The organism is Sphingomonas gilva, assembly GCF_003515075.1.
GTDB lineage: Bacteria > Pseudomonadota > Alphaproteobacteria > Sphingomonadales > Sphingomonadaceae > Sphingomonas > Sphingomonas gilva.
Window position 1 is genome coordinate 1 of sequence record NZ_QWLV01000003.1, and the last position, 57,671, is coordinate 57,671.

Genomic DNA, 57,671 nt, shown 5'->3' on the forward strand with positions numbered 1-57,671 from the left:
ACAAGCTCGTCCGCCGCTACAACAATACACCCCGCAAATGCCTCGGCTTCCAAACCCCAGCCGAAGCCTTCCTCCAACCGTTGCACTTCAAATGTGAATCCACACCCGGAACAAGTCCGGGGTGACGGTGGAGGAATACCAAGGGGCGCGAGCAACTTCGCTGCGATTTCAATCCGTCGCCGGAACGCCCCGACTGGACGGCGAGCCGTTACAAATGCAACAAGCGCGCATCCCCCAAGGTAACGGAGTCTCCTTCATGGTCCGCCCCGCGCTTGTCGCCAGCCTTCTCGCCATCGCTCTCGCCGCGCCCGCCGCGGCGCAGGAGGGCAACACGCTCGCGCAGCCGATCCCGATCGTCGACATGGTCCCCGACGCGCGCGACGTCGATTATCCCGGCGTGATGAAGCTGAAGGTCGACGCGACCGACATCAAGCGCGCGATCTACCGTGTCGAGCAGACCATCCCCGTCGCCCAGGCCGGGCGCATGACGCTGCTGATGCCCGAATGGCTGCCCGGCAACCACGCGCCGCGCGGACAGATCGAAAAGCTCGCCGGCCTGGTCATCAAGGCGGGCGACCGCGTGCTGCCCTGGGTGCGCGACGAGGTGAACGTCTACGCCTTCCACTTCGACGTGCCCGAGGGGACCAAGGCGATCACCGCCAATTTCCAGTTCCTCTCTGCCACCGCACCCAACCAGGGCCGCATCGTCATCGCGCCGTCGATGATGAACCTGCAATGGGAGCAGGTGTCGCTCTATCCGGCGGGCTATTACACCCGCCGCATCCCGGTCGAGGCGACGGTGACCTATCCGGCCGGCTGGACCGCGCGCTCGGGCCTGCCCGCCACCAACAAGGGCAGCGTCTATTCCTACCAGCGCACCAGCTACGAGACGCTGATCGATTCGCCCGTCTTCGCCGGCCGCTATTTCAAGGAATGGGAGCTGACGCCGAAGGTCGATCTCAACGTCTTCGCCGACGAGGCCGAATATCTGGAGGCCAAGCCCGAACAGATCGCTGCGCACCGTCGCCTCGTCGAACAGGCGGTCAAGCTGTTCGGATCGCAGCATTACGACCAGTACGAGTTCCTCCTCGCGCTGACCGACGAGATGGGCGGCATCGGCCTCGAGCATCACCGTTCCTCCGAAAACGGCGTGAACCCCGAATATTTCACCGAATGGGATTCGGGCCCCGGCCGCCGCAACCTGCTGCCGCACGAGATGGTGCACAGCTGGAACGGCAAGTTCCGCCGCGGCGCCAATCTCTACACCCCCGATTACGCCACGCCGATGCGCGACAACCTGCTGTGGGTCTATGAAGGCCAGACGCAGTTCTGGGGCTATGTCCTGCAAGCGCGCTCCGGGCTGGTGTCGAAGGAGGACACGCTCGATCAGCTGGCGATGATCTACGCGACCTATGACAATTGGAAGGGCCGCGAATGGCGCCCGCTGGTCGACACCACGCACGATCCGATCATCTCCGCGCGCCGGCCCAAGGGCTGGACCAGCTGGCAGCGCAGCGAGGATTATTACAATGAGGGCCTGCTGATCTGGCTGGAGGCGGATTCGGTGATCCGCGACCAGTCGAACGGCGCCAAGTCGATGGACGATTTCGCCAAGGCGTTCTTCGGCATGCGCGACGGCGATTGGGGCGTGCTGACCTACAGCTTCGACGACGTGGTGGCGACGCTCAACTCGGTCGTTCCCTATGACTGGAACACCTTCCTCAACGACCGCGTCAACCGGATCAACCCGCGCGCGCCGCTGAAGGGCTTCACCGACAACGGCTATCAGGTGATCTACACCGACGAGCCGACCGGCGTTTGGAAGGAAGGCGAGAAGCGCTCGAAGGGCGTCAACCTCAACTATTCGGGCGGGCTTTCGGTCGGCGGCGACGGCGAGATCGCGACGGTGATGTGGGGCAGCGCGGCGTTCGACGTCGATCTCGACGTCGGCGACAAGATCATCGCGGTGGGCGAGCGCGCCTATACGGGCGAGGCGCTCAAGGAGGCGATCACCGCGGCCAAGGGCGGCCGCGAGCCGATCAAGCTGACCGTCACGCACGAGGGCCGCGTCCGCACGGTCGACCTCAAATGGAACCAGGGCCTGCGCTACCCGCGCCTGCAAAAGACCGGCACCGGCGAGACCGGGCTCGACCGCCTGCTGACGGCGAAGTGAGGCGATGATTCGGTCGCCCCTGCGCAGGCAGGGGCCGCTGACAGCAAACGCGGCGCTGGAACGTGCCACAAACCCAGCGGCCCCTGCCTTCGCAGGGGCGACGAGGGTAGCGAACCAAGGATATCGGAATGCAGTCTAAGATGATCATAGCCGGCACTCTCGCGCTCGCCGCCGCCTCACCCGCGCTCGCGCAGGTGACGCCGGGCAACAGCGCGCCCGCCACCACCGCGCCCTATGCCGACACCATCCCTGCGGCGGTGGACCGGGCCTATCCGGGCACGATGCGGCTGGAGGTCGACGCCCGCAACGTCGCGCAGGGCTATGTCGACATCACCCAGACGATCCCGGTCGCGGCGGCCGGGCCGATGGTGCTGCTCTACCCCAAATGGCTCCCCGGCACGCATGCGCCGGAGGGCCAGCCGGCCAATCTGGCGGGGCTGAGCTTCACCGTCGGCGGCAAGCCGCTCGCCTGGAAGCGCGATCCGCTCGACATGACCGCCTTCCATATCGAGGTGCCCCAGGGCGCCCGCGCGGTCGAGGCGCGGTTCCAGTTCCTCGATTCGCGGGCGCCCGACGGGACCGAGCGCCGGACGATGGCGCCCGCATTGATGAACCTGCAATGGGAGAAGCTCTCGCTCTATCCGGCGGGCTATTATGTCCGCCGGATTCCGGTGACGACCGAGCTGCGCATTCCGGCCGGCTGGACCGCCTATACCGCGCTGCGCGGCAAGGTCTCGGGCGACCGCACCACCTATGAGACCGTCGCCTACGACACGCTGGTCGATTCGCCGGTGTTCGCCGGCAAGCACGCCAGGTCGCTCGTCATCGGCGAGGATGTCCGCCTCAACATCGTCGGCGACACCGCCGCCTCGATCGAGGCGACCGAAGAACAGGTGCAGTTCCACCGCAATCTCGTGGCGCAAGCCGACAAGCTGTTCGGCGCGCGGCATTTCGACCGCTATGATTTCCTGCTGGCGGTGACCGACGAGATGTCCGGCATCGGCCTCGAGCATCACCGCAGCTCCGAAAACGCGGTGGGCGCGGACCTGTTCTCCAACTGGAAGAACAATGTCGGCGCGCGCGATCTGCTGCCGCACGAATATGTCCACAGCTGGAACGGCAAGTTCCGCCGCGGCGCCGACCTGTGGACGCCCGACTACCGCACGCCGATGCGCGACAGCATGCTGTGGGTCTATGAAGGGCTGACCAGCTTCTTCGGCCCCGTCCTCGCCGCGCGATCGGGGCTGTGGAGCAGGGACGAGTTCCTCGGCTGGGTCGCCGCTACAGCCGCGACCTACGCCGAAGGCCAGCCCGGCCAGGTATGGCGCAGCATCGCCGACACCACCAACGATCCGATCATCACGCTCCACACCGGCGTGTCCGAATGGTCGAGCTGGAGCCGCGGCTACGACTATTATCCCGCCGCGGCGATGGTGTGGCTGGAGGCCGACCAGATCATTCGCCAGCGGTCGAAGGGCAAGCGCAGCCTCGACGATTTCGCGCGTACCTTCTTCGGCGTGCGCGACGGCGACTGGGGCGAGCTGACCTATACGCTGGAGGACGTGATCGCCGACATGAACGCGGTCGAGCCCTATGATTGGGGCGGCTTCTTCAACGACCGCATCTACACCGCGCGCGTCGGCGGCCTCGATGGCGGCGTGAAGCTGGGCGGTTACGCCCTCGCCTTCGGGCCGGAGCTCAACGCCTATAACGAGGCGGCGAGCGCCGATCAGGAAGGCGTCGGCCTCAGCTATTCGCTTGGCCTGGGCACCGATGGCGAGGGCAAGATCGGCTATGTCCGCTGGGCCGGCCCGGCGTTCCGCGCCGGGCTGCGGTCGGGCGACCGGATCCTCGCGGTCGGCGATCGCAGCTTCGACGGCGACGCGCTGGAGGAGCGGGTCAAGGCGAGCGGCAAGGGCAGCGAACCGATCTCGCTGCTGGTCCAGTCGGGCGACCGGGTCCACCGCGTCGCGATTCCCTATACCGACGGGCTGCGCTATGCCCGCCTGGAGCCGGCCGGCGCCGGCCCGCGCGGGCTCGATGCGCTGATCGCGCCCAGATAGCTTGGGCCTGTCCGCTTCCCTTCCAAGATTGGCAATCGACAGGACGCCGCGCGCCCGCTAACCGGCGCGCGACTTCTTTTCGCACTTGCAGCAAGGACAAGCCGATGCGCATCGATCTGGTTCCGGTGGGCGACGATCCGCCCGAGAACGTCAACGTCATCATCGAGGTGCCGGTCGGCGGCGAGCCGGTGAAGTACGAGTTCGACAAGGCGTCGGGCGCGCTGTTCGTCGATCGCATCCTCCACACGCCGATGCGCTATCCGGCCAATTACGGCTTCATCCCGCACACGCTGTCGCCCGACGGCGATCCGCTCGACGCGCTGGTGATCGCCCGCTCGCCCTTCATTCCGGGCTGCATCGTCCGCGCCCGCCCGATCGCGGTGCTCAACCTGGAGGACGAGGCGGGCGGCGACGAGAAGCTTCTCTGCGTGCCGATCGACGCGACCTTCCCCTATTACAGGAAGATCGGCGAGCGAGACGACCTGCCAGAGATCGTCATGCAGCAGATCGAGCATTTCTTCACCCACTACAAAGACTTGGAACCCAAGAAATGGGTCCGCGTCGGCCGCTGGGGCGACGCCGACGACGCCCGCCGCGTGCTGCTTGAGGCCATCGAGCGCGCCAAGGAGGCCAAGGCGGCCGCTTAGCCGTGAAATAGGCCTTTCCTACATATAACCATATAGGTTATACAAGGCAGATGCCGCGATTCTCTGCCTCCTCCTTCACCGCAAGGCCGGTCGACCATGCGACCCCGCGCGTCGTCGGCCGGGGTCGCCACGAACATGCGTTTGAGGGTCAAATTTCTCAAATGCATCGATCTGCGACGCCGCGAGCATGCGTCCGGGCGGCGAATCTCTCAAAACCGTCAACTTGCGAAACCGGCCATCCAGCGGGATCAGCCGAGCGCGGCGATCGCCGCCCTGGTTGCATCGAGATAGGCGCTGCCATGGTGGCGGTAGGTGCCGATGAAGTGCGCGAAGGCGACGTCCGGTCCCAGCGGCGCGTTCCAGAAATTGGTGTAACGGTCGTAGCGCAGCGGCGCCGGGTCGGGATCGTTGGCGATCACCACGTTGGAGGTGACCTGCTCGCTGCCCCATTCGGACCATTTGGCGCGGCCCAGCAGGCGTTCCGCCTCGCGGGTGAAGGCCTCGGCCACCCTGCGCCCGTCCTTCGCAGGCGCGAAGCCGGCGAAGCCCGAGCAGCCGCGGACATAGCGCAGCCCGGGAATCGCGACATCGGCCATCGCCGCCTCGATCCGCGCCTGGACATGCGCCCGCGCGCGCGGATCGGCCGCCGCCGGGTGGCGCGCGACGAACTCCGCCGCGGGCAGCACCCCCAGCTCGGCCCCGCGCGCATCGCCGAACAGCGTGAAGCTGCGCCCCGCCTCGATCGCCGCCGCCACTTCGGGGACCGGCCCCAGCGTCACCGTGTCCGAATCGAGCTGGATCACGTAATCGGCCGCGCGCAGATCGAGGATCGCCAGCAGCCGCTCCCACGTTCCGCCGCGCGGCGCGGGGCCGGTATCGACGTCGCCGAGCGCGAGGATCCGCGGGTCGCCCAGATGATGCGCCAGCGCCGCCCTGTCCGCTTGGGTCAGCGTCCCGTCGTCCATCACCACGAAGCGCCCGCGGCCGAGATGGCGGTGGAGCGACTTGGCGGCGACCAGATAGGGCAGCAGCACGCGCGTGCCGATCATCGAGAACAGCACCACGCCGTCGTCGCGCGGCGCGGCGGGCGGCGTCGCCAGCACGCGCGCCGCCGCGCGGCCGTGCCGCCACTGCTTGGCCCGCCACACGGCCTCGTTCACGATCCCCATCATCGCCGCTCGTGTAGCGGCGCGATCCTAAGTTTCGGTTGCGCTCAGCAGCCGCGCCCCGACAAAATCCCGCCGAGCATGCCGCCGACGCCCTTGCACTTCTTCGGCTTGCGCTCCTCGCGGCTCTCCTCGCCCTGCATCGCCGCGCCCATGTCCGGCCCGCCGATCATCATGCCGGTGGTCGAACGATAGCGCACCCGCGCGGTCCATTCCTGGTTCCAGGCGACGCGCGGGTTGGCCGGGCGCGGCGGATGGACGAAGTTCGCCTCCGGCCCATAGGCGGTGAGGTTGCCCATCATGAACTGCGGTGAGGCCTGGCGCACCGCCGCCGGGATGACGCAGCTGGTCTGCTGCGGCGGCATCACCACCTTCTGCGTCACCAGCCGCGCCACGGTCTCGGGCGGCAGCCAGTCCCACAGCCCGCCGCCGAACTCGCGCGTCATCGATGAGCTCCACCACACCATGTCGGTCTGCTCGCCCCGGCCGTCGCCGCTCGCACCGAACGCCCAGGCGTAATAGCCCGTCGCCGCCGGCACCGCGTTCCAGCTCAGATTGACCGCGCCGCTCGGCAGCGCCTGGTTGCGCGCCGCGATCCCCTCCATCCAGTCCTGCTGCAAGGCGAAGCTGATCTCGGGCGAATAGGTGCCGGCGATGCGGTGCTCACCGATCAGCGAGCCGCCGCCCGGCGCCTTGTTCGACCGGCTGTTGGGCCAGTCGCCATAGGTGCGGCTGTTGGAGAGGTTGGGCCCGCGATCGGCAGGGACGTTGGTCGAGAACAGGTTGGGCGGCATCTGCCCCGCCGCGACCTTGGCAAAATCGATCACCACCGGCTGGCCCGGGCCGGCGCGCTCGCCGCAGCCCCAGAACAGCAGTAGCCGCCCCTTGGGCCGCTGGAAATTGTCCGGCACTTCGCCCGGTTCCTCGCGCCGGCCGCTGCCGGGCGTCGGCGTCACCAGCGGCAGCGACTTGCCCATGCGCATTCCCGCCGGCACGAAATGGTCGGCGCTGGGCGCGCCGGTGGGGGCGAGCGTCGAGCCGAGCCGCAGACGCAGCTCATGCGCCTCGCGCCCGCCTCCGCCCGTCAACATCGACAGCGCGGCCCCCATGCCGCCGCCGGCCATCCCCGCCATGCCGGTCGTCGTGCCGGCATCCATCGCATAGCGCGCCTTGGGCGGGGTGACGGTCTGCCGCGCCTGCGGCGTGGCGGGAGAGGTCAGCGCCAGCGCGGCGATGGCGGATGCGGAAACGAGCAGGAAGGAACGAACCGGCATGATGGCCTCCGGGTCAAGCGTTGCGACGCATGAAACTCGCGGCCCGATTCTGTTCTGACGGCGTAACTACTCCGCCGCAGCGGCGCCGACAAGCGTCACATCGCCGCCTCGACCGACGGTGCGGGCGGCGGCGAACGGCGCGCGGCGATGACGCAGCCGATGACGATCAGCGCGGCGCCCAGCACGGTCAGCGGCTGCACCCGCTCTCCGAACACCAGCCAGCCGAGGATCGATGCCCAGATGAAGGCGGTGTACTCGACCGGCGCGAGGTAGCTCGCCTCCGCCCGGGCATAGGCCCAGGCGAGCGCGAGGATCGAGACGGTCGCGAGCACCGCGGCGAAGGCCAGCCACGGCCATTGCCCCGGCGCCGGCCACACTAGGAGGAACGGCGCGCCGATCGCATAGACGCCGAGGAAGACGACATTCGTGAAGAAGGCGATCTCGATCGGCCGCGCGGCCAAGGCCTGCCGTCTGAGCAGGATCAGGTTGACCGCATAGAGCACCGCCGCGGCGAGGATGGCGAGCGCGCCGCGGAAGGCGTCCGGCCCCATCTCCGCGCGCGCCTGCCCCAGCAGGATCACCAGCACGCCGGCAAAGGCGATCAGCGAGGCGATCACGGCGGTCCTGCCGACACGCTCGCGCAGCACCACCGCCGCCAGGAACAGCGCGATCAGCGGCGCGATGAAGGTCAAAGCGACTCCCTGCGCCATCGGCACGCGCGTCAGCCCCCAGAAGAACAGCACCACCGAAACGCCCGCCGCGGCGCCGCGCGCGACATGGAGCTTGATCTCGATCCGGCTCGGCCAGCGAGGGCGGGTGACGGCAAAGGCGGCGCCCGACAGCGCGACTCCGAAGACAGTGCGCCACAGCATCGCCGAATAGGCGCCGATCAGCAGGGACTGCGCCTTCATCACCGCATCCATGCTGGCGAACACGGCGATCCCCGCCGTCGCCACGGCGAACGCGATGGCGGGGTTGGCGCGCATCAATGCAGCAGCTTCAGTCCGACGATGCAGGCGATCAGGCCCAGGATCAGCAACGAACGAGCCAGCCCCAGCGGCTCGCCGAAGAACAGGATCCCGACCATGACCGTGCCGAGCGCGCCGATCCCAGCCCACACGGCATAGGCGGTGCCCATCGGGATACTGCGCGACGCCACCTCAAGCAGCCCCATCGACAGCGCGACCGAGGCGAGGAACGCCAGCGTCCACGGGATGTTGCGGAATCCCTCGACAAAGCGGAGGCTCGTGGTGAACCCCACCTCGAACAGCCCGCCAAGCACCAGAAGAAACCAAGCCATCGCCAACCTCCGCCGCCGCCCCTAGCCGGACGGCGACGGAGACGAAAGCGCATTACTCCGCCGCGACGGCCTCCGGCCTATCGTCCAGCGGATGGGCCAGGCGGGCGAGCATCTCCTTCGGGCAGACCTGCCAGAAATCGCCGACCACGCGGCCCCAGTCCTCAAGCAGGCCCCGCGCCCATTTGCTGTCGGTCGCCTCGACATGCGCGGCGACCAGATCCTTGAGGACGCCGTCCCAATGCGCCGAGGCGAGGCGTTGCCAGACAATGCTGTCTGGGTTCGCGCGCGCTTCGAACGTCCGGTCCGGATCGTAGACGAAGGCCATGCCGCCGGTCATCCCCGCGCCGAAATTGTCGCCGACACGGCCCAGGATCACCGCGGTGCCGCCGGTCATATATTCGCAGCCATTGGCGCCGCAGCCCTCGACCACCACCTCGGCGCCCGAATTGCGGACCGCGAAGCGCTCGCCGGCCTGTCCCGCGGCATAGAGCCGTCCGGACGTCGCGCCGTAGAGCACGGTGTTGCCGATGATCGTGTTGTCCTGGCTGGCGAGCGGCGACGACACCATCGGCCGGACCGCGATGATGCCGCCCGACAGCCCCTTGCCGACATAGTCGTTCGAATCGCCGAATACCTCGAGCGTGATGCCCTTGCACAGGAACGCCCCCAGGCTCTGCCCGGCCGATCCGCGCAGGCGGACATGGACGTGCCCGTCGGCGAGCCTGGACATGCCGAACGCTCGGGTGATCTCCGACGACAGCCGCGTGCCGACCGCGCGGTGGGTGTTCCGCACGGTATAGGTCAGCTGCATCTTCTCGCCGCGCTCGAACACCGCGCGCGTATCGGCGATCATCTGCGCATCCAGGCTGTCGGGCACTTCGTTGCGGAAGGTGTTGAGGCTGTAGCGCCGCTCGGCGTCGGTGGCGTCGACCTTCGCAAGGATCGGGTTCAAGTCGAGATCGTCGAGATGCTCGGCCCCGCGGCTGACCTGGCGCAGCAGTTCGGTCCGCCCGACGATCTCGTCGAGGCTCTTGACGCCCAGCCGGGCGAGGATCTCGCGCACCTCCTCGGCGATGAAGGTCATCAGGTTGATGACCTTTTCGGGCGTGCCGGTGAACTTGGCGCGCAGCCGCTCGTCCTGCACGCAGACGCCGACCGGGCAGGTGTTCGAATGGCACTGGCGGACCATGATGCAGCCCATTGCCACGAGGCTCAGCGTGCCGATGCCGAATTCCTCGGCGCCCAGGATGGCGGCGATGACGATGTCGCGCCCGGTCTTGAGCCCGCCGTCGGTCCTGAGCTTCACCCGGTGGCGCAGGCCGTTGAGCGTCAGCACCTGGTTCACTTCGGACAGGCCCATTTCCCACGGCGTGCCGGCATATTTGATGCTGGTCTGCGGCGACGCGCCGGTGCCGCCGACATGACCCGAGACGAGGATGACGTCGGCATGCGCCTTGGCGACGCCCGCCGCGACCGTGCCGATGCCGGCCGAGCTGACCAGCTTGACGCATACGCGCGCGCGCGGATTGATCTGCTTGAGATCGTAGATCAGCTGCGCCAGATCCTCGATCGAATAGATGTCGTGGTGCGGCGGCGGCGAGATCAGCGTGACACCGGGCGTCGCGTGCCTGAGCTTGGCGATGAACTCGGTCACCTTGAAGCCGGGCAGCTGCCCGCCCTCGCCAGGCTTGGCTCCTTGCGCAACCTTGATCTCCAGCTCCTCGGCCGCGCCGAGATATTCCGCCGTGACGCCGAAGCGGCCGGAGGCGATCTGCTTGATCACCGAATTGGCGTTGTCGCCATTCTCATAGGGCTTGTAGCGGCCCGAATCCTCGCCGCCCTCGCCCGACACCGCCTTGGCGCCGATACGGTTCATCGCGATCGCCAGCGTCTCGTGCGCCTCGGGCGACAGCGCGCCCAAGGACATGCCGGGCGTGACGAAGCGCTTGCGGATCTCGGTGATCGCCTCGACCTGGTCGATGTTCACGCCTTCGCGCGGAAAGTTGAACTCGAGCAGGTCGCGGAGATAGACCGGCGGCAGATCGCGCACCCCGCGCGAGAATTGCAGATAGCTCGAATAGCTGTCGGTCGCGACCGCGGTCTGCAACAGGTGCATCAGCTGCGCCGAATAGGCGTGCGTCTCGCCGCCGTGCCGCTGGCGATAGAAGCCGCCGATCGGCAGCGTCGCCACGCCCATGTCCCAGCCCGCCTGGTGGCGAAGCTCGGCCGACAGGTGGAGCGAGGAATAGCCCTCGCCCGAGATCTTGGCCGGCATGCCGGGGAACAGGTCGTTGACCAGCGCGCGGCTGAGGCCCACCGCCTCGAAATTATAGCCGCCGCGATAGCTGGAGATCACCGCGATCCCCATCTTCGACATGATCTTCAGAAGGCCGTCGTTGACCGCCTTGCGGTGGTTGACGAGACATTGCTCGAAGGACAGATCGCCGAATAGCCCGCGCGCATGGCGGTCGGCGATCGAGGCTTCAGCCAGATAGGCGTTCACGGTGGTGGCGCCGACCCCGATCAGCACCGCATAATAATGCGTGTCGAGGCATTCGGCGGTGCGGACGTTGATCGACGCATAGGAGCGCAGGCCCCGCCGGACGAGATGCGTGTGCACCGCGGCGGCGGCGAGCACGCCGGCGATGGCGACGCGCCCCTCGCCCGACGCCTCGTCGGTCAGGAACAGCTCGGACTTGCCCTCGCGCACCGCCTGCTCGGCCTCGGCGCGGATGCGCTGGATCGCCGCGCGCAGGCTTTCGGGCTTGCCGCCGGCTTCATAGGTGCAGTCGATCTCCTGCGCCTGGCCGTTGAAATGGGCCTTCAGCCGCGCCCAGCCCTCGCAGGTCAGGACCGGCGAATCGAGCACCAGCACGCCCGCCTGCTGCCCCGCCGCGTCGAGGATGTTGGCCAGATTGGAGAAGCGCGTCTTCAGCGACATCACCCGCGTTTCGCGCAAGCTGTCGATCGGCGGGTTGGTCACCTGGCTGAAATTCTGCCGGAAGAACTGGCTGATCAGCCGCGGCTTGTCCGAGATGACCGCGAGGGGCGTGTCGTCGCCCATCGATCCGATCGCTTCCTTGGCGCCTTCGACCATGGGGCTGAGGATCAGCTCCATATCCTCCAGCGTCTGCCCGGCGGCGACCTGGCGACGGGTCAGCTCGGCGCGGCTGTAATCATGGCCGCAATGTCCCTCGACCGCGGGCAGATCGTCGTAACCGATAAAGTCCGCCACCATGCCGGCATAGTCCGCCTCGGCGGCGACGCGATCCTTGATCGCGCGATCCTGGTAGAGCTTGCCTTCGGCCAGATCGACCGCGATCATCTCGCCCGGCCCGAGCCGGCCCTTGGCGACCACCGAGCTTTCGGGCAGCAGCACCATGCCGGTTTCGGAGCCGACCACCAGCAGATTGTCCGCGGTGATGGTGTAGCGCAGCGGGCGCAGCGCGTTGCGGTCCATGCCCGCCACCGCCCAGCGGCCGTCGGTCATGGCAAGCGCGGCGGGGCCGTCCCACGGCTCCATGACGCTCGCCAGATAGCGGTACATCGCTTCGTGATCCGGCGGGATCGTCGGGTCGGCCTGCCAGGCCTCGGGCACCAGCATCAGCTTGGTCGTCGGCGCGTCCCGGCCCGACCGGCAGATCGTCTCGAACACCGCGTCCAATGCGGCGGTGTCCGACGATCCCGCGGGGATCACCGGCTTGATGTCCTCGGACCGCTCGCCGAACGCCAGCGAGGCCATCTTGATCTCGTGGCTGCGCATCCAGTTGGTGTTGCCGCGGATCGTGTTGATCTCGCCGTTATGCGCAAGGCAGCGGAAGGGCTGCGCCAGCCACCATTGCGGGAAGGTGTTGGTCGAATAGCGCTGATGGAAGATCGCGACGCGGCTTTCGAACCGCTCGTCGACCAGATCGGGATAGAAGACCGACAGGCTCTCCGCGAGGAACAGGCCCTTGTAGATGATGGAGCGGCACGACAGGCTGCAGCAATAGAAGCCGTGGACCTGCTCTCGGATCACGCGCTTCTCGATCCGGCGGCGGACCAGATAGAGCTCCTTCTCGAACTCGGCCTCGTCCATCTCCTCGGGCATCGGCCCGGCGATCATGATCTGTTCGATCTCGGGCCGCGTCTCCTGCGCCTTGCGGCCGATCACCGAGACGTCGACCGGCACCTGGCGCCAGCCATAGATGGTGTAGCCCGCGGCGATGATCTCGCTCTCGACGATCGTGCGGCAGGTCTCCTGCGCGCCCAGATCGGTGCGCGGCAGGAACACCATGCCCACGGCCAGCCGGTTGGGCAGCACCTTGTGCCCCGACGCCTCGATCGCGTCGTCGAAGAAGCGCACGGGCAGATCGACATGGATGCCGGCACCGTCGCCGGTCTTGCCATCGGCATCGACCGCGCCGCGATGCCACACCGCCTTCAGCGCATCGATCGCCGCCGCGACGACGCGACGCGACGCCTGGCCGTCGGTCGCGGCGACGAGGCCAACGCCGCACGCATCGGACTCGAATTCGGGGCGGTACATGCCTTCATTAGCCAGCCGCTCATGCTCAGGGGTTGCCCAGACCGTCATGCCGCCTTCCTCTCGCCCGCAACCTTCGCCTTCAGCCAGGCGTGCATCCGTTCGCTGACGTCGCGGCCGTCGCGGATCGCCCACACCACCAGGCTGGCGCCGCGAACGATGTCGCCGGCGGCGAACACGCCTTCCAGGCTGGTCATCATGTTCTGATGATCGACGCGCAGCGTGCCCCAGCGGGTGACGCCCAGCTCTGGCGCGCCGAACATGCCGGGCAGATCCTCGGCATCGAACCCCAGCGCCTTGATGACGAGATCGGCCTCGACGCGGAAATCACCGTCGGGTTCCGCCTCGGGCGCGCGGCGGCCGCTCGCATCGGGCGCGCCGAGGCGCATTCGCTGCGCGCGGACGCCCGCTACCTTCTCCGTCCCGTCGAACGCCTGCGGGGCGGAGAGCCAGACGAACTCGACGCCCTCCTCCTCGGCATTGGCGACCTCGCGCTGCGATCCGGGCATGTTGGCGCGGTCGCGGCGATAGAGGCATTTGACCGATTTCGCGCCCTGACGGACGGCGGTGCGGACGCAATCCATCGCGGTGTCGCCGCCGCCGATGACGACGACGTTCTTGCCGGCGGCATTCAGGCTGCCGTCGTCGAACGCCGGCACATCGTCGCCGAAGCCCTTGCGGTTCGAGGCAGTCAGATAGTCGAGCGCCTCGACCACCCCGCTTGCGCCGACGCCCGGCGCGGCGATCGCGCGCGCCTTGTACACGCCCGTCGCGATCAGGATCGCATCGTGCTTCGCGCGCAGATCGTCGAGGCTGGCGTCGCGGCCGACCTCGAAACCCTCATGGAACACGATACCGCCGGCCTTCAGCCGCTCGACCCGTCGGGTGACGACATGCTTTTCCAGCTTGAAGCCGGGAATGCCGTATGTCAGCAGCCCGCCGGCGCGGTCGTGCCGGTCATAGACATGCACCTCATAGCCGGCGACGCGGAGATATTCGGCGGCCGACAGCCCGGCCGGGCCCGCGCCGATCACGCCGACCGACTGGCCGCGGGCGCGGCCGGGAACGAGCGGCTCGACCCAGCCTTCCTCCCATGCGGTGTCGGTGATGTACTTCTCGATCGATCCGATCGTCACCGCGCCGTGGCCGGAGAACTCGATCACGCAATTGCCCTCGCACAGCCGGTCCTGCGGGCAGATGCGGCCGCAGATCTCGGGCATGGTCGAGGTGGCGTTGGACAGCTCATAGGCTTCGCGCAGCCGCCCCTCGGCGGTCAGCCGCAGCCAGTCTGGGATGTGGTTGTGGAGCGGGCAATGGACCGAGCAATAGGGCACGCCACACTGCGAGCAGCGCGCCGATTGCTCTTCGGCGGCGGGATTGCCGTAGCGATCGGCGATCTCGCGGAAATCCTCGGCGCGCGCGGAAGCGTCCCGCTTGGCGGGATATTGCTGCCCTACACCCACGAATTTCAGCATCGACTCCGTTGCCATTCCCGCCTCCTGATGGGCGCGCAACAGCACAGTTCGCATGCAGAGTCACGCGAATTCGACCATTAATAGCAGCAATACTTACCTAAATCGGCGAAAGAAATTCTCGATCTGGTAAAATGCTCGTTCTATCGTATTGAGGAATGCCCGCATCGGACCTATCTTGTCAGCAGCCACACGATCGCGACCGCGCCTACCACTATACGATACCAGGCGAAGGGTGCGAAGCCGTGTCGGCTGACGATGTCGACGAACCATTTGATCACCACCAGCGCGACGACGAAGGAGACGACGAAGCCGATCGCGATCGAAGTCCACTCGTCGTTGCCGAACTCGCCGGCGTTCTTGTAGAGGTCGTACGCCGAGGCAGCGAGCATCGTCGGGATGGCGAGGAAGAAGCTGAACTCCGCCGCGGTCTTCCGCTCGACCCCCAGTCCGAGCGCGCCCATGATCGTCGCGCCCGAACGGCTGACCCCGGGGATCATCGACAGGCACTGGATCACGCCGATGCCGAGCGCCACTTTCCAGCTCATCGCGCGTACGGCGTGAATTTCAGGTTCCTTGACCAGCCGTTCGATCACCAGGATCGCGATGCCGCCGACGACCAGCGCCACCGCCACCGTCATCGGGCTTTCGAGCATCGCCTTTACCAGATTGTAGACGAAGAACCCGACCACCATCGACGGCAGGAAGCCGAGCGCGATGTTGCGCGCAAACGCCCAGGCGCCCGGATCGCGCGCCGTCATGCCGACGAACACGTCCCAGAAGCGCCGCCAATAGAGCACGATGACCGACAGGATCGCCCCCAGCTGGATGACGATTTCGAACGTCCCTGAGGCTTCCCCGCCGAAGCCGAGCAGCTCGCCTGCAAGGATCAGATGGCCGGTCGAGGAGACGGGCAGGAACTCGGTCACCCCCTCGACGATGCCGAGGAGGATGAGCGTCAGGATTTCGGGCATGTGTGAAGCGGTCCTTGGTTCAGCCGGCGACGGTCTTGGCGAAGCGGCCGTGGCGGCGATATTGCACCAGCCATCCCGGCGCAACCGCGTCGAGCGGGGTCCGCTCGACACCCAACACCGTCAGGCCGTTTTCGCCCGTCACCACATTATCCCGCTGCAGCATCAGCCACTGGTCCCAGCTGATCGGCGATCCGGGCAGGCGCGCGATGATCTTCGCCGCCGTATCGGGCAGGTCGACGAAATTCGGATGGCGCCCGGTGCGATCGGCGATCCAGCGGAACAGGTCGTCCATGCTTAGCACATCGGGTCCGCCCAGCTCGTAGGTCTTGCCGCCGTGCGCGCCCGGATCGGCGAGCGCCGCCGCCACGGCGCTCGCTGCATCGCCGACGAACACCGGCTGGAACTTCACTCCCGGCCGAACGACCGGCACCACCGGCAACGCGAGCATTCGCGCGAAGCGATTGATGAACTGGTCCTCCCGGCCGAACATGATCGAAGGCCGCAGGATGGTCGCTTGCGGAAACGCACCGCGCACCGCCGCTTCGCCTTCAGCCTTCGATCGTCCATAGGCCGATTCGCTTTCGGCGTCCGTGCCGATCGCCGAAATGTGCGCGAGCGCCGATGCGCCCGCATCCGCCGCCGCGGCCGCGACATGGCCCGCACCCTTGGCTTGGACGCCGTCCGGATCGGCGAAGCTGCCGGCGAGATTGACCACCGCATGGCTGCCCTGGATCGCGCGCGCCAGCGTATCGGGCCGCGTCACGTCGGCGGCAACGAACTGCGTCTGCCCCAGTCCGCCCTGCGGTTTGAGAAACAGCGCCCGCCGCGGATCGCGCTCGGCGATTCGCACGCGTGCGCCCACGTTGAGCAGATCCCGCACGACATAGCGGCCGAGAAACCCGCCGCCGCCGATCACCGTGACCAGCCTGTCCTTCATCATCTTGATCGCCTCGATTGCGCCGGGCCGCCACATGGCCCTGCCGCAAATGCCCTTGCCCCACCGGAAGGCGTGTTGACAAGCGCGCGGCCGGCCCTCTAAGGCCCGCCGCCTACCCCGTGCCCAGATGGCGGAATTGGTAGACGCACCAGCTTCAGGTGCTGGCGATCGCAAGGTCGTGGAGGTTCGAGTCCTCTTCTGGGCACCATTTGTTCTCCTCACAGCGTTGCGAAGGGTTGCAAAAACGGCGGAAATCCGCCATTTTTGCTCCTGCCGCCGTGATTGGCGTTCCGCTTTGTTCCACTGAGTTTCGCTCCATCTGGGGGCCTCACTGGGCGGCGAGGCCCCCAATTACGGCATGTCGGAGCAGGTGAGGCCCCCAAATGAGCCTTAACGTACAGGAAATTAAAGGCTTTCTGCCGACGCAGAAGCCCTACAAGAAGGCCGATGCCGGGGGCCTCTACCTCCTGGTGAAGCCGAACGGCTCGAAACTCTGGCACTTCAAATATCGCTTCGGCGGCAAGGAAAAGAAGATGCCCCTCGGGGCCTTTCCCGAGGTTGGCCTAGGCGAGGCCAGGCGGATGCGCGATCGCGCCCGCCTCAAGGTTGCCGACGGCGTCGACCCGATGCGCGAGCGCAAGCGCGAGAAGGCCCAGATCAAGCTGGGGGCCGAGAACACCTTCGAATCGGTCGCCAAGGCCTACATCGACCACAAGATGGTCGGCGAAGGCCGGGCCGAAGGCACGCTCAAGAAGGCCCGCTGGTTCCTCAAGCTGCTGAAGCCGGCCATCGGCAGCCAGCCGCTGAACGACGTCGATCCGCAGATGATGCTGGCGGCGCTGAGAAAGCTCGAGCTGAAGGGCAATCTCGAAACGGCGAAGAAATGCCGGTCGTTCGCCAGCCGGGTGTTCCGCTACGGCGCTGCGCTCGGATACTGCACCAGCGATCCGACCTCGATCCTGCGCGGCGCTCTGATCACGCCGAAGGCGCGGCACTATGCGGCAATCCTCGAACCCGAGAAGCTCGGCGAGTTGCTGTGCGCGATCGACGGCTATGAAGGCTATCCGGTGACGAAGCTCGCGCTCCAGATCACGCCGCACATCTTCGTGCGGCCGGGCGAGCAGCGTCATGGCGACCCCAATAAGCCGTTCGCTGGTCGCGCGTCCGGATGGGCGCGGGTCGTGGATTATTTGGCGAGCAAATATGGCGTGCTGTTTATCATCAGCGCCGGTAATCATCACGATCTTCTTGAAACCCAAGACATGACCGCCAGCCAGTTTGAAGCGCTAACCGCCGATCAGCGGCTTCGCGTAGCCTTGCGCGCCAGCGCCGCGCAGATCGCGACGAGGCGCATCTTGGCGCCGGCTGAAGCGGCGAATGCGATCACGGTAGGCGCGTTCCACGATGACCATTTCAATGCTGGTTACCCGAAGAGCGTTTCGGACAGTTGGTCGAGGCGATCGAGGAGTCCGGAGCCGTGGTCGGTTCGGACTTCGACGGCGACTATGCGCGTTGGTTCGCTCTGATCCTCGATCGCCCCGCCAAACCGCTACCGCTACCCAAGATCCACGACGCCATATTGTCGTTGATGGATCGGGCCATGATACGAGGGGCCGCGAAGTATTCGCCCGCGGACGAAGCCCAGTTGAAACTCGAGCGAGAGCACTGGCTGGCCGAAGCCGGTTCCCCGTCCGGAGCGCAGGTCGTCGATCGATTTCTTGCCGTCGTCAGAATGGCTCGTCACGCCAACCCGCGTGACGTCAAACGGCTAGACAATGAAGTCTACGACTTGAAGCAGCAGTGGCGTTCCTTCTCGCCTCGCGCCGAACAACCGACTCCCGCTGCCGATTCGTGACTACTCGCCGGATAGTTCGTTCAACGCTCTCGTTCTTCGAGTAAGCGATTCTTCGCCTTCAAGGTGCGGGCGGAACAACATCGGACGCCGACCCTGGGATCTTATCGCACCGTCAGTGTTGTCGCGTGCTGATCGACGTTCAGGAGGACTCGAACCGCCCGGTCCATTCACGTCCAGCCTTTTCCACGAGTCCAGATCATGCTATTGATGCCCTTGGCGACTTCGCAAGTCTATGATTTGATTGCGAAATCAACCGCTTAAGCGGCGCCCCGGAAAGCTCTTCTGACACCATTTGTTCTTCTGGCGCTGACCATCAACGCGGTCAGCGCTCAGACGCGCCGACACGATGTTCATTGGAAATCCGTGCTCTCCAACGGCCGAGCTGCCGGGCCGTTGCCCAGATTAGCGTCCGGGTTGAAAACCATCCGGTGCGCGGACGTATTCGGGGCGTTTGGACGCAACCGCTTTTTGGCCAGAGAAGATATTCAACCTGCAATTGGCCACCACAACAACAGGCGTGCTGGTTGCCCGGAGCAACCGGCTAGACGATCTTCTGCACGAGCGGCTCGATCCTCAGCGTCACGACGTCGACGCCGCGGGGCCGCGTCGCCGCGAAGAGGATCGCTTCCGCGACCTCCTCGGGCGGAAGCATTTCCTGGCGCGCCATGAACCGAGCCCGCTCTTCTGCCGAATAGGGCTGCATCCCGGTGGCGATCGCGCCGGGCTCGATCAAGGTGACGCGGATGCTTTCGCGCATCAGCTCCTTGCGCAGCGTCTCGGCGAAGGATGCGACGCCGCCTTTCGCGGCATTGTACACGCTTTCGCCGACCGCCTTGATATGGACGCTGATCGATCCGACCAGGATGACCATCCCTTCCTTGTTCTCCGCGGCGCGGAAGCGCTCGACCGCGCGCTGGGTGCTGGCCACATAACTGACCAGATTGGTTTCGATGACGGCGCGCCATTCCGTCTCCGCCAATTCCATGAGTGGTTCCGCGCCGACACCCGCGCAGGCGACGAGTATGTCGAGGCCCTCCAGCCAGCCGTCGACGCGATCAAACATCCGGTCCGCAGCGGCCGCGCCCGATAGATCGACGGTGATCGCCTCGACCTCGCCCGGCCCGCGCTCGGCTCTCAGCTCTTCCACAACCTGCCGGAGGCGGAGCTCGTCGCGGTCGGCGATCAGGACGCGAGCGCCTTCGCCGATCATGCGCCCGGCGACGGCGCGTCCCACGCCGCCGCTGCCGCCGGTGATCAGCACGCGCTTGCCGGCAAGGCTGGGTTCGGACGTCGGCATCGCAAACTCCTGTGGCGCTGCGGGAGCGCCGTTGAGGGCCTAATTCCAAGTCAGGACCAGGCGGCCGTTGGCGGGCACCTGATAGTCGATCCTGTCGGCGGAAGTTCTCTGCGGCCGGAGCACCTCGCCGCCCGCGGTCATGAGCCCTATCTTCGGAAGCTTGCGCCGCTTCAGCCGCACTAGGCTCACGCCGGCGGTGCAGGTTTCGCCTCCGTCGAGCATGATCGACAGCGTGCCTCCGCCAATGCGCTCGCTCGACCGCACGAAGTGATCGCAATAGAGCAGGAAGGGGGCCTTCTCGACATGATGGAAGGCGCGCGTGGCGAAGACGAAGGCGGCACCGGCACCATAGATTTCCTGTCCGACCTGCCCTGCCGGCTGGCCATCCGGATAGAGATCCTCCAGCGGGAAGGAGAGCTTGCGGTCGACGTGACCGTTATTCTCGCGCTGCTCCTCTGCGATCGCCTCGGGCGGCAGCATGTCGGGATAATAATAGATCGCGCGGTCGAGCGCGTATTTGCAATATTCCGCGATCAGCATCCTCGCCGCAGGTTCGAGATCGGGACCGCTATTGTCCAGATAGCGTTCGAACGCCGCATAGGAATCGAAGCATTCGTAAATCGCCATATAGGGCGCATCCTGCAGGCACGTCACGCCGAGGAAGTTGCGATAATTGACGGCGAGCTCGAGCTTGCTCTCCCAGATCTCGCAATTGTGGAAAAAGCTGCCGAGATAGACGTAGCTCTGTTCGAGGTAGACGTCCTCGTCGGTGATCCGCCACAACCGCATGCAGGCGGCCGCGCCCCAGGCGGTCAGGTTCGCTTGATAGTTGATGTTGAACCGCAACCCCACCGCGGCGTCGATCGCCGCACGCGCCTCGTCCAGATAGCTCTTCTCGCCAGTCAGGTCGAACGCCTGCAGCATGACCCAGGCGTAGACGCCCGCTACATCTGTCTGGCCGCGGCCGTCGTCTGCGCTTTTCGTGATTACCGAGAAATCGGTGACCTTGTACTGGACCGGCCATTTGTAATCGAAATGCTGCGCAGCGCGGATGCCGTAGCCGATCGACTTCAGGAACAGCGTGCGCGCCTGTTCGTCCCCGTCCAGCGCCAGCTTTCCGAGGTTGAGCAGGGGGTGGTAGAGATACCAGCTGTCCACCGCGTCGGCGTCCTTGTCGTCGCCGACATTGGGCAGGTAGCGCCGCAGCGTCTTCAGCCTGTTATCGTAGAACTTGCCGAGCCCGGCCTTGAACTCAGCCTCCAGCGGATGCGGCTCGCCGCGCCATTTTCCCCAGTCGTGGATAGCCGCGACCACCGACATCTGCACCATTATGTCCGGATACTCTGCTGCGGTGTAGGGATGGATGTAGCGGTGCCCATAGTGGCGGATCGTAGCCTCCGGAGCCTGGTCGAGATCACGCAGGGTTCGCTCCGCCCGGTCGATCCAGTCGCGATATTCAGGCTTGGGCAGCTCGATCAGCCTGTAGGCGACGCCCAACATCTGCAGGAACTGGCGAGCGGATTCGCGCTCGTGCGGCGGCGCGTCGGGACGGAAGACCAGGATCGCGTCGGATAGCGTCACCTCGACCCCCGCCGCCAGGGAATCGGTCGGCGGCGTCCCGCTCTGCGGCGGCGTCGGCAGGAGATAGCCGAGTTCGGGCCACTCGCCGCCGACCGCGCCGTCGGGCGTGGTCTTAGTGGCGCGATAATAGTCGTTCATGGCGGTGAGGTTCTGGAAATAGAGGATATTGCCGAACGCGGGCTCGTCGAACTGAAAATAGAGCAGGCCGCCGTTCAGCCCGCGCTGCGCCGCCTCGACATGGCCATGGGCGCCGGTCGGGTCGTCCTTGGCGTCGAGCGGATAGAGGTCGCGGGGCATGAACGGGACCAGCATCGGCGCGGCCGGCGTGAAGCGGACGGTCATGCGCAGATGATCGAGCGCGTCGCCGCCGGTGCGGAAGACGACGACATGTTCACCGAGCGCGCTTTCGATGCTGAGGTGGAGGGTTTTTTTGGGGGACTTACGTTTGGCAATGTGGAATTCGCCGGCGAGGAACGCGGCGCGGAGCGCCAGGCCGCCCTTGCCTTCGCGGCGGATCAGCGCCCAGACCGAATCCGCGGCGGCGCGGATCTCGACCGAGAGCTCGCCCAGCTCGAACCTGGCGACGGTGCGGCCGGCCTTCAGCGCCTGGCGCAGCGCCAGGACATAGAGGCTGACGGCCGGAATGTCGGGATCGAGCGCGAGTGTCGCCATGATGGTGGAAACCGGACATGCCGGCCGAGGTTCCTAGTAGGCGGCCGCCGCAGGCATGAATCGGCTTGATCAGGATCAATAACCGCGCGTGCGTTTTCGCTTCCCAACGCGGCGCATCGCGTCCACGCATCATCCGGATCGCCCCCGCGCCTGTGAGAGAGAGATGGTCGACAGAGCCCCGCCCGAGCCCGAGTTCGAAACGCTGCTGCAGCACATCCAGGAAAGCCGTGGGCTCGACTTCCGCGGCTACAAGCGGACCAGCCTGAAACGCCGGATCACCCTGCGCATGGAGGCGATCGGCGTCGACCAGTTCTCCGCCTATCAGGCGCATCTGGAGGCGGACCCGGGCGAGTTCGAGAACCTGCTCAACACCGTGCTGATCAACGTCACCTCCTTCTTCCGCGACGCGGCCGCGTGGGAGGTCCTGAAGGAGCAGGTCGTCCCCCAGGTCATCGCCAATGCCGAGCCCGACCGGCCGATCCGCATCTGGAGCATCGGCTGCGCATCGGGCGAGGAACCCTATTCGATCGCCATGCTGTTCGCCGAGGAGCTCGGCGTTCAGGAATTTTGCCGACGGGTGAAAATCTACGCGACCGACCTGGACGAAGAGGCGCTGAAGGTCGCCCGCCTGGCGACCTATTCGCCGCGCGACGTCGAAAACGTGTCGCCCGAGCTGCTGGAGAAATATTTCGAGCGGACCAACAACCATTATGTGTTCGAGCGCGACCTGCGCAAATGCGTGATCTACGGCCGTCACAACGTGGTGTACGATGCGCCGATCTCCCGCATCGACCTGCTCGTGTGCCGCAACCTGCTGATCTATCTGGAGGCGGAGACCCAGGGCATCGTGCTGCCGCGGCTGCACTATGCGCTCAACCAAAACGGCTATCTGTTCCTGGGCAAGGCGGAAACCCAGCTGGCGCGGTCGCCGCTGTTCCGCCCCGTCGAGATGAAGCACCGCATCTTCAGCAAGGTGCCGCAGGAATGGCGGCGCCCCATAGCCGGGGCCTTCGGGGCCCTGGCGCTGCCCGACGCGTCGCTGCCAAACGCGCTGCTGCTCGAGGCGGCGCTGAACGAAGTCGGCATCGCGCTGCTGGTGGTCGACGAGGACGGCGCCGTGGCGCTGGCGAACACCCCCGCGCGGCAACTGCTGGGGGTCGGCGAGGCCGATATCGGCCGCGCCTTCCAGGATCTGCCGATCTCCTACCGGCCGATGGAGCTGCGCGGGCCGATCGACCATGTGTTCCGCGAACGCCGCGGGATGCGGCTGGAAGATCAGGAATACCGGCTGACCCAGGCCGACGTGCTGCGGCTGACCATCGATGTCCAACCGCTCAAGCGGCCGGACGGGGAGGTTTATGCGGCCCTGCTGTGCTTCACCGACAACACCCGGATGCACGCATTGCAGCTCGAGCTCGAAACCGCGCAGGAAAGCCTGGAGAACTCGATCGAGGAACTCCAGTCCGCCAACGAGGAGCTGGAGACGACCAACGAGGAACTGCAATCGACCAACGAGGAGCTGGAGACGACCAACGAGGAGCTGCAATCGACCAACGAGGAGCTGGAGACGCTCAACGAGGAGGCGCGGTCGAGCAACGAGGAGATGGAATCGGTCAACGAGGAGCTGCGCATCCGGGCCGAGCAGGCGGCAAGCTATCGCCTCTATATGGAATCGGTGCTCCGCAGCATGAACGGCGGCGTCATCGTGATCGACCGCAAGCACATGATCCAGGGCTGGAACCGCTGGAGCGAGAACACCTGGGGCCTGCGCAGCGAACAGGTGCTGGGGACCAGCTTCGAGGCGCTGGACATCGGCCTGCCGCTGCACCTGCTGAAGGACGGCATCGCCGCCGTGCAGCACGGGCGGCAGGAACAGGTCCAGCAGGTTCTGGAGGGCCTGGACCGGCGCGGGCGCAAGATCGCCTGCCGGATCGTCATTTCCAACCTGCTTGCCGAGAGCGGCGACGCGCAGGGCATGGTGTTCGTCTTTCAGGACGTGACCGAAGAGCAGCACAAGGAGGAATATACCCGCTATCTGGGGCGGATCATCGGCAAGGCGCTGAACGAGGTCTATTTTCTCGATCCGGCGACGCTGCGTTTCACGCTGGTCAATGCGGGCGCGCGGCAGAAGCTGGGATATAGCGAGCATCAGCTGACGCAGATGATGCTGCCGGACGTGATGCCGGGCAACGACGCCGACGACATGAAGCGGCTGCTGGCGCCGCTGATCTCGGGCGCGAAGACGGAGATCGTTTTCGAAACCGTGCTGCGCTCCGCCGACGGGCGTGAATATCCCGCCGAGCTCTGCATGCAGTATATCGCCGAGGAGCACCCGCCGATCCTGGTCACGATCGTTCATCAAATCAGCGACCGCAAACAGCTGAAGGCGACCAAATAGCCTGAAACCCCGGGCTCGATTTCGGAGGGATCGGTTCACGCGGAGGCGCGGAGACGCGGAGAAGAAGAAGGTTGGTTTCACGCGAAGGCGCGAAGGCGCGAAGAAAGAAGAAGGGGTTCGCGCAGAGACGCGGAGGCGCAGAGAGGTGGTTCTGCCGCGTCAGCGGCTTTCATCTTTTCGCAGGGTTCCGCTTGCCGCAACGGAGCGAGGTGAAATGCGCTTCGCGCAGGGTTTTGGCATCTCTGCGTCTCCGCGTCTCTGCGCGACCAACCTTCCTGCTTCTTCTTCGCGCCTTCGCGCCTTCGCGTGAACCAATCTTTTCGAACGTCGATACCTCCCGGAGCCTGTCAGTTTAAGTTCCTGCGAAGGCAGGGGGCCATCCCACTCATCCACGGGCGCGGGCGCTTGCAGCACGTCGGGATAGGCCCCTGCCTGCGCAGGGGCGACGGAAGAGGAGAGAATCCAGGCTGAACAGGATGACCCTAGGGGCGGACTTGCGCTCGATTTCACATGGACGCGATTCCCCTCTCCCCGTTCGTGCTGAGCTTGTCGAAGCACCGTCCTTTCTTTCGGCGTGCGCGGAAGGAGGACGGCACTTCGACAAGCTCAGTGCGAGCGGGTCTGGGCGGTTCGGCCTCGGTGAAAGCGGCCCTAGGGTCGACATTCGGGGGGTGGTTCACGCGGAGGCGAAGACGAGGAAGATTGGTTCACGCGAAGGCGCGAAGGCGCGAAGAAAGAAGAAGGGGTTCGCGCAGAGACGCGGAGGCGCAGAGATGTGGTTCTGCCGCGTCAGCGGCTCTCATCTTTTCGCAGGGTCCCGCTTGCCTCGACGTAGCGAGGTGAAGTGCGCTTCGCGCCGGGTTTTGGCATCTCTGCGTCTCCGCGTCTCTGCGCGAACCAACCTTCTTCCTTCTTCTTCGCGCCTTCGCGCCTCCGCGTGAACCAATCTCCCTTCTTCTTCGCGCCTCCGCGCCTTCGCGCCTTCGCGTGAACCAATCCTTTCGAGCGTCGATACCTCGCGGAGCCTGTCAGATCCTGGTGTGGGCCGACATTCGCCCATTGGCTTGCAATGTCGAGTTTTCCCCTCTCCCAACCAGCGTTGGGTGGACAGCGCCCCGCGCTGTCCAGGCCATGCCGGGGGCATGGCCGACCCGACGCTCCCCTGAAGGGGAGAGGGCTTTTTAATGAACGCCGCGCTTGCGGCACGATGGACCCCGGAACAAGTCCGGGGTGACGGTATGCGTTAGGCCGCGGAATAAATCCGGGGTGACGGTATGCGTTGGGCGGCGGAACAAGCCTGTGCTGCGCTTGTCGGGTCCGGGGTGACGGTATGCGTGCCATAGGCGGCCATATGTCGGTTGGCCTTACGCCTCGGCGCCGGTCATCGGTCTGCGCAGGCTTGCCATCGCGTCTTCCAGCACCTCGATCATCCGGGCGGATTCGTCCGACGCCTCGGTCCAGCGCGCTTCGGCGTGGGGGAGTTGCCTTTGGCGGGCGCTGTCGCGCATCTGATCGAACAGCCGGACGCGGTCGCGGTGCGTCCGCACGGCGATGGAGAGCGCCCGTTCCAGTTCGTCGCTTTGCGCGGCCGCGAGCCCCAATGGCGTGAAGGCGTGGCCGATCTGGCAGCGGAAGCGGATTTCCTGCTCGGCCGTGATCTCATTGAGCACGCCGCCGCAATCCGGACAGGAGATGTGGCTGGGTTCGCCCGGGGTGGCGATATCGGTGTCCATGACGGCGAATTCCTGTGCGGCGATACGGTCCTCTACCAGATAATCCTCCGGCAACGGGATGCTCGCGGGGGCTTCCTGCCGGATCAGGCGACCCAAGAGGCCGCCGATATCGGCGAGCGGCACGGCGTGATCGACATGATCGCGCTTGAGCGCGTTGGCCGGCATCGACGGCCATTCGGCATCATCGGGATCCTGCACCACCGAGATGCCGCCGGCGGCCTTGATCGCGATCAGGCCGTCCGTCCCGTCATCGAGCAGGCCGGTCAGCACGATCCCGATCACGCGCGCGCCATAGGCGATCGCCGCGGACCGGAACAGCGCGTTGACCGCGGGCCGCGTCCGGTTCTCGTTCGGGCCGCGGCGCATCAGGATCCGGCCGGGCCTGAGCAGCATGTGACGGTCCGGCGCGGCGATGTAGATCCTGCCCATCTCGATCGTCTCGCCGTCCTTGGGCGACGCCGCCGGCAGCCGCCCCGCCCTGTCGAGCAACTGCGGCAGCATGCTCCGCGCCGAGGGCGACAGATGCTGGACGACGAACAGCGAGGCGGGAAAATCGGCCGGCAGCGATGCGCACAGCCGCTGGAGAGCCTCCACGCCGCCGGCAGAGGCGCCGACAACCACTATATTCCTGGCCGGCATCCCAATCTCCTCGCCAGCGTAACGATCTCTGCGCCTGCTCGGGTGCAGGCAACGTAAAAGAAGTTCGCAAGCCGGCTCCTTTTACGGGGAAGGCGCGTTGTCCTTCTCCCAACAGGAAACGTCATGGCTGAACACGCGCCGGCACCATCCTCCGCCGAAGAGACGGGCAAGCTGCTCGACGAGAACGAGCAATTGCGCACCGCGCTCGAATCCTCGCTCGACGAGAATGCCCGTCTTGCGGAGGACCGCGACCGGCTGCTGCGCCGGGTGACGACGCTCGCGCACGAGCTGCACGCCGTCACCTCGCCACCGCCATCTCCACCCCAGCCCGCCGCCGAGGAAGTGCTCGCCGAAACCAAGCAGAGCCAGGCCGAAGAGGAGCTGCGCGTCGCGTTCGAAGAGCTCCAGATGCTGACCGAGGAGCTGGAGGCGTCCAACAACAGCCTGCACCAGGCGAATGCGAATCTCGAGACGCGAGTCGCCGACCGGACGCGCGAGCTGGTCGAGGCGAATGCGGCGCACAGCCGAGTGGAGCTGCGCTTCCGCACCCTGGTCGAAGGCATGCCGCAGCTCGTCTGGCGCGCGGTCGAGAAGGGCCAATGGACCTGGTCGAGCCCGCAATGGCGCGACTATACCGGCCAATCGGAAGCGGACAGCCACGGCACGGGATGGCTTTCCGTCTTCCATCCCGACGATCGCGAGGGCGCCAGGAGCGCCTGGGCCCAGGCGGCGGCGAAGCGGGCCTTCGACTTCGAGGGCCGCATCTGCCACGCCAGCGAGAAGCGCTATCGCCATTTCCGCACGCGGGCGGCGGCGGTGCTGGCGCCCGACGGCAACGTGCTCGAATGGCTCGGCACCTCGACCGATGTCGACGACACCATTCAACTCCAGCAGCAGCAGGCGGTGCTGGTCGACGAGCTGCAGCACCGCACGCGCAATCTGGTGGCGGTCATTCGCGCGATAATGCTGCGCACGATCAAGGACAGCGCGTCGCTGGAGGATTTCCGCAGGTGCATCGACGACCGGATGCAGGCGCTGGCGCGAGTCCAGGGCCTGCTCTCTCGCCGAGGCGCGGGCCGGGTGACCTTCGACGCGCTGCTGCGGCAGGAGCTGGCGGCGCATGTCGATCTCGACGCCTCCGGCAAGGCCCCGCGCGTCTCGATCGACGGGCCGGCGGGCATTCCGCTCAGGTCTTCGACCGTCCAGACATTCGCGCTCGCGCTGCACGAACTGGCGACCAATGCGGTCAAGCACGGCGCGCTGTCGTCGCCACAGGGGCGTCTGGCGGTGCGCTGGACGGTGCGGCAACGGGACGGAAAGGACTATCTGCACGTCGATTGGCGCGAAAGCGGCATTGCCAACATGATCGAAGGCAAGACATCCCCGGGCCATAGCGGCTATGGCCGGGAACTCATCGAGCGCGCTTTGCCCTACCAACTCGGCGCGCGTTCCAGTTTCGCGTTCACCGAAGACGGCATCCACTGCACCATCGAGGTGTTGGTGCCGGAGGACGATGCCGATCGGGAGAAGGCAGATGGCTGACCACGACTTGCAGGGCCGCCGCGTCCTCGTCGTCGAGGACGAATATATGATCGCCGAGGATATGCGGGCCACGCTGAGCGACGCCGGAGCGCAGATCCTGGGCCCCGTGCCGACGGTCGACGAGGCGACCGACCTGATCGACGCCGAGCCCGACATCGACGCGGCGCTGCTGGACGTCAACCTGCGCGGCGACATGGTGTTCCAGGTCGCCGACGCGCTCTCCGCGCGCGGCGTGCCCTTCGCCTTCGTGACGGGCTATGAGCGCGCCGCGATGCCCGCGCGCTTCAGCGACGCGCCGCATCTGGAAAAGCCGGTAAAGGCGCACCAGGTCGCCGCCATGCTGGCGCCGCACCTGCGCGAGAACCGCTAGCGCGTCAGCCGAGCGCAGCGGCGCGAAACCCGCGGCGAGACCGTCCGAGATGTTCGGCGTGCCGATGCCGATGGCGGTCGTGGGGCGCCGGGCTCCCATGATGCCCAGCGCCCCAACCCCGGTTGCGGCTCCCCGCGAGGCTTCCGAGAAGGCCCTCCCGGATCGCGATGTCCGCCGCGATATGATCTATTCCGCCGGCGCCATCGCCTTGGCCATGGCGCTCGCCTCCTGGATGTCGGCGGCGCCGCCCATATCCTCGTCGGTGGTCTTGCCGGCGCCGGGACCCGCGCCCAAGTCCGCGCCGGTCACCGGGTTGGCGTCCGGCTTCGAGGCGAGGCGCTGCTTGAACTGCGCCAGGGTCGCGTCCTGCGCGTCGGTCAGGCCGACGCTGGGCATGCCGGCGCCGCCGTCGGCGGGGAGCACCTGCTCGAGATCGTCGACGCGGTCCCATTGCTCGCCGGTGTTCCAGGGGCCCTGCGCGTCCCCTTCGCCTTGCGAGGCGTTCACATACATGTCGGCATAGGGCTTCACGCCGGGCAGCTTCCCCGGCGGGAAGTTGTCGGCGATCGAATAGAGCGCCTTCTCGAAGCTCTTCTGGTGCGCGACCTCGCGGGTCATCAGGAAGCCGAGCGCGTCCTTGATGCCCGGATCGTCGGTGATGTTGATCAAGCGCTCATAGACGATCTTCGCCCGGCTTTCGGCGGCGATGTTCGAACGGAGATCGACCACGGGGTCGCCGCGCGAATCGACATAGGCCGCGGTCCACGGCACGCCCGACGAGTTGGTCAGCGCGGGGCCGCCGCCATAGAGGATCGACTGGGTATGGCTGTTGCCGCCGGCCGTCAGCGACATGTAGAGCTCGGCCTCGGTCATGCTCGCTTCGGCGAGTTCGGCCTTGGCGCCGCGGTTGAGCATGGCGACGATCGACCCGATCACCTCGAGATGGCTCAATTCCTCGGTGGCGATGTCGAGCAGCATGTCCTTGCGGCCCGGATCCTCTTCGGCGAGACCCTGGGTGAAATAGCGCATGGCCGCCGCCAGCTCTCCATCCGGGCCGCCGAACTGCTCGAGGAGCAGGGACGCCAGCACCGGATTCGGTTCCGACACGCGAACGGTATATTGCAAAGTCTTGTTGTGCATGAACATGGGCCGCCTCCTAGTCGACACTCAACAAAGAGACGATCGACATGGTTGCAGCCGGGTCAGTTTTCTTGGGTTTACCTGGTTAAATAACTTGGCTTGTCGCGGACCAATCCAGGTTTGAGCGGCATATTATTGAAGGGGTGGCGCCCCGGTCGCGTCGCAGCCGACGGGCAGGACGATCCGGCACGTCAGCCATCCGTCCTCGATCTGCAGCACGCCTTCGCCCGACAGCTCGTACCTGATCGCCTGCTCGACTATCTCTCTGAGGAAGCCGGAATCGATCGTCTCCGCGTCGCGTCCGAAGCGCGCGCGCCAATCTATCCGGACGGCCTCGCTCCGGTTCCAGCCGACCGTCAGATCGTCCGCATCGTCCATCAGGCCGACAAGCTCGTGCAGGACCAGCGCGACGATGCCGACCGCCCGGTCGCTGAGAAACAGCGGCGCAGCCGGAAGGTGGGCGTGGTCGAGGCGCATGCCGGCGGCGAGCAGCTCGTCGCCCACCATGGCGCCCAGCTCCACGCCCTTTTTCGGATTGCGAAGCAGGGCGACCTGGGCGCGGCAGAAGGAGGCGAGACGTCCGTCGAGGAGCGTGTGGTAGTCGTCGACATCGATGCAATCCGCATCCCGCCGGCGCGCGATCGAACGGATCACCGAAAGGATGTTGCGAACCCTGTAGCCCGCTTCATGCCGCTCCTGTTCGAGTAGCCGCTCGAGTTCGGCAACGCGGCCGCGCCAGCGACCGGCGTCCTCAGCGCCCAGGCTCAAGCCACACTCCGGAAGGATGCCGCATCGTCATCGCCACCCCTGATCTCGCAATTCAGATGCAAATAGTCCGCCACGAACAAGGATGCGGCCTGCAGCCGCGGCATATCGGGAATGTCGAGGACCCGGTTGCCGAGCACGATCAGCCCTTCGCCGCGCAGTTCCTGCAGCGTCCGGTTCACATGCACCGGGGTGAGGCCGGTCGCGCCGGCGATTTCTGTCTGGATGAGCGGAAAATCGCATTGGGTGCCCCTGGTGAGCCCCACCGCCTCCAGCCGCGCGAAGAGTTCGCAGAGGAGGTGGCCGATCCGTTCGAACGCCGAACGCTGGCCGATATTCACCGTCCATTCGCGCTGAATGGCGATCGAAGTGAGCGTATGCCACCACAAGGCCCGCGAGAGACGCGGAAAGGCGGCGACGGCGTCGGCGATCCGCTCATGCCCGATCTGCGCCACGGTGACGGGCGTGATCGCGCCGATCGAATGGTCCATCTCCTGGAGCACGTTGTTGTTTATATCGCACAAATCGCCGGGCAGAAGAAAGGCCAGTATCTGCCTGCGACCGTCTTCGAGCGTCTTGTAGCGGCACGCCCAGCCGTTCAGCACCAGATAGACGAGATGGGGCGGATCGCCCTCGCGGATGATGTCCTCGCGCGGGCCGATATTGCGCTGCCTTTCTCCGGCGAGCTGGCGCAGGACCTGCTCCTCCTCCGTCGACAGCGACGTGAAGCACCGGATCCGTCTGATCAGGGCGTCCTTATCCATCGGCATTCCCCGCAAGGGCCGCCAAACCGGATAAGCCTACAGGACGCCCATTGATTCGTCGCGTGCTAACATGGGTGATCGCGCCCATGTCCGCTGCATGGTTGTTCGTTCGCCGGAGGTGACGATGAATGACCTCGCCTGGGGCCGGCGGCGCATGCGCCAGCGCATCGCCCAGCACGGCGCGCTCTCTCCCGAAGCGCACGCGGCGCTCGCCTGGCTGCCGGCCGAGCTCCGGACGCTCAGGCCGCACGCCTATCTGATCCGGGAAGGCCGCCGCCCCGCAAGCTGTTCGATGCTGCTCTCCGGCGTGGCGTGCCGCCACAAGCTGACGGGCGACGGCGCACGACAGATCGTCGGCATCTACCTGAAGGGCGACTTCGTCGACGCGCAGAACCTGTTCCTCGACCGATCGGATCACAATATCCAGGCGATCAGCGATTGCGAGGTGCTGGATGTGCCGATCGACGCCATGCGCAGGCTGGTGGCCGATCAGCCGGAGATCGCGCGCGCGCTCTGGTCCGAAACGCTGGTCGAGGCCGCGATGATGCGCGAATGGTTGCTCAACCTCGGCCGCAGGGATGCGGCGGTGCGCGTCATCCATCTGCTTTGCGAGCTCGCCGTGCGCCTCCAGCATCTCGGCCTTGCCGGGCATGACAATTTCCAGCTGCCGCTGACCCAGGCGCAGCTGGCGGACGCGGTCGGGCTGACGGCGGTTCACGTCAACCGCGTGCTGCGCCAGCTCGAGCTGCGCGGGCTGATCGCGCGTGATCACAGATGCGTGCGGGTCATGGATTGGCAGGCCCTCCGGCAGGCGGGGGATTTCAGCCCCGCCTATCTTCATCTCGGCGAAACGCGCGCGGCCGCGGCGCGCGGCGCGCGCATCGCCCGCGCCTATGCGGACGGCTGAACCAGTCCGCCGAGGTCGGCGGAAGCCGGCTCGGTCGAGTCGCCGCCATACACCCTGTCGAGGTAGAAGCCGGCGAGATGGTAGTGCGCCTTCACCGCATCCGGGTGCCGCGCGCGCTGCGCCAGTTCCAGCTCCGCTTCGGCGCGACGTTCGAAATAGCGGATGTCCTTGTCGGCCATGGCTTTTCCTCCTTCCAGGCGTTTTCGATCTCTGCCGTTTCGGGACATCAGGCTATAACGCACGTTAGTAGGCCGCACGGCTCTGGTAGATGCGATCGAGAATCCCGGCGACGGCGCCGTATCGCTCCGCCTCCGGATCGAACCGGTTGGCGCGGCTGAGGGCTTGCGCCCAGCGCGCCGCCGCCCGCCCGCCCCAATCGTCGGGCGGCGCGACGATCCGCCGCGCGGCCGTGCCGTCGAGGCGATCCACGGCGAAATCGTAGAAGGAGCCGTCGACATTGCCGAGCGCCGCCGCGCCGTCGGCGCCGCGGAACACCGCCTCGATCACCGCGTCGCGCCCCGCGTGCAGGCGCCACGAACAGGCGAGCCGGACCACCGCGCCGGTCGCCAGCGTCAGTTCCGCCGTGGCGTAATCCTCCACCCCGTCCCCGACGAGCGGCCGCCCTTGCGCGAACAGGTGCGACGAAACGCCGACGACATCCGGAAAATCGAGGACGTGCAAGGCCAGGTCCACCAGATGCACGCCGAGATCGATGACGCATCCCCCGCCCGATTGCGCGCGATCGTAGAACCACGGCTTGTCCGGCCCATAGGCGTTGTGGAAGGTCAGATCGGCCGCGTAGATCCCGCCCAGTTCGCCCGACTGGACCAGCGCGCGGATCGCCTCAACCGCGCGGGTCGCGCGATAGGACAGATCGACCGCGAGCAACCGGTCCGCCCGCCGCGCCATTTCGACGACCTCGCGCACCTCGGCGGCGCTTCGCCCAAGCGGCTTCTGACAGAACACCGCGACGCCGGCGGCGAGAGCGCGCGAGGATTGCGCGGCATGCTGCGCGCTCGGCGTGGCGATGACGACGCCGTCGGGCCGCCCGCCGAGCATCGCATCGAAATCCTCGACGACCAGCGCCTGCGGCGCGAGGGCCCGCGCTTCGGCGACGCAGGCGGGATCGGGATCGCAGATGAACGCGGGCTCGACCAGGCCGGTGGCGAGAATCGCCGCCATGCGGTTGCGGCCGATCCACCCCGTGCCGAGAAAGCCGACGCGCGGGCGGCTCATGTCAGCACCACCGCCTTGACGAAGCCGTCCGGCCGGTCGCGCGTCATGTCGAGCGCATCGCCCAGCCGATCGAGCGGAAAGCGGTGGGTGACGAGCGCGTCCAGATCGATCCGCCCCGCCGCCAGCGCCTCCACCGCCTCGCGCATGCCCGCCAGCCGCACGGCGAGATCGCGTTCGTGCGCGTTGATCACGTCGATGCCCTTCCAGTTCCACATCTGCATGTTGACCTGGCGCGGCCCATCCTGGTGATAGCCGGCGATCACCAGCCGCCCCCCTTCGCGCACCAGTTCCCCGGCGAGATCGAGCGGCCATTGCTTGCCGGTCGCCTCGATCACCACGTCGCAAAGCCGGTCTTCGGTCGCGGCCTTCACCGCTTCGACGATCGCCCAATGATCGTCCATCGCGACGCATTCGGCAGCGCCGTGATCGCGCGCCAGCCGGAGCGAGAAGGGACGGCGCGAGACGGCGATCACCTGCGCGCCGGCGTCGGTCGCCAGCCGGGTGAGGATCGCGCCGAGAAAGCCGATGCCAACGATCGCCACCGTCTGCCCGGCCCCGACGCCGCTGCGCCGGAAGATGTTGAACGCGCACCCGATCGCCTCCGCCGGGACCGGCCCGTCGGGCAGGGAGGGAGGAATGCGGGCCAGCGCATCCTGAGGCGCGACGTCATATTCGGCGAAGGCATGATCGCTGAGCATCGCCACGCGGTCGCCTTGCGCGAACCCCGTGACGCCCGCGCCGAGCGCGTCGACGCGGCCCCAGCCTTCGTGACCGAGCCCGCCCGGATCGGTGGGGAAGCGCATCCATTCCGGCCCCTCCCACGGCGTGAGGTTGGAGGCGCACACGCCGCATCCGGCGAGGCGCACGCGGACCTCGCCGGGGCCGGGCCGGGGCAGCGGCGCCGACGCCATCGCGGCCCGCCCCGGCGCGGCGATAACCGCCGCGCGCATCGCATTTTCACCTAGATCATCCATCCAGATCACCACATTGGCCGCCGTTCGGCGGCAACCATCGGCGCGCGCCGCCATTCTCCAGGAACGCACCCACACCCGACTGAGGACGGAGGAACCGATGGCCAGGAAAGACAGCAAGACCGACGGCGCGCACCGCACCGTGACCCCATCCAAGGAGCTTGCCGCGATCATCGGCGACGATCCGCGCCCGCGCACCGAGGTGACCAGCCGGGTGTGGGACTATATCAAGCGCAACGATCTGCAGGACCCGAAGGACGGCCGCGAGATCGTGCCCGACGAGGCGCTGGCCAAGGTGCTCGGATCGAAGAAGATCAACATGTTCGCCATGACCAAGGCGGTGAGCAAGCACCTGTCCTGAGAGCCGCGCCATGACCGGCGAAGCCGAGCCCCCGCCCGGGGCGATGTCCGAGACGCTGCGCGAGAACATCGCCACGCTCGCGGCGCGCCGCCGGGCGGAGACCGACCAGGCCTCGTTCAGCGAGCGCATCGCGGGCGCGATCACCCGCTTCACCGGATCGATGACCTTCGTCGCGATCCACCTTGTCGTCTTCGGCGGCTGGATCGTCGCCAATCTCGGCTGGCTGCCCGGCGTGCCGCCGTTCGATCCGAGCTTCGTGACGCTCGCGATGGTCGCATCGGTCGAGGCGATCTTCCTCTCCACCTTCGTCCTCATCAGCCAGAACCGGATGATGCGCGCCGCCGACCGCCGCGCCGATCTCGATCTCCACATCAACCTGCTCGCCGAGCATGAGCTGACCAAGGTCGGCGACCTTCTCGCCCGCATCGCCGAGCGGCTGGAGGTGCATCGCGGCGGCGAAAGCTATGACGAGATCCGCCAGATCGTCCGCCCGCATACCGTGCTCGACGCGATCGACGCCGCGGAAGAGGGCGCGGCGAAGACCTGATCATGCGCGCGCCGCGATCGCCGGGGCGCCGGCGGGCTGATAGCGGTCGATCATCCCGGCGCAGAAATCGGCGAAGGCCTGCGGCTCGCGCGCGCAGCTGGTGTGGTGCGGAGCGACGCCGAGATGCTCGGGCGTGAAGCAGAAGGTCACCGTCACGTCGAAATCCGCGAGCGCCTCCATCTGGCGGTCGAACCAGTCGAGCGCGCCGGGGCGGAAGCTGTCCGCCCAGGAAAGCCCGGTGCGCAGCTGGCGCACGCCCAGCCGTTTCATCCACCGGACCGCCTCGTCGAGCCGCGGATCCTCGAAATGGAACCACTGCATCAGCCCCATCCGCTCGGCGACGCGGGCATAATGGTCGAGCGCGGGCTTGGGCGTGCCGTCCTCGCGGATCAGGCCCATGTAGAAATGGCGGTAATAGCTCGACCCCTCCGCCTCGCGGTGGCGCGTGGTCGCGCCCCATTCGCGCGGCAGATCGAACAGCGAATACCAGTAGATGCGCGGCGCCCGGCCGATCAGCAGCTCGGCGGTGCGGTTCAGCCCGAACACCTGGACCTCCTCCGCGCCGAACGATCCCACCCCGACCTCGGTGACCCATATCGGAAACTCCGGCGCGACCGCCTCGATCTCGGCGATCTTCTCCGGCCAGTCGTGGATCGACCACAGGTTCCAGTCGAGCGGGAAGCCGTGCACCGCGATCACGTCGACCGCATCGAGCGCGCCGTGCCCGCGCATGCGATCGACCCAGCCGGGATCGATCGGCGACATGCCGCCCAGGACGCGGGTGACCGCGGGGTTGACCGACGCGATCGCCTCGCCCGCGCGCACCACCGTATCGGCGTAGATCGCCCATTCGGGGTCGAGCTCGGGATCCCAATGCGATTTGTTGTTGGGCTCGTTCCAGATCATCGCGGCTTCGATCATGTCATGCGACCCTTTCGTTGAGCGATTGCACCCGCGCGCCCCATGATCCGGCGACGATCCGGCTGATCGAGGCGGCGGCGACGTCGAAGCGGTGGATCGCGTCGAGCGACAGCCCCAATATGTGGGCGACGACCGCGCGGATGATGTCGCAATGGGTGACCATCGCCACGGTGCGCTCGGGGTGCGCGCGCGACACGTCCTCGATATGGGCGACCGCCCGCGCCTGCGCCGCCGCCATCGCCTCGCCGCCGGGCGCGGCGGCGGTCGAGCGCCTTTCGTTCCATTCCCGCCACGCCGCGTCCTGCGCGAGGTCGGCGAAGGCGCGGCCGCTCCATGCGCCGAAGTCGATCTCGTCGAGCGCGTCCGCCTGCGCGCACCGCGTTCCGGCGGCCGCCGCGATGATCGCGGCGGTCTCGCGCGCGCGCTGGACCGGGCTGGTCTGCACGAGATGGAGCGCCTCGCCCGCAAGGCTCCGGCCGAGCCGCACCGCTTGCGCGCGGCCGTCTTCGGACAGCGCCAGGCCCGGCGCCCGGCCGGACAAGACCGTCCCGAGATGGGCGTGCGGGGCATGGCGGATCAGCAGGATCGTTGCCGTCACGGCGGTGCATTCCCTCGCTGGAGACAAGTGTCGGAACAGGATCAACAAAGATCCTCACACGACATTGTTCCAATAAAAACTGCGAAAAATGCCTGAATGGGGGAACGAAGATGAAGAAGAAGCATTGGCAGAAACCGTTGCTTAAAGATTTTCCGGGGGATTTATACTAACGCAGGTTACTTTACTCCATGATTTATAACATGAGTTACTTTGGATTATCTTAAATATACAAGGACGTGACGATATGGCGGAGCGGGTAGTCGTAACCGGCGGGGCGGGATTCATTGGGCGCGCGGTGTGCGCCGAGCTGTTGCGGCGGGGGAAGAATGTGCGCGTCCTCGACAGCCTGATCCCGCAGGTGCACGGCGATTGCGACAGGCCCGCGGGGCTCTCCGCCGACGTCGAACTGATCCGCGGCGACGTGCGCAACGGCGACGTCGTCGCCCAGGTGCTCAAAAGTGCGGACGCCGTCATCCACCTCGCCGCCGAGGTGGGCGTCGGCCAGTCGATGTACGAGGTCGAGCGCTACACCTCGGTCAACGATGTCGGCACGGCGGTGTTGTTCGAACGGCTGATCGACCGGCCGGTCCGCCGCGTCGTCACCGCATCCTCGATGAGCATCTATGGCGAGGGGCTGTACCGCGACGTCGCCGGCAACCTGATCGAGGACGCCGCCCGCGGCGCGCTGCGCGACGGCCAGCAGCGCTGGGACCCGGTCGATGCGGACGGCGCTCCGCTGGAGCCCGTGCCGACGCCCGAGTGGAAGCGCCCCAGCCTCGCCTCGATCTATGCGCTGGGCAAGTTCGTGCAGGAACGGATCACCCACATCATGGGCGCGCCCTACGCCATGGAAAGCGTCTGCCTGCGGCTGTTCAACGTCTATGGCCCCGGCCAGGCGCTCTCCAATCCCTATACCGGGGTCCTCGCGATCTTCGCCTCGCGCCTGCTCAACCGCCAGCCGCCGATGATCTTCGAAGACGGCGAGCAGCGGCGCGATTTCGTCCATGTCAGCGACGTCGCGCGCGCCTTCGCCGACGCGCTCGACCTGCCGCGGGCGGGCGGGGGCACGTTCAACATCGGATCGGGCCGGGACCGTTCGGTGAAGGAAGTCGCGGCCGCGCTGGCGGGTGCGATGGGCTGCGGCGAGATCGCGCCGGAGGTGGTCGGCAAGGCCCGCACCGGGGACATCCGCCATTGCTTCTGCGACACGACGTTGGCGCGGGATGAGCTCGGCTTCACCGCCGCGACGGACTTCACGCAAGGGCTGGCCGAACTGGCGCAATGGGTCGCCGAACAGACCGCCGACGATCGCATCGGCGAAGCGCGAGCCGAGCTCGAACGGCGGGGGCTGGTCGCATGAAGGCGGATCGCGATCTTCGTCCGGTCCTGATCACCGGCGGCGCCGGATTCATCGGCGCGAACCTTGCCGATCGGCTCGCCAGCGCCGGCCACCGCGTCCTCCTCTACGATGCGCTCGCCCGGCCGGGCGTGGAGCGCAATGTCGATTGGCTGCGCGCGCGCCATCGCGGGCAGATCGATCTCAGGATCGTTGACATTCGCGAAGAGGCGCCGTTGTCGGCGGCGGTCGGCCAGGCAAAGGCGGTGTTCCATTTCGCCGCGCAGGTGGCGGTGACGACCAGCCTTTCCGACCCGATTGACGATTTCGAGACGAACGCCGCCGGCACGCTGCGCCTGCTCGAGGCCGTGCGGCGGCACGCGCCGGAGACGCCGCTGATCTTCGCATCGACCAACAAGGTCTATGGCGATCTCGCCGATCTGGAGCTTGCGCTGACGCCCGGCGGCTATCGCCCGCTCGATCGGCGGATCGCTGAGAATGGCGTCGCGGAGCAACGCCCGCTCGATTTCCACAGCCCTTATGGCTGCTCGAAGGGCGCGGCCGACCAATATGTGCTGGATTATGCGCGGAGCTACGGCCTGCGCACCGCGGTGATGCGGATGAGCTGCATCTACGGCCAGCGGCAGATGGGGAACGAGGACCAGGGCTGGGTCGCGCATTTCCTGATCCGCGCGCTCAGGGGCGAGCCGATCACGCTCTACGGCGACGGCCATCAGGTGCGCGATATCCTCGACGTGTCCGACGCGGTCGACGCCTATCTCGCCGCCTGGGCGCATATCGACCGGATCGCCGGCCAGGCGCTCAACCTGGGCGGCGGCCCCCGGAACGCGGTGAGCCTGCGCACGCTTATCGCCCATATCGGCCGCCTGATCGGCAGCGAGGTCGAGCTGCGGCAAGCCCCCTGGCGCAAGGGCGATCAGCACTGGTTCGTCGCCGACAGCCGGGCGGCGCGGGCCGCATTAGGCCTGGCCGAACCGCGCGCCTGGCGCGAAGGCGTCGCGGATCTGGCCGCCTGGCTGACCGACGAACATGCCGAGGTCTCGGCTCAGGTGGCGGCGCAATGAGCGGAGGCCGCGCGCCGCCTATCCTCATCACCGCGGACGCCGTGGGCGGCGTCTGGCAATATTCCGTCGATCTGGCAGGCGAGCTGGCTCTGCTGGGCTATGATCCGATGATCGCCGTTCTCGGCCCGCCGCCATCGCCCGCGCAGCTCGAATCGGCGGGCGACGTCAGCATCGTCCCTACCGGCCTTCCGCTTGATTGGCTGGTCGACGGACCAGATCCGGTCCGCGAGGGCGCGACTGCGATCGCACGGCTGGCGCGCGATGCGGGCGCCGATCTGGTCCAGCTCAACATGCCGACGCTCGCCGCGTTCGGCGGGTTCGGCCAGCCGACCGTCGCGGTGGCGCACGGCTGCGTCGCAACCTGGTGGCAAGCCACCCGTCAAACCCGGCTCGGCACCGGCTTCGCCTGGCATGCGCGGCTGACGCGCCGCGGGTTGAAAGCGGTCGATCGGGTGGTTGCGCCGAGCGCCGCGCATGCCGAGGCGGTAAGGGCGCGCTACCGTCTCGGCCAGTCGCCGGACGTGGTGCACAACGGCCGGCGACCGGCCCGAACCGCGCTGGCGCCGGCGCCCGCAAAGGGCGCCTTCACGGCGGGGCGCTTGTGGGACGAAGCCAAGAACATGCGGCTGCTCGATCGGGTGGCGGGGCGTCTGTCGGCGCCGTTTCGCGCCGCCGGCGATACGATCGCGCCGCACGGCGAGCGGTTCGAGGCCGCGCACCTCCAACTTCGCGGTCAGCTCGGAGAGAGCGCGATGCGCGCCGAACTGGCCGCGCGGCCGGTCTTCGTCTCGGCGGCGCTGTTCGAGCCATTCGGGCTGGCGGTGCTGGAAGCGGCGGCCGCCGGTTGTCCGCTGGTCCTGTCCGACATTCCGACCTTCCGCGAGCTGTGGGACGGCGCGGCGCGCTTCGTTCCGGCCGAGGACGAGGCCGGCTTCGCGCACGCGATCGGAAAGCTGATCGGGAACCCGGCCGGCAGCGCGCGCCTGGGGCGCGCCGCCCGGGAGCGCGCAGCCAGCTACACCAGCCGCGCCATGGCCGCCGGCATGGCGCGCATCTTCGCCGAACTCGGCGTGCCGGGCGCGCCTTCGGCCAGGATGGCGGCATGAAGATCGTCTATTTCACCCATTCGCTCGCCTCCTGCTGGAATCACGGCAATGCGCATTTCGTCCGCGGCATCCTGAGCGAGCTGACCTTGCGCGGCCATGACGTGCTGGCTTGCGAGCCGGAAAATGGCTGGAGCCTGTCCAACCTGATCGCCGATCATGGCGAGGCGGGGCTGGCGGCCTTCCGCACCGCCTATCCCGAACTGCGTCTGCACAGCTTCGCCGCCGACGATCCGCTGGAGGCGATGGTGGGCGACGCCGATCTGGTCATCGTCCACGAATGGAACGCCGCCGATCTGGTCGCCGAGCTCGGCCGCATGCGCCGAAAAGGCGCGGGCTTCACGCTGCTGTTCCACGATACCCACCACCGCGCGGTCAGTGCGCCCGAGCAGATGCGCGCCTATGATCTGGAGGGCTATGACGGCGTGCTGGCGTTCGGCGCGGCGCTGGCGGAGGTTTATCGCGGATGGGGCTGGGGGGATCGCGCCTGGGTGTGGCACGAGGCCGCGGACACCCGGCGTTTCCGGCCGCGCGTCACCGACGATCCTCCCCATGACCTGATCTGGATCGGCAACTGGGGCGACGGCGAGCGCGAGACCGAGCTGGAAACCTTCCTGCTCGCGCCGGCCCGCGCCGCCAATCTTCGCCTCGACATCTATGGCGTGCGCTATCCGCCCGAGGCGCTGGAGATGCTCGGCCGCTACGGCGCGCGCTATCATGGCTGGGCGCCCAACGCGGTGGCGCCGGCGCTGTTTTCGCAACACCTCGCGACCGTGCACGTGCCGCGCCGCTTCTATGCCGAAATGCTGCCCGGCATTCCCACCATCCGCATGTTCGAGGCGCTGGCCTGCGGCATTCCGCTCGCCTCCGCGCCGTGGGAGGACAGCGAGGGGCTGTTCCGCGCCGGCGCCGACTATCTCCTCGCCCGCGACGGCGCCGAGATGACCCGCCACCTCAAGCTGCTGCGCCACGACCATGCGCTGCGCGCGCAGCTTGCCGCCAACGGGATCGAGACGATCCGCGCCCGCCACAGCTGCGCCCACCGCGTCGATGAGCTCATGACCATCGTCGAGAAGCTGCGCCCGACCCTTGAAGTGAGGACATTCGCGTGAAGATCGCCTTCTACGGATCGAGCCTGCTATCGTCCTACTGGAACGGGGCGGCGACCTATTATCGCGGCATCCTGCGCGATCTCGCCGCTCGCGGGCACGCCATCACCTTCTACGAGCCCGATGCGTTCGACCGTCAGCAGCACCGCGACATCGATCCCCCGGACTGGGCGCGCGTCGTCGTCTACCCGGCGCGCGAGGACGCCATGCGCGCGGTGGTGGCGGAGGCGGCGAACGCCGATGTCGTGATCAAGGCCAACGGCGTCGGCGTGTTCGACCGCGAACTGCTGGAGGGCGCGATCGAGCATGCCGCGCCGCACGCACTGAAGATCTTCTGGGATGTCGATGCCGCCGCGACGCTCGACGAGATGCGCGCCGACGCAGCGCACCCGGTACGCCGCGCGCTGCCTGATCTCGACATGGTGCTGACCTATGGCGGCGGTCCGCCGGTCATCGACGCCTATCGCCGCTTCGGCGCGGCCTCCTGCGTGCCGATCTACAACGCGCTCGACCCCTCCACCCATTTCCCGGTGGCGCCCGATCCGCGCTTCGCCGCCGATCTCGCCTTTCTCGGCAACCGTTTGCCCGACCGCGAGGCGCGCGTGGAGCAGTTCTTCCTGGAGCCGGCGGCGGCGCTTGCCGGGCGGCGCTTCCTGATCGGCGGCAACGGGTGGGAGGGCAAGGCGATGCCGGCGAATGTCCGCCACCTGGGCCATGTCTATACCGCCGACCACAACGCCTTCAACGCCTCGCCGCTCGCCGTGCTCAACATCGCGCGCGACAGCATGGCGGCGGTCGGTTTCTCCCCCGCGACACGCGTGTTCGAGGCGGCCGGCGCCGCGGCATGCCTGATCACCGACGCATGGGAGGGGATCGAGCTGTTCCTCACACCCGGAGAGGAGGTGCTGGTCGCGCGCGACGGGCAGGATGTGGCCGAGCAGCTCGCCGCGCTGACGCCCCTGCGAGCCGAGGCCATCGGCCGCGCCGCGCTGGCCCGCGTGCTCGCCGAGCACACCTATCGGCGTCGCGGGAAAGAGGTCGATGCGCTCCTCGCCCGCCATGCTGCGCGCGCGCGGGAAGCGGCATGAAGCTCGTCGTCCTCGGCCTCAGCCTGTCCTCCTCCTGGGGGAACGGCCACGCCACGACCTGGCGCGCGCTGCTGAAGGCGTTCGCCCGGCGCGGGCACGACGTCCTGTTCCTCGAGCGGACAGCCCGCTGGTATGCCGACCACCGCGACCTCGCCGATCCCGATTATTGCCGCCTCGCCTTCTACGACGACCCGGCCGAGCTGGAGGGTTGGGCGGACGAGATCGGCAGCGCCGAGGCGGTGATCGTCGGCTCCTATGTCCCGGACGGGATTGCCGTCGGCCGCTGGGTGCAGCGCCATGCGCGCGGCGTCGCCGCCTTCTACGACATCGACACGCCCGTCACGCTCGCCAGGCTGGCGGCGGACGACTGCGCCTATCTCGATCGGCCGCTCGTCCGCGGATACGATCTCTACCTGTCGTTCACCGGCGGCCCGACGCTGGAGCGGCTGGAGCGGGCGTTCGGCGCTCCGCGCGCCCGCGCGCTCTACTGCTCGGTCGATCCCGATATCTATCGGCCGCTGCCGGCGCCCAGGCGCTGGGACCTTTCCTATCTCGGAACCTATAGCGCCGATCGGCAGCCGACGCTCGACCGGCTGCTGATCGACGTCGCGCGGCGGCTGCCGGAACGGCGCTTCGCCGTCGCCGGCCCACAATATCCGGCCGACATCGCCTGGCCGGACAATGTCGAGCGGATCGACCACCTGCCGCCGGCGGGCCATCCCGCCTTCTATTCGGCCTCGCGCTTCACGCTCAACGTGACCCGCGCCGACATGATCGCGGCGGGCTGGTCGCCCTCGGTGCGCCTGTTCGAGGCGGCGGCCTGCGGCACGCCGATCATCTCCGACCGCTGGCCGGGGATCGAGGACCTGTTCGCACCCGGAAGAGAGATCATCCTCGCCGACGGCGGCGACGCGGTCGTCGCCGCGCTCGCTGGCGACGCCGCCCGGATCGGCGAAGCGGCGCGCGCCCGCGTCCTCGGCGCGCACACCGCCGGGCACCGGGCGGCCGAGCTGGAAAATGCGCTCGAGCAGGCGGGAGCCCACACCTCAACGCTCATCCAGAAGGAGATCGCATGATGCGCGCGGACAATCCGAAGCTGACGCTGGTGGCCGGCGGTGCGGGCTTCATCGGCTCGCATCTCTGCCAGGCGCTGCTCGATCGAGGCGATCACGTCATCTGCCTGGACAATCTGCAGACGGCGAATCCGGACAATCTCGGCGAGCTGGAGCGCAACCCGCGCTTCGAGTTCGTCGAGGGCGACGTCATCCAGCCGCTTCCGCCGGGCATCATCGCGCGCGCCGGCCGCATTCGGCGCATCTACAATCTCGCCTGCGCAGCCTCGCCGCCGCACTATCAGGCCGACCCCGAGCATACGATGCTGACCAACGTGATCGGCACCGACCACCTGCTGCGCCTGGCCGAGATGTCGGGCGCGCGCTTCCTGCTCACATCCACCAGCGAGGTCTATGGCGATCCCGAGATGCACCCGCAGCGCGAGGATTATCGCGGCTGGGTGAACTGCACCGGCCCGCGTGCCTGCTATGACGAAGGCAAGCGCGCGGCGGAAGCGATGGCGTTCGACTTTGCGAGGATGAACCGGGCCGAGATCCGCGTCGCGCGCATCTTCAACACCTACGGCCCGCACATGAACCCAGACGACGGGCGGGTGGTGTCGAACCTGATCTGCCAGGCGCTCACGGGCTCGCCGATCACGCTCTACGGCGACGGATCGCAGACGCGCAGCTTCTGCTACGTCACGGACATGGTCGAAGGCCTGATGCGATTGATGGAGAGCGATATCGACGGGCGCGAGCCGGTCAATCTCGGCAATCCGGAGGAGTTCACCATATCGGTATTGCTGGAGGTCGTCCGCGACATCATTCCGACGCGCGCGGCGGTGCAATATCTCGCCCTTCCGATCGACGATCCTCGGCGGCGCAAGCCGGACATCGGCCGCGCCCGCCTGTTGCTGCGCTGGGAACCGCAGACGCCGCTTGCGGCGGGCATCGCCAAGACCGCGGCCTGGTTCGCCGGTCAGCTCGACACGGAAAAGCTCCGGATCAAGGAGCGCGTGATCGCCGCGTGACGGCGGTGCGCCTGATCTAAAAAAATCCGTCCGGTTTGTCGATTTCGGCGAAGCTCGTCCGTCGTCAGGGTACGAGACCGCTGATGGGCTCGATGAACCGAAGGAGACGAGACATGCGTGTGATGGTATTCGTGAAGGCGACCGAGGACAGCGAGACGGGCGTCATCGGCGCCCAGCATGCCGAGATGTTCGAGGCGATGGGCAAGTATAACGACGAGCTCGTCAAGGCCGGCATCATGCTTGGCGGCGACGGCCTCAAGCCGTCCAGCCACGGCAAGCGGGTGGCGTTCGACGGCCCGAGCCGCACCGTGATCGATGGTCCGTTCGCCGAGACCCGCGAGCTGGTCGCCGGCTACTGGCTGTGGGAGGTCAAGGACATGGACGAGGCGGTCGCCTGGGTGAAGCGCTGCCCGAACCCGATGTTGGGGCCGAGCGAGATCGAAATCCGGCCGCTCTATGAAATGGAAGATTTCGGCGAGGCCCTGACGCCCGAGGCGACCGCGATCCATGATCGCGTCCGTGACCAGCTCGAGGGTCGCTGAACCGAGCGCCCCGCCCCGCTTGCCTTGTCGGGACAATTTACGGACAAGGCAGGCATGGCGGCGGCGACCGAAACCCACCAGGCGATCGAGGCGGTTTTCCGGATCGAACGGGCCAGACTCATCGCGGGCCTGGCCCGGATGGTGCGCGATGTCGACAAGGCCGAGGAACTCGCGCAGGACGCCCTGGTCATTGCGCTGGCCGAATGGCCGAAGACCGGCGTGCCGAACAATCCGGGCGCTTGGCTGATGGCTGCGGCGAAGCGCCGCGCCATCGACGGCATCCGCCACGACAGGATGCGGACCCGCAAACATACGGAGATCGCCAGCGACCTGGACCACGAACGCGACACGAGCGTCGAGACGCTGGAAGCGGCCATGGACGACGATATCGGCGACGAGCTGCTGGGACTGATCTTCACCGCCTGCCATCCGATCATTTCGGCCGAGGCGCGCGCGGCGCTGACCCTGCGTCTGATCGGCGGCCTCACCACCGATGAGATCGCCCGCGCCTTCCTCTCCGCCGAGCCGACGATCGCCCAGCGGATCGTTCGGGCCAAGAAGGCGATCGGCAAGGCCGGCCTCGCCTTCGAAGTGCCGCGTGGGGCCGAGCGCGCGGGGCGCGTCGCCTCGGTGCTCGAAGTCATCTACCTCATCTTCAACGAGGGTTATGCGGCGACCGCCGGCGAGGACCTGATCCGCCCCTCGCTATGCGCAGAGGCGCAGCGGCTGGGCCGCATCCTGGCCGCGCTGATGCCGGACGAGCCCGAGGTCCTCGGCCTGCTCGCGCTGATGGAGATCCAGGCCTCACGCCTGGCCGCGCGCGTCGATGCGGGCGGAGCGCCGGTCCCGCTCCCCAGCCAGAATCGCGCCCGCTGGGACCAGCTGTTGATCCGCCGCGGCCTGGCGGCGCTGGACCGTGCCGAGGTTCTGGGCGACGGGCCATATGTTCTGCAGGCCGCGATAGCCGCCTGCCATGCCCGGGCGCGCCGCGCGGACGACACCGATTGGAGGCGTATCGCGGGATTGTACGATCTCCTGCGCGAGCGGATGCCGTCGCCAGTCGTCGAGCTCAACCGCGCGGTGGCGCACAGCATGGCGTTCGGCCCCGAAGCCGGGCTGCAGCTGGCCGACGCGATCGCCGAGGATGCGGCGCTGCGCAACTATGCGCCGCTGCCGGCCGCGCGGGGCGATTTCCTGTTTCGCGCGGGACGGCTGGAAGAGGCGAAAATCCAGTTCGAGCGGGCGGCCGGATATTCCCGCAACGCCCGCGAACGGACCTTCCTGCTGGAGCGGGCGCTGGCTTGTGATAGCTGAAAAGCGATCGTCTCACCCTGGATTCGAACGGATTAGATCGAATTTGGCGTTGACCGCCCGCTATTCGTGGTATCGATGCGAAGGCGACAGCATGGAACGGCGGAGGACATGAAGACCGAAGACCCGCGCATCGGGCGCGTTCGCGCCCTCGCCGCGGCTTATCACGCGCCGGACGGGCTGCTGCCGCTGCTGCACGATGTCCAGGCGGCGTTCGGCCATATCGACGACATCTTCGTGCCGGCCATTGCCGAGGCGTTGAACCTCAGCCGCGCCGAGGTGCACGGCGTGATCACCTTCTATCACGATTTCCGCCGCGTGCCGGCGGGGCGGCATGTCGTCCGCCTGTGCCGGGCGGAGGCGTGCCAGGCGCGTGGCGCCCGCGCGATCGAAGCGGCGGCTGTCGAACGGCTGGGGGTGGCGATGGGCGCGACGCGCGCCGATGGCGCGGTGACGCTGGAGCCGGTCTATTGCCTGGGCATGTGCGCGACCGGCCCCAACGCCCTGGTCGACGGCGTGCCGGTATCGCGCATCGACGGCGCCCGGCTGGACAGGTTGGCCGCGGAGATCCTGGCGTGATGCGCGCCTTCGTCAGCCGCGACATGGCCTCGGTCGGGCTCGGCGCGGACGAGGTCGCGGCGGCCCTGATCGCGGCAGGCGTCGAGGTGGTGCGCACCGGCAGCCGCGGGCTGTTCCGTATCGAGCCGCTGGTCGAGATCGAAACGCCGGATGGCCGCGTCGGTTGCGGCCCGGTCGCGGCCGACGAGGTCGCGGCGGTGATCGACGGCACGCATCGCAACCGCATCGGCGATGTCGCGAAACTGCCCTTCTTCGCTTCGCAACAGCGTTTCACCTTCGCGCGGTGCGGCATCGTCGATCCGCTCAGCCTCGCCGATTATGCCGCGCATGGCGGTTGGATCGGGCTCGACCGCGCGCGGCGCGCTCCCCCTGCCGAGGTCGTCGCCATGGTGCGCGAAAGCGGCCTGCGCGGGCGAGGCGGGGCGGGCTTTTCGACCGGGATAAAATGGCAGACCGCGCTCGACGCGCCGGGGGACGCCAAGTTCATCGTCTGCAACGCCGATGAGGGCGACAGCGGCACCTTCGCCGACAGGATGCTGATGGAGGGCGATCCCTTCTGCCTGATCGAGGGCATGGCGATCGCCGGGCACGCGGTCGGCGCGGCGCGCGGCTATGTCTACATCCGGTCCGAATATCCCTTCGCGATCGAGACGATGCGCGCGGCGATCGCCCTTGCGGCGGAACGGATCGCGCCGTTCGCGCTGGAGGTCCGCGTCGGCGCGGGCGCCTATGTCTGCGGCGAGGAGACCGCGCTGCTCGATTCGATCGAGGGCAAGCGCGGCCAGGTGCGCGCCAAGCCGCCCCTCCCCGCCATCGCCGGTCTGTTCGGCAAACCCACGGTGATCAACAACGTCCTGACGCTGGCCGCGGTCCCCTTCATCCTCGCAAACGGCGCGGAAGCCTATGCGGCGATCGGCTTCGGCAGGTCGCGCGGCACCATGCCGGTCCAGCTTGCCGGCAATGTCCGCAACGGCGGGCTCTACGAGATCGGCTTCGGCGTCACGCTGGGCGAGCTGGTCGACGATGTGGGCGGAGGCACCGAAAGCGGCCGACCGGTGCGCGCGGTGCAGGTCGGCGGGCCGCTCGGCGCCTATTTCCCGGCCTCGATGTTCGACCTGCCGTTCGACTATGAAGCGTTCGCCGCGGCGGGCGGGCTGATCGGCCATGCCGGCGTGACCGTGTTCGACGACGGCGTCGACATGATGCGCATGGCGCGTTTCGCGATGGAGTTCTGCGCCGCCGAAAGCTGCGGCAAATGCACGCCCTGCCGGATCGGATCGACGCGCGGGGTCGAGACGCTCGACCGCATCATCGCGGGCGACCGCCCCGACGAGAATGTCGCGCTGCTGCGCGATCTGTGCGATACCATGCGTCACGGCTCGCTCTGCGCGCTCGGAGGCTTCACCCCCTTCCCCGTGCTGAGCGCGCTCGATCATTTCGGTGAGGATTTCGGCGCGGCGGATATCGCCGGTCCGGTGGAGTAGCGGCATGGCATGGCGTGGCGAGATCGATCTGGGCACACCGCCGGCCGTCTCGCAGGCGATGGTGACATTGACCATCGACGGCCGGCGCGTGACCGTGCCCGAGGGCACTTCGCTGATGCGCGCGGCGGCGCTGATCGGAACGAGCATTCCCAAGCTCTGCGCGACCGACAGCCTGGAGGCCTTCGGATCGTGCCGGTTGTGCCTGGTCGAGATCGACGGCCGCGCCGGCTATCCCGCGTCGTGCACCACCCCCGCGGCGCAAGGCATGGCGGTGCGCACCCAGACCGACCGGCTGAAGCAGCTGCGCAAGGGCGTGATGGAGCTCTATATCTCCGATCATCCGCTCGATTGCCTGACCTGCGCGGCGAACGGCGATTGCGAACTGCAGGACCAGGCCGGCGCGGTGGGCCTGCGCGCGGTGCGCTACGGCGACGGCGCCAATCATCTCGATCAGGCCAAGGACAGCTCCAACCCCTATTTCGATTTCGATCCGTCGAAATGCATCGTCTGCTCGCGCTGCGTGCGCGCCTGCGACGAGGTGCAGGGGACCTTCGCGCTGACGATCGAGGGCATGGGTTTCGCCAGCAAGGTCTCGCCCAGCCAGTCCGAGCCGTTCTTCTCCAGCGAATGCGTTTCGTGCGGCGCCTGCGTGCAGGCCTGCCCCACCGCGACGCTGATCGAGAAGAAGGTCGCCGAGACCGGCACGCCCGACCGCTTCGAGGTGACGACCTGCGCCTATTGCGGGGTCGGCTGCACCTTCCGCGCCGAGATGCGCGGCGAGGAGCTGGTCCGGATGGTGCCCTGGAAGGAGGGCAAGGCCAATCGCGGGCACAGCTGCGTCAAGGGCCGCTTCGCCTGGGGCTACGCCAATCACCGCGAGCGCATCCTTTCGCCGATGATCCGCGCCTCGATCGACGATCCCTGGCGCGAGGTGGGCTGGGACGAGGCGATCGCCCACACCGCGTCCGAATTCCGCCGCATCCAGGCCGAGCACGGCAAGCGCGCGATCGGCGGCATCACCTCCAGCCGCTGCACCAACGAGGAGACCTTCCTCGTCCAGAAGCTGGTCCGCGCCGGGTTCGGCAACAACAATGTCGATACCTGCGCGCGCGTCTGCCATTCGCCGACCGGCTACGGCCTGAAGACCGCGTTCGGCACCTCGGCGGGCACGCAGGATTTCGACAGCGTGATGGCGGCCGACACCATCATCCTGATCGGCGCGAACCCCACCGACGGCCATCCCGTGTTCGCCAGCCGTTTGAAACAGCGGCTGCGCCAGGGTGCGAAGCTGATCGTCATCGATCCGCGCCGCATCGACATCGTCCGTTCGCCGCATGTCGAGGCGGCGCACCATCTGCCGCTGCGACCCGGCACCAATGTCGCGGTGCTGACGGCGGTGGCGCATGTCATCGTCACGGAAGGGCTGGTGGACGAGGATTTCGTGCGCGATCGCTGCGACCGGGCCGAGTTCGACGACTGGGCCGCCTTCGTCGCCGATCCGCGCCACAGCCCCGAAGCAACCGAAAGCCTGACGACGGTGCCCGCCGAGAGCGTCCGCGCCGCCGCGCGGCTCTATGCCAAAGGCGGCAACGGCGCGATCTATTACGGCCTGGGCGTGACCGAGCACAGCCAGGGATCGACGACCGTGCTCGCCATCGCCAACCTGGCCATGGCGACGGGCAATCTCGGCCGCGCGGGCGTCGGCGTGAACCCGCTGCGGGGCCAGAACAACGTCCAGGGATCGTGCGACATGGGCAGCTTCCCGCACGAGCTGTCGGGCTATCGCCATGTTTCCGACGACGCCGCGCGCGCGATGTTCCGCGCGCTGTGGGGCGCCGATATCGACCACGAACCGGGCCTGCGCATCCCCAACATGCTCGGCGCCGCGATCGACGGCGAATTCAAGGCGCTCTACATCCAGGGCGAGGACATCCTCCAGTCCGATCCCGACACGCGCCACGTCGCGGCTGGGCTCGCGGCGATGGAATGCGTCGTCGTCCAGGACCTGTTCCTCAACGAGACCGCCAATTACGCGCACGTCTTCCTGCCGGGCTCGACCTTCCTCGAGAAGAACGGCACCTTCACCAACGCCGAGCGCCGCATCCAGCGCGTGCGCAAGGTGATGCGGCCGCTGAACGGGCTGGAAGACTGGGAGATCACGCAGAAGCTGGCGCAGGCGATAGGATATGCCATGGCCTATGATCACCCGTCGCAGATCATGGACGAGATCGCCGCGGTGACGCCGACCTTCGCCGGCGTCAGCTACGACCGGCTCGACGCGCTCGGCTCGATCCAGTGGCCGTGCAACGATGCGGCGCCCGAGGGGACGCCGGTCATGCATCTGGACGGCTTCGTGCGCGGCAAGGGCAAGTTCGTCCGCACCGAGTATGTCGCGACCGAGGAGCGCGCCGGCCCGCGCTTCCCGCTCTTGCTGACCACGGGCCGCATCCTCAGCCAGTATAATGTCGGCGCGCAGACGCGGCGGACCGAGAACAGCCGCTGGCATGACGAGGACCGGCTGGAGATCCATCCCCATGACGCCGAGCAGCGCGGCATCCTCGACGGCGACTGGGTCAAGGTCGCGAGCCGCGCGGGCGACACGACGCTGCGCGCGCTGGTGACCGACCGGGTGGCGCCGGGCGTGGTCTACACCACCTTCCACCACCCGGCGACGCAGGCCAACGTCGTCACCACCGACAATTCGGACTGGGCGACCAACTGCCCCGAATACAAGGTGACCGCGGTGCAGGTCGGCCGGTCCAACGGGCCGACCGACTGGCAGGAGCGCTATGACGAGCGGTCACGCCGATCGCGGCGGATCGAAGGCGTCGCCGCCGAATGAGCGCGACGACCGACAAGCTGGTGCGCATGGTCAACCAGATCGCGACCGAGTTCGAAGGGCAGCAGCCGGGCAACGCCGTCGCGGCGACCTGGGACCATCTCTGGCATTTCTGGGACCCGCGCATGCGCGATCGCATCGTCACGCATCTCGATACCGGCGGCGAGGGCTTGTCAGCGACGAGCCGGGCGGCCATCGCACGCCTCGGATCGCGCGCCGAGCCGCAATCGCAGACGCGCGCAACCGAATTCGGCGTCGATGCCGATGGCAATACCGAGAGCGACGCGGGATGACGGACGAGGTTGTGGCGCGATACGACGTGCTGATCGTGGGGGCGGGGCATGGCGGGGCGCAGGCCGCGATCGCGCTCCGCCAGCGCAAGTTCGAAGGATCGATCGCGCTGATCGGCGACGAGCCCGAGCCGCCCTATGAGCGGCCGCCGCTGTCCAAGGAATATCTGGCCGGCGACAAGCCGTTCGACCGCATCCTGATCCGTCCCCCGGCCTTCTGGGCCGAGCGCGACGTGACGCTGCTGCTGGGGCGGAAGGCGGTCGCGGTCGACCCGCAGGCGCGCGAGGTCCTGCTCGAGGACGGTGCGCGCATCGGCTATGGCGCGCTGATCTGGGCGGCGGGGGGCGCCCCCCGCCGCCTTGTCTGCGCGGGGCATGATCTGGCGGGCGTCCACGCGGTGCGTTCGCGTACCGATGTCGACCGCATGATCGCCGAGCTGCCCGGCACGAAGCGCGTGGTGGTGATCGGCGGCGGCTATATCGGGCTGGAGGCGGCGGCGGTGCTGACCAAACTCGGCAAGCCGGTGACCGTTCTCGAAGCGCAGGACCGCGTGCTCGCGCGCGTCGCCGGCGAGCCGCTGTCGCGCTTCTACGAGGCCGAGCACCGTGCCCAGGGCGTCGATCTTCGCACCAATGTGCTGGTGGAGTGCATCGAGGAACGGGACGGCGCCGCGACCGGCGTGCGGCTGGCCGACGGATCGGTGCTGGCCGCGGACATGGTGATCGTCGGCATCGGCATCGTCCCCGCAGTCGAGCCGCTGATCGCCGCGGGCGCGCAGGGCGGCAACGGCGTCGATGTCGATGCGCTGTGCCGCACCAGCCTCCCGGACATCTATGCGATCGGCGATTGCGCGGCGCATGAGAATGTCTTCGCCGGCGGCGCACGCATCCGGCTCGAATCGGTGCAGAACGCGACCGACCAGGCGACGACCGTGGCCAAGGCGCTGACCGGAGCCGAGGAGCCCTATGCCGCGGTGCCGTGGTTCTGGTCCAACCAGTACGACCTGCGCCTGCAGACGGTGGGCCTGTCCGCCGGGCACGATCAGGTGGCGCTGCGCGGCGATCCGGCCGACCGCGCCTTCTCCCTGATCTATCTGCGCGACAGCCGCGTGATCGCGCTCGACTGCGTCAACGCCGTCCGCGACTATGTCCAGGGCCGCGCGCTGGTCCTGGCCGGCGCGAGGATCGATCCCGCGCTGCTCGCCGACGCGGCGGTGCCGCTCAAATCCCTGCTGGAGCCGGCGCCGGCATGACCGGATCGCGGCCGAGCGCTTTCCGGCGCGTCGCGAAGGACGGCGAGGCCGCCGACATCACGCGCGCGCTGGCGATCGAAGCGCCGATCGCGATCGAGTTCAACGGCATCGGCTATGCCGTGATGATGGCGACGCCCGCCGACCTGACCGATTTCGCCTATGGCTTCGCATCGAGCGAGCGACTGATCGCGGAGGTTGGCGACATCGTTTCAGTCGATCATCACCGCGCGGAGGCGGGCGATATCCTGCGCGTGACGCTGGCTTCGGCGCGGAGCGACATCCTGCTCGAACGCGTCCGCCACCGCGTGTCCGAATCGTCTTGTGGGCTGTGCGGCATCGAGAATCTCGAACAGGCGCTTCGCCCGCTGCCGCGCGTCACCGCGACGGTTGCGGCGGATGATGCGGCGATCTTCCGGGCGCTGGCGGCGCTCGACGGCCACCAGATGCTGAACCGCGCCACGAGCGCGGTCCATGCCGCCGCGCAATGCTCGGCCGATGGCGAGATCATCACCGTTCGCGAGGATGTCGGCCGCCATAACGCCTTCGACAAGCTGATCGGGGCGATGCTGCGCGCCGGCGCCCGGTGGGACGGCGGCTTCGCGCTGCTCTCCTCGCGCTGCTCCTACGAGCTGGTCGAGAAGGCAGCGTTGGCGAGTTGCCCGATGCTGGCGACGATTTCGGCGCCGACCACGCTCGCGGTGGAATGCGCGCGCGAGGCGAATATCCGCCTCGTCGCGCTCGCTCGTCCGGATGCGATGCTGGTGGCGACCGCGTGAGCCGCATCCTCGGCGCGATCCTGGCGGGCGGCGAATCGCGCCGCTTCGGCGCTGACAAGGCCGAGGCGCTGCTGGGCGGCCGCACGCTGATCGAGCACGCCGAGCGCGCGATCGCACGGCAAGTCGATGCGACGATCATCGTCGGCCGCGGACCGATCGGCGACAGGCCGCATGCCGGGCTCGGTCCCCTGGGCGGACTCAACGCCGCGCTGCATCACGCCCGCGCGCACGGATTGGAGCTCGTCGCAAGCATCGGCTGCGACACGCCGGTCCTGCCCGCCGATCTGGTCGAGCGCCTGCATGGGGCCGGCGCGCCCTGCTATCTGGCGGCGATGCCGATCATCGGCCTGTGGCCCTCCGCGCTCGCCGATCGGCTGGACGCGCATCTCGCGCGCGGCCCGTCGCGGTCGATGCGAAGCTGGGCGGAGGCAGTCGGCGCCGCGCCGGTGACGCTCGATATCGCCATCGCCAACATCAACACGCCGGCGGACCTCGCGGCGATCATCGCCGCGCACGAAAGGCATCGGGCTTGATGCCGTGGCGCTTCATCTTGTCGTAGAGCGTCTTCCGCGGCAGCGCGAGCAGCGCCATCGTCGCCTGGATGTCGCCGGCCGTATGGCCGAGCGCCTCCTCGATCGCCGCCGCCTCGAAGCGGTCGACCCGTTCGGCGAGCGAGTCCGTGCTTCCCATGGGCGGCCGGGGCCCGCCGTCTGACAGGCCCAGCACCGCGCTGAAGGCGAAGTTCCTGAGCTCGCGCACATTGCCCGGCCAGTCGTGGTCGGCCAGCCGGCGGCGCACCGCATCGGTCATGACGAAGGCTGGAGCCCCGACCTGCGCCTTCGCCTGGTCGACGAAGTGCGCGAACAGCTGCGGTATATCGGCGCGGCGCTCACGCAAGGGCGGGATGCGCAGGCGGACGACGTTGAGCCGGTAGAACAGGTCTTCGCGGAACACCCCTTCGGCGATCGCGCCCTGCAGATCGCGCTTCGCGGCGGCGACGACGCGAAGGTCGACCGCGCGCGGACGCTCGGCGCCGAGCGGCAGCACCTCGCGCTCCTCGAGCACGCGCAGCAGCTTGGCCTGCACGCCCATCGCCATGCTGTCGATCTCGTCAAGGAACAGCGTCCCGCCGTTCGACGACTGGATTCGGCCGGTCTGCTCCAGCCGGCCATGCGCCACCGCGCCGCGTTCGTGGCCGAAGAGTTCGGCTTCGGCGAGTGTTTCGGGCAGCGCGCCGCTGTTGACCGCGACGAAGGGCCGGCCGCGCCTGGGGCCCTGGCGGTGGAGCAGCAGTGCGACCAGTTCCTTGCCGCTGCCCGTTTCGCCTTCGATCAGCACGTCGATATCGGCCTTGGCGACCTGCGCGATGGTGTCGCGCAGCCGCGCCATCACCGGGCTGTCGCCGATCAGCGGGCTGTCACTGTCCGCCGCGGCGCTGGCGGCGGCGCGCAGCGCGCGGTTCTCCAGGACCAGGCGGCGCGTCTGCAGCGCGCGTTCGCAGGCGGCAATCAGATGATCGGCGGCGAAGGGCTTGGCCAGGAAATCGAACGCGCCTTCGCGCAACGCCCCCACCGCCATCGGCACATCGGCATGACCGCTGATCAGGATGACAGGGATGTCGGGATCGATCGCGCGGATCTGGGCGAACAGCTCCAGCCCGTCCATGCCGGGCATGCGGATGTCGCTGACGACCATGCCGGCGAACGACGCCTCGATCGCGGCCAGCGCCGATCGCGCATCGGCGAACGGACGGACCTCCAGCCCGGCGAGCTGCAACGCCTGGACATTGGCCTCGCGCAGCTCGGGGTCATCGTCGACGAAGATCACGGCCTGGGGAATATCTTCGATCATGCGCGCCTCAGCGTAATGCGGAAGGTGGCGCCGCCCAGCGGCCCCTCGACCGTGTCCAGCCTACCGCCGAATTCCCGGACAATGTCGCGGGCGATGCCGAGCCCCAGGCCCAGCCCGTCACGCTTGCCGGTGACGAAGGGGGTGAACAGCTGGTCGGCGATATCGGGCGCGATGCCGGGGCCGTTGTCGGCCACGTCGATCGTCACGCGCTCGCCGGGCGCGACGGTGATCGCGATCCGCGGATCAGGCGTGTCGGCGAGCGCATCGAGCGCGTTCTGGATGAGGTTGATCAGCACTTGTTCCAGCCGCACCTTATCCGCGACCACGGCTATCCGCGCGTCCCCCTCGCGATCGAGCGTGACGCGGCCCGCGCGGATGCGGTCGCCGATCAGCAGCAGCGCGCCCTCGATCACCGAATCGAGCACGACAGCGCCCATTGCCGGCGTACCGCGCCGGGCGAAGGTGCGCAGCTCGCCGGTGATCCGCCCGATGCGATCGGTCAGCGCGACGATGTGGGTCAGGTTGCCGCGCGCCTGATCGGGCTCGGCGCGGTCGAGGAAGCGGCCGGCATTCTCCGCGAAGGTGCGGATCGCCGCGACCGGCTGATTGATCTCGTGCGCGACGCCCGCGGTGATCTGGCCGATCGAGCCGAGCCGGTTGGCCTGCGCCAGCTCCTCACGCGCGGCGCGGAATCGCCGGTCGGCCGCCTCTCGCTCAGCCGATTCGGCGACGAGCCGCGCATTCGCTTCGGACAGTTCGGCGGTGCGCGCGACCACCTCTCCCTCCAGCTTCTGGCTCGCCTCTTCAAGGGCGCGGCGCCGAACCCGTGCGCGCCACAACCCGGCGAAGGCGAGCGCGGCGAGGATCAGCCCGCTCAATACCGCGAAGCGCGCATTGGCGGCGGCGCTCGCTTCGGCCGGTGCGAGCGGCTGGAGATAGCTGAGATGCGCGCCCGCGAGCGGCACGGGCGCCTCGGCTAGACGATAGCGCCCATCGCCGCCCGGTGCGCGCACCGCGCCGCCGGTCTCATCCAGGCCCAGCGGCGCGAGCGGCAGCGCGCCGAACTGGATCGAGCGGCGAATCTCGGCGCGGGTCGCCTCGTCGAGCGGGCGCGTCGCGCGGAAGCGCCATTCGGGCCGGCTGGTGATGATGACCACGCCGTGCGCATCGGTGACGAAGGTCATGCCCGGCTGCCGCGCCCACCCAGCCTCCAGCGCATCGAACTCGACCTTGACGACGATCACCCCCAGCGCCTGCCCCTCGCCCTCGATCCGCCGCGCGATGAACAGCCCCGGCCGCCCGCTGATCGTGCCCAGCGCGAAAAGCTCGGCCGCGCCGTTCGCCAGCGCCTCGCGGAAATAGGGGCGGAAGCCGTAATCCTGGCCGACGAAGCTGGTCGGCAGCCGCCAGTTGCTCGCCGCGATGGTCATGCCGTCGCGGCCGATCACATAAATGGCGGCGGCGTCGGTCCGTTCGGCGAGCAGCGCCAGCCGATCGTTCAACCGCGCGACCGCAGCGGGATCGTCGCGCTGCAACACGGCGCGCGCATCGGGATATTCGCTGAGCACCAGCGGCAGCAGGCGGAATTTCTGCAGCTCGCTCGCCAGCAAGCCGGCATGGCTTCGCGCCATCTCTTGGGCGGCGGCGTCCGCCTCGGCGCGCGCCGAGGTCTGCGCCCAGCGCGCAGCGCCCCAGATCACCGCCGCCGCAAGCACCGCCGCCGTCAGCGCGGAAAGCAGCCAGCGAAGCACGGGGCGAGGCAGCGTCATCGGGGCGAATTACCACACAATTCAAACGGAGGGCGAGCGGAAAACCGCACACACAAAGCAGCGTTCACGACGGCGTCTTGAGATATTCCATCATATTTCAGTGCCATAAGCCTGAACATCCTCATTTCCCCGCACATCGCTTCCGCCGCTTATGATAGCGCATCGCCCGTCATCCGGGCGGCAGGCGTCCGGGAGAGGCGCATGCGAAGGAGAGGCGAATGATTCCCGTGGCGACCGAATATGCGGTCGAGGCCGCCCCGCGGCGGCGGCGCTTGCTGGGGCAGCTCTACGTCCAGGTGCTGATCGCCATCGCGGCGGGCGCGGTCATCGGCCATTTCTGGC

47 protein-coding genes, 1 tRNA gene and 3 pseudogenes (1 of these 51 running past the window's edge) are annotated in these 57,671 nt (G+C 67.7%); 30 read left to right on the forward strand and 21 right to left on the reverse strand.

Annotation, left to right across the window (positions count from 1 at the left end; translation table 11 throughout):
* From D1610_RS17605 to ppa, 4 genes and pseudogenes are all read left to right on the forward strand, one after another.
* Positions 1-125 (forward strand): annotated as a pseudogene (locus D1610_RS17605) (IS30 family transposase); the annotation flags it as partial.
* Between the two features lie 131 nt (positions 126-256).
* Complete coding sequence (locus D1610_RS08650) at positions 257-2,173, forward strand: M61 family metallopeptidase (protein ID WP_118863790.1); 1,917 nt, start codon at positions 257-259, stop codon at positions 2,171-2,173.
* A 128-nt stretch (positions 2,174-2,301) separates the two neighbouring features.
* A complete protein-coding gene (locus D1610_RS08655) occupies positions 2,302-4,236 on the forward strand; it encodes a M61 family metallopeptidase (RefSeq protein ID WP_118863791.1) in 1,935 nt (644 codons plus the stop codon).
* 104 nt (positions 4,237-4,340) lie between these two features.
* The gene (ppa, locus tag D1610_RS08660) at positions 4,341-4,883 is read left to right on the forward strand and encodes an inorganic diphosphatase (RefSeq protein WP_118863792.1); all 543 of its coding nucleotides are present in this window, start codon (positions 4,341-4,343) and stop codon (positions 4,881-4,883) included.
* Between the two features lie 248 nt (positions 4,884-5,131).
* On the opposite strand, the gene D1610_RS08665 is transcribed toward ppa, so the two are convergent.
* The 8 genes from D1610_RS08665 to D1610_RS08700 form a co-directional block, all read right to left on the reverse strand.
* Positions 5,132-6,043, reverse strand: a complete 912-nt coding sequence (locus D1610_RS08665) for a hypothetical protein (protein ID WP_147414301.1) — start codon at positions 6,041-6,043, stop codon at positions 5,132-5,134.
* A gap of 53 nt (positions 6,044-6,096) precedes the next feature.
* Complete coding sequence (locus D1610_RS08670) at positions 6,097-7,323, reverse strand: hypothetical protein (RefSeq protein ID WP_245942062.1); 1,227 nt, start codon at positions 7,321-7,323, stop codon at positions 6,097-6,099.
* 95 nt (positions 7,324-7,418) lie between these two features.
* Entirely contained in the window at positions 7,419-8,309 is an 891-nt protein-coding gene (locus D1610_RS08675; protein ID WP_118863794.1) for a DMT family transporter, read from the reverse strand.
* Entirely contained in the window at positions 8,309-8,623 is a 315-nt protein-coding gene (locus D1610_RS08680; RefSeq protein ID WP_118864036.1) for a DMT family transporter, read from the reverse strand. Before D1610_RS08680 ends, D1610_RS08675 begins: the two co-directional genes overlap by 1 nt.
* 52 nt (positions 8,624-8,675) lie before the next feature.
* Positions 8,676-13,199: a glutamate synthase large subunit gene (gene gltB / locus D1610_RS08685; RefSeq protein WP_118863795.1), complete on the reverse strand. Its 4,524-nt coding sequence runs from the start codon at positions 13,197-13,199 to the stop codon at positions 8,676-8,678.
* Positions 13,196-14,638, reverse strand: a complete 1,443-nt coding sequence (locus tag D1610_RS08690; RefSeq protein ID WP_118864037.1) for an NAD(P)-dependent oxidoreductase — start codon at positions 14,636-14,638, stop codon at positions 13,196-13,198. Before D1610_RS08690 ends, gltB begins: the two co-directional genes overlap by 4 nt.
* Before the next feature lie 155 nt (positions 14,639-14,793).
* Complete coding sequence (locus D1610_RS08695) at positions 14,794-15,594, reverse strand: undecaprenyl-diphosphate phosphatase (protein WP_118863796.1); 801 nt, start codon at positions 15,592-15,594, stop codon at positions 14,794-14,796.
* Positions 15,595-15,613: 19 nt separating this feature from the next.
* On the reverse strand, positions 15,614-16,531 hold the full coding sequence (locus D1610_RS08700; protein WP_118864038.1) for a complex I NDUFA9 subunit family protein: 918 nt from the start codon (positions 16,529-16,531) through the stop codon (positions 15,614-15,616).
* A 121-nt stretch (positions 16,532-16,652) separates the two neighbouring features.
* On the opposite strand from D1610_RS08700, the gene D1610_RS08705 reads away from it, so the two are divergent.
* The 3 genes from D1610_RS08705 to D1610_RS16855 all read left to right on the forward strand — a co-directional run bounded on the left by D1610_RS08705 (position 16,653) and on the right by D1610_RS16855 (position 18,386).
* Positions 16,653-16,739, forward strand: a tRNA-Leu gene (locus D1610_RS08705).
* A 175-nt stretch (positions 16,740-16,914) separates the two neighbouring features.
* Entirely contained in the window at positions 16,915-18,057 is a 1,143-nt protein-coding gene (locus tag D1610_RS08710) for an integrase arm-type DNA-binding domain-containing protein (protein WP_118863797.1), read from the forward strand.
* A complete protein-coding gene (locus D1610_RS16855) occupies positions 18,009-18,386 on the forward strand; it encodes a hypothetical protein (RefSeq protein ID WP_147414302.1) in 378 nt (125 codons plus the stop codon). The genes D1610_RS08710 and D1610_RS16855 overlap by 49 nt, the downstream gene beginning before the upstream one ends.
* Positions 18,387-18,927: 541 nt before the next feature.
* Here D1610_RS16855 and D1610_RS08715 read toward each other — a convergent pair.
* Both D1610_RS08715 and D1610_RS08720 read right to left on the reverse strand, forming a co-directional pair.
* Positions 18,928-19,683 (reverse strand): SDR family oxidoreductase, encoded by a 756-nt coding sequence (locus D1610_RS08715; protein ID WP_118863798.1) that lies wholly within the window; start codon positions 19,681-19,683, stop codon positions 18,928-18,930.
* A 39-nt stretch (positions 19,684-19,722) separates the two neighbouring features.
* On the reverse strand, positions 19,723-21,936 hold the full coding sequence (locus D1610_RS08720; protein WP_118863799.1) for a hypothetical protein: 2,214 nt from the start codon (positions 21,934-21,936) through the stop codon (positions 19,723-19,725).
* A 163-nt stretch (positions 21,937-22,099) separates the two neighbouring features.
* Between D1610_RS08720 and D1610_RS08725 the strand changes: the two genes are divergently transcribed.
* A complete protein-coding gene (locus D1610_RS08725; protein WP_118863800.1) occupies positions 22,100-24,334 on the forward strand; it encodes a CheR family methyltransferase in 2,235 nt (744 codons plus the stop codon).
* Between the two features lie 1,364 nt (positions 24,335-25,698).
* On the opposite strand, the gene D1610_RS08730 is transcribed toward D1610_RS08725, so the two are convergent.
* A complete protein-coding gene (locus tag D1610_RS08730) occupies positions 25,699-26,706 on the reverse strand; it encodes a chemotaxis protein CheB (RefSeq protein WP_118863801.1) in 1,008 nt (335 codons plus the stop codon).
* Positions 26,707-26,829: 123 nt separating this feature from the next.
* Here D1610_RS08730 and D1610_RS08735 point away from each other — a divergent pair, with 123 nt between their 5' ends.
* Both D1610_RS08735 and D1610_RS08740 read left to right on the forward strand, forming a co-directional pair.
* The gene (locus D1610_RS08735; protein WP_118863802.1) at positions 26,830-28,248 is read left to right on the forward strand and encodes a sensor histidine kinase; all 1,419 of its coding nucleotides are present in this window, start codon (positions 26,830-26,832) and stop codon (positions 28,246-28,248) included.
* Positions 28,241-28,618, forward strand: a complete 378-nt coding sequence (locus tag D1610_RS08740; protein ID WP_118863803.1) for a response regulator — start codon at positions 28,241-28,243, stop codon at positions 28,616-28,618. The genes D1610_RS08735 and D1610_RS08740 overlap by 8 nt, the downstream gene beginning before the upstream one ends.
* A 186-nt stretch (positions 28,619-28,804) precedes the next feature.
* On the opposite strand, the gene D1610_RS08745 is transcribed toward D1610_RS08740, so the two are convergent.
* The 3 genes from D1610_RS08745 to D1610_RS08755 all read right to left on the reverse strand — a co-directional run bounded on the left by D1610_RS08745 (position 28,805) and on the right by D1610_RS08755 (position 31,287).
* Positions 28,805-29,764, reverse strand: coding sequence for a manganese catalase family protein (locus D1610_RS08745; RefSeq protein WP_118863804.1), 960 nt, complete (start codon positions 29,762-29,764; stop codon positions 28,805-28,807).
* 126 nt (positions 29,765-29,890) lie between these two features.
* Positions 29,891-30,526, reverse strand: a complete 636-nt coding sequence (locus D1610_RS08750) for an HWE histidine kinase domain-containing protein (protein ID WP_182466765.1) — start codon at positions 30,524-30,526, stop codon at positions 29,891-29,893.
* Entirely contained in the window at positions 30,523-31,287 is a 765-nt protein-coding gene (locus D1610_RS08755) for a Crp/Fnr family transcriptional regulator (protein ID WP_222926979.1), read from the reverse strand. Before D1610_RS08755 ends, D1610_RS08750 begins: the two co-directional genes overlap by 4 nt.
* 70 nt (positions 31,288-31,357) lie before the next feature.
* Between D1610_RS08755 and D1610_RS08760 the strand changes: the two genes are divergently transcribed.
* Positions 31,358-32,194: a Crp/Fnr family transcriptional regulator gene (locus D1610_RS08760; RefSeq protein ID WP_245942063.1), complete on the forward strand. Its 837-nt coding sequence runs from the start codon at positions 31,358-31,360 to the stop codon at positions 32,192-32,194.
* Here D1610_RS08760 and D1610_RS08765 read toward each other — a convergent pair.
* The 3 genes from D1610_RS08765 to D1610_RS08775 form a co-directional block, all read right to left on the reverse strand.
* Positions 32,179-32,373, reverse strand: a complete 195-nt coding sequence (locus tag D1610_RS08765; RefSeq protein ID WP_118863807.1) for a hypothetical protein — start codon at positions 32,371-32,373, stop codon at positions 32,179-32,181. The two genes, D1610_RS08760 and D1610_RS08765, sit on opposite strands and share 16 nt — an antisense overlap.
* 64 nt (positions 32,374-32,437) lie before the next feature.
* Complete coding sequence (locus D1610_RS08770) at positions 32,438-33,430, reverse strand: Gfo/Idh/MocA family protein (protein ID WP_118863808.1); 993 nt, start codon at positions 33,428-33,430, stop codon at positions 32,438-32,440.
* Positions 33,427-34,404, reverse strand: a complete 978-nt coding sequence (locus D1610_RS08775; protein ID WP_222926980.1) for an MDR/zinc-dependent alcohol dehydrogenase-like family protein — start codon at positions 34,402-34,404, stop codon at positions 33,427-33,429. The genes D1610_RS08770 and D1610_RS08775 overlap by 4 nt, the downstream gene beginning before the upstream one ends.
* A 97-nt stretch (positions 34,405-34,501) precedes the next feature.
* Here D1610_RS08775 and D1610_RS08780 point away from each other — a divergent pair, with 97 nt between their 5' ends.
* Together D1610_RS08780 and D1610_RS08785 are read left to right on the forward strand one after the other, a co-directional pair.
* Positions 34,502-34,762, forward strand: a complete 261-nt coding sequence (locus tag D1610_RS08780) for an SWIB/MDM2 domain-containing protein (RefSeq protein WP_118864041.1) — start codon at positions 34,502-34,504, stop codon at positions 34,760-34,762.
* Between the two features lie 10 nt (positions 34,763-34,772).
* Positions 34,773-35,309 carry a DUF1003 domain-containing protein gene (locus D1610_RS08785; RefSeq protein ID WP_118863809.1) on the forward strand — a complete coding sequence of 179 codons (537 nt, stop codon included), beginning with the start codon at positions 34,773-34,775 and terminating at the stop codon, positions 35,307-35,309.
* Here D1610_RS08785 and D1610_RS08790 read toward each other — a convergent pair.
* Both D1610_RS08790 and D1610_RS17370 read right to left on the reverse strand, forming a co-directional pair.
* A pseudogene (locus tag D1610_RS08790) lies at positions 35,310-36,332 on the reverse strand (glycosyl hydrolase); the annotation flags it as partial. It abuts the gene before it with no gap.
* The gene (locus D1610_RS17370; protein ID WP_245942065.1) at positions 36,232-36,828 is read right to left on the reverse strand and encodes a histidine phosphatase family protein; all 597 of its coding nucleotides are present in this window, start codon (positions 36,826-36,828) and stop codon (positions 36,232-36,234) included. The gene D1610_RS17370 and the pseudogene D1610_RS08790, both read right to left, overlap by 101 nt.
* Before the next feature lie 244 nt (positions 36,829-37,072).
* Here D1610_RS17370 and D1610_RS08800 point away from each other — a divergent pair, with 244 nt between their 5' ends.
* The 16 genes and pseudogenes from D1610_RS08800 to mobA all read left to right on the forward strand — a co-directional run bounded on the left by D1610_RS08800 (position 37,073) and on the right by mobA (position 54,242).
* The gene (locus tag D1610_RS08800) at positions 37,073-38,188 is read left to right on the forward strand and encodes an NAD-dependent epimerase/dehydratase family protein (protein WP_118863810.1); all 1,116 of its coding nucleotides are present in this window, start codon (positions 37,073-37,075) and stop codon (positions 38,186-38,188) included.
* On the forward strand, positions 38,185-39,249 hold the full coding sequence (locus tag D1610_RS08805) for an NAD-dependent epimerase/dehydratase family protein (RefSeq protein WP_118863811.1): 1,065 nt from the start codon (positions 38,185-38,187) through the stop codon (positions 39,247-39,249). Before D1610_RS08800 ends, D1610_RS08805 begins: the two co-directional genes overlap by 4 nt.
* Complete coding sequence (locus tag D1610_RS08810) at positions 39,246-40,355, forward strand: glycosyltransferase family 4 protein (protein WP_118863812.1); 1,110 nt, start codon at positions 39,246-39,248, stop codon at positions 40,353-40,355. Before D1610_RS08805 ends, D1610_RS08810 begins: the two co-directional genes overlap by 4 nt.
* Positions 40,352-41,464: a CgeB family protein gene (locus D1610_RS08815; protein ID WP_118863813.1), complete on the forward strand. Its 1,113-nt coding sequence runs from the start codon at positions 40,352-40,354 to the stop codon at positions 41,462-41,464. The genes D1610_RS08810 and D1610_RS08815 overlap by 4 nt, the downstream gene beginning before the upstream one ends.
* The gene (locus D1610_RS08820) at positions 41,461-42,549 is read left to right on the forward strand and encodes a CgeB family protein (protein WP_118863814.1); all 1,089 of its coding nucleotides are present in this window, start codon (positions 41,461-41,463) and stop codon (positions 42,547-42,549) included. Before D1610_RS08815 ends, D1610_RS08820 begins: the two co-directional genes overlap by 4 nt.
* The gene (locus tag D1610_RS08825; RefSeq protein ID WP_118863815.1) at positions 42,546-43,625 is read left to right on the forward strand and encodes a CgeB family protein; all 1,080 of its coding nucleotides are present in this window, start codon (positions 42,546-42,548) and stop codon (positions 43,623-43,625) included. The genes D1610_RS08820 and D1610_RS08825 overlap by 4 nt, the downstream gene beginning before the upstream one ends.
* Complete coding sequence (locus tag D1610_RS08830; RefSeq protein WP_118863816.1) at positions 43,622-44,635, forward strand: UDP-glucuronic acid decarboxylase family protein; 1,014 nt, start codon at positions 43,622-43,624, stop codon at positions 44,633-44,635. The genes D1610_RS08825 and D1610_RS08830 overlap by 4 nt, the downstream gene beginning before the upstream one ends.
* A gap of 113 nt (positions 44,636-44,748) precedes the next feature.
* Positions 44,749-45,105 (forward strand): annotated as a pseudogene (locus D1610_RS08835) (YciI family protein); the annotation flags it as partial.
* A gap of 126 nt (positions 45,106-45,231) precedes the next feature.
* On the forward strand, positions 45,232-46,491 hold the full coding sequence (locus tag D1610_RS08840) for an RNA polymerase sigma factor (RefSeq protein WP_118863818.1): 1,260 nt from the start codon (positions 45,232-45,234) through the stop codon (positions 46,489-46,491).
* A gap of 108 nt (positions 46,492-46,599) precedes the next feature.
* On the forward strand, positions 46,600-47,067 hold the full coding sequence (locus tag D1610_RS08845; RefSeq protein ID WP_118863819.1) for a formate dehydrogenase subunit gamma: 468 nt from the start codon (positions 46,600-46,602) through the stop codon (positions 47,065-47,067).
* Positions 47,067-48,551 (forward strand): NADH-ubiquinone oxidoreductase-F iron-sulfur binding region domain-containing protein, encoded by a 1,485-nt coding sequence (locus tag D1610_RS08850; protein ID WP_182466778.1) that lies wholly within the window; start codon positions 47,067-47,069, stop codon positions 48,549-48,551. Before D1610_RS08845 ends, D1610_RS08850 begins: the two co-directional genes overlap by 1 nt.
* Positions 48,552-48,555: 4 nt before the next feature.
* A complete protein-coding gene (gene fdhF, locus D1610_RS08855; protein ID WP_118863821.1) occupies positions 48,556-51,393 on the forward strand; it encodes a formate dehydrogenase subunit alpha in 2,838 nt (945 codons plus the stop codon).
* On the forward strand, positions 51,390-51,683 hold the full coding sequence (locus D1610_RS08860) for a formate dehydrogenase subunit delta (protein ID WP_118863822.1): 294 nt from the start codon (positions 51,390-51,392) through the stop codon (positions 51,681-51,683). The genes fdhF and D1610_RS08860 overlap by 4 nt, the downstream gene beginning before the upstream one ends.
* The gene (locus D1610_RS08865) at positions 51,680-52,933 is read left to right on the forward strand and encodes an NAD(P)/FAD-dependent oxidoreductase (RefSeq protein ID WP_118863823.1); all 1,254 of its coding nucleotides are present in this window, start codon (positions 51,680-51,682) and stop codon (positions 52,931-52,933) included. Before D1610_RS08860 ends, D1610_RS08865 begins: the two co-directional genes overlap by 4 nt.
* Positions 52,930-53,709: a formate dehydrogenase accessory sulfurtransferase FdhD gene (fdhD, locus tag D1610_RS08870; RefSeq protein ID WP_118863824.1), complete on the forward strand. Its 780-nt coding sequence runs from the start codon at positions 52,930-52,932 to the stop codon at positions 53,707-53,709. Before D1610_RS08865 ends, fdhD begins: the two co-directional genes overlap by 4 nt.
* Positions 53,706-54,242 carry a molybdenum cofactor guanylyltransferase gene (gene mobA / locus D1610_RS08875; RefSeq protein ID WP_118863825.1) on the forward strand — a complete coding sequence of 179 codons (537 nt, stop codon included), beginning with the start codon at positions 53,706-53,708 and terminating at the stop codon, positions 54,240-54,242. The genes fdhD and mobA overlap by 4 nt, the downstream gene beginning before the upstream one ends.
* Here mobA and D1610_RS08880 read toward each other — a convergent pair.
* Positions 54,211-55,560 carry a sigma-54-dependent transcriptional regulator gene (locus tag D1610_RS08880; RefSeq protein WP_118863826.1) on the reverse strand — a complete coding sequence of 450 codons (1,350 nt, stop codon included), beginning with the start codon at positions 55,558-55,560 and terminating at the stop codon, positions 54,211-54,213. The two genes, mobA and D1610_RS08880, sit on opposite strands and share 32 nt — an antisense overlap.
* A complete protein-coding gene (locus D1610_RS08885) occupies positions 55,557-57,329 on the reverse strand; it encodes a sensor histidine kinase (RefSeq protein ID WP_118863827.1) in 1,773 nt (590 codons plus the stop codon). The genes D1610_RS08880 and D1610_RS08885 overlap by 4 nt, the downstream gene beginning before the upstream one ends.
* Before the next feature lie 218 nt (positions 57,330-57,547).
* Here D1610_RS08885 and D1610_RS08890 point away from each other — a divergent pair, with 218 nt between their 5' ends.
* On the forward strand, positions 57,548-57,671 hold the 5' end (the start) of the coding sequence (locus D1610_RS08890; protein ID WP_118863828.1) for a dicarboxylate/amino acid:cation symporter. The gene runs 1,217 nt beyond the window's last position; the window shows 124 of its 1,341 coding nt (coding positions 1-124); it begins with the start codon at positions 57,548-57,550; its stop codon lies off the right edge, out of view.

Excerpts from the sequence above, each read along its gene's own strand:
- D1610_RS08735 (WP_118863802.1), top strand. The coding sequence starts at position 26,830 with ATGGCTGAACACGCGCCGGCACCATCCTCCGCCGAAGAGACGGGCAAG.
- D1610_RS08740 (WP_118863803.1), top strand. The coding sequence starts at position 28,241 with ATGGCTGACCACGACTTGCAGGGCCGCCGCGTCCTCGTCGTCGAGGAC.
- D1610_RS08710 (WP_118863797.1), top strand. The coding sequence starts at position 16,915 with ATGAGCCTTAACGTACAGGAAATTAAAGGCTTTCTGCCGACGCAGAAG.
- D1610_RS08725 (WP_118863800.1), top strand. The coding sequence starts at position 22,100 with ATGGTCGACAGAGCCCCGCCCGAGCCCGAGTTCGAAACGCTGCTGCAG.
- D1610_RS08805 (WP_118863811.1), top strand. The coding sequence starts at position 38,185 with ATGAAGGCGGATCGCGATCTTCGTCCGGTCCTGATCACCGGCGGCGCC.
- D1610_RS08695 (WP_118863796.1), bottom strand. The coding sequence starts at position 15,594 with ATGCCCGAAATCCTGACGCTCATCCTCCTCGGCATCGTCGAGGGGGTG.
- D1610_RS08765 (WP_118863807.1), bottom strand. The coding sequence starts at position 32,373 with ATGGCCGACAAGGACATCCGCTATTTCGAACGTCGCGCCGAAGCGGAG.
- D1610_RS08850 (WP_182466778.1), top strand. The coding sequence starts at position 47,067 with ATGCGCGCCTTCGTCAGCCGCGACATGGCCTCGGTCGGGCTCGGCGCG.
- ppa (WP_118863792.1), top strand. The coding sequence starts at position 4,341 with ATGCGCATCGATCTGGTTCCGGTGGGCGACGATCCGCCCGAGAACGTC.
- fdhF (WP_118863821.1), top strand. The coding sequence starts at position 48,556 with ATGGCATGGCGTGGCGAGATCGATCTGGGCACACCGCCGGCCGTCTCG.
- D1610_RS08675 (WP_118863794.1), bottom strand. The coding sequence starts at position 8,309 with ATGCGCGCCAACCCCGCCATCGCGTTCGCCGTGGCGACGGCGGGGATC.
- D1610_RS08775 (WP_222926980.1), bottom strand. The coding sequence starts at position 34,404 with ATGGATGATCTAGGTGAAAATGCGATGCGCGCGGCGGTTATCGCCGCG.
- fdhD (WP_118863824.1), top strand. The coding sequence starts at position 52,930 with ATGACCGGATCGCGGCCGAGCGCTTTCCGGCGCGTCGCGAAGGACGGC.
- D1610_RS08655 (WP_118863791.1), top strand. The coding sequence starts at position 2,302 with ATGCAGTCTAAGATGATCATAGCCGGCACTCTCGCGCTCGCCGCCGCC.
- D1610_RS08860 (WP_118863822.1), top strand. The coding sequence starts at position 51,390 with ATGAGCGCGACGACCGACAAGCTGGTGCGCATGGTCAACCAGATCGCG.
- D1610_RS08845 (WP_118863819.1), top strand. The coding sequence starts at position 46,600 with ATGAAGACCGAAGACCCGCGCATCGGGCGCGTTCGCGCCCTCGCCGCG.
- D1610_RS08770 (WP_118863808.1), bottom strand. The coding sequence starts at position 33,430 with ATGAGCCGCCCGCGCGTCGGCTTTCTCGGCACGGGGTGGATCGGCCGC.
- gltB (WP_118863795.1), bottom strand. The coding sequence starts at position 13,199 with ATGACGGTCTGGGCAACCCCTGAGCATGAGCGGCTGGCTAATGAAGGC.
- D1610_RS08810 (WP_118863812.1), top strand. The coding sequence starts at position 39,246 with ATGAGCGGAGGCCGCGCGCCGCCTATCCTCATCACCGCGGACGCCGTG.
- D1610_RS08760 (WP_245942063.1), top strand. The coding sequence starts at position 31,358 with ATGGGTGATCGCGCCCATGTCCGCTGCATGGTTGTTCGTTCGCCGGAG.
- D1610_RS08840 (WP_118863818.1), top strand. The coding sequence starts at position 45,232 with ATGGCGGCGGCGACCGAAACCCACCAGGCGATCGAGGCGGTTTTCCGG.
- D1610_RS08880 (WP_118863826.1), bottom strand. The coding sequence starts at position 55,560 with ATGATCGAAGATATTCCCCAGGCCGTGATCTTCGTCGACGATGACCCC.
- D1610_RS08800 (WP_118863810.1), top strand. The coding sequence starts at position 37,073 with ATGGCGGAGCGGGTAGTCGTAACCGGCGGGGCGGGATTCATTGGGCGC.
- D1610_RS08755 (WP_222926979.1), bottom strand. The coding sequence starts at position 31,287 with ATGGATAAGGACGCCCTGATCAGACGGATCCGGTGCTTCACGTCGCTG.
- D1610_RS08885 (WP_118863827.1), bottom strand. The coding sequence starts at position 57,329 with ATGACGCTGCCTCGCCCCGTGCTTCGCTGGCTGCTTTCCGCGCTGACG.
- D1610_RS08825 (WP_118863815.1), top strand. The coding sequence starts at position 42,546 with ATGAAGCTCGTCGTCCTCGGCCTCAGCCTGTCCTCCTCCTGGGGGAAC.
- D1610_RS08830 (WP_118863816.1), top strand. The coding sequence starts at position 43,622 with ATGATGCGCGCGGACAATCCGAAGCTGACGCTGGTGGCCGGCGGTGCG.
- D1610_RS08670 (WP_245942062.1), bottom strand. The coding sequence starts at position 7,323 with ATGCCGGTTCGTTCCTTCCTGCTCGTTTCCGCATCCGCCATCGCCGCG.
- D1610_RS08865 (WP_118863823.1), top strand. The coding sequence starts at position 51,680 with ATGACGGACGAGGTTGTGGCGCGATACGACGTGCTGATCGTGGGGGCG.
- D1610_RS08700 (WP_118864038.1), bottom strand. The coding sequence starts at position 16,531 with ATGAAGGACAGGCTGGTCACGGTGATCGGCGGCGGCGGGTTTCTCGGC.
- D1610_RS08715 (WP_118863798.1), bottom strand. The coding sequence starts at position 19,683 with ATGCCGACGTCCGAACCCAGCCTTGCCGGCAAGCGCGTGCTGATCACC.
- D1610_RS08720 (WP_118863799.1), bottom strand. The coding sequence starts at position 21,936 with ATGGCGACACTCGCGCTCGATCCCGACATTCCGGCCGTCAGCCTCTAT.
- D1610_RS08785 (WP_118863809.1), top strand. The coding sequence starts at position 34,773 with ATGACCGGCGAAGCCGAGCCCCCGCCCGGGGCGATGTCCGAGACGCTG.
- D1610_RS08815 (WP_118863813.1), top strand. The coding sequence starts at position 40,352 with ATGAAGATCGTCTATTTCACCCATTCGCTCGCCTCCTGCTGGAATCAC.
- D1610_RS08730 (WP_118863801.1), bottom strand. The coding sequence starts at position 26,706 with ATGCCGGCCAGGAATATAGTGGTTGTCGGCGCCTCTGCCGGCGGCGTG.
- D1610_RS08690 (WP_118864037.1), bottom strand. The coding sequence starts at position 14,638 with ATGGCAACGGAGTCGATGCTGAAATTCGTGGGTGTAGGGCAGCAATAT.
- D1610_RS08680 (WP_118864036.1), bottom strand. The coding sequence starts at position 8,623 with ATGGCTTGGTTTCTTCTGGTGCTTGGCGGGCTGTTCGAGGTGGGGTTC.
- D1610_RS08745 (WP_118863804.1), bottom strand. The coding sequence starts at position 29,764 with ATGTTCATGCACAACAAGACTTTGCAATATACCGTTCGCGTGTCGGAA.
- D1610_RS08650 (WP_118863790.1), top strand. The coding sequence starts at position 257 with ATGGTCCGCCCCGCGCTTGTCGCCAGCCTTCTCGCCATCGCTCTCGCC.
- D1610_RS08780 (WP_118864041.1), top strand. The coding sequence starts at position 34,502 with ATGGCCAGGAAAGACAGCAAGACCGACGGCGCGCACCGCACCGTGACC.